Source organism: Streptococcus phocae (assembly GCF_001302265.1).
GTDB classification, from domain to species: Bacteria; Bacillota; Bacilli; order Lactobacillales; family Streptococcaceae; genus Streptococcus; species Streptococcus phocae.
The window spans coordinates 1-57671 of the sequence record NZ_LHQM01000012.1; the positions used below are offsets into that span (position 1 = coordinate 1).

51 protein-coding genes, 1 other RNA gene and 1 pseudogene (1 of these 53 running past the window's edge) are annotated in these 57671 nt (G+C 40.4%); 46 read left to right on the plus strand and 7 right to left on the minus strand.

What is annotated here, in order from left to right:
* Positions 1-46: 46 nt before the first annotated feature.
* Positions 47-739 carry a hypothetical protein gene (locus tag AKK44_RS03825; protein WP_054278599.1) on the minus strand — a complete coding sequence of 231 codons (693 nt, stop codon included), beginning with the start codon at positions 737-739 and terminating at the stop codon, positions 47-49.
* A 177-nt stretch (positions 740-916) separates the two neighbouring features.
* Between AKK44_RS03825 and AKK44_RS03830 the strand changes: the two genes are divergently transcribed.
* The 20 genes from AKK44_RS03830 (at position 917) to AKK44_RS03925 (ending at position 25141) form a co-directional block, all read left to right on the plus strand.
* Positions 917-2548 (plus strand): Na/Pi cotransporter family protein, encoded by a 1632-nt coding sequence (locus tag AKK44_RS03830; protein WP_054278600.1) that lies wholly within the window; start codon positions 917-919, stop codon positions 2546-2548.
* Between the two features lie 114 nt (positions 2549-2662).
* Entirely contained in the window at positions 2663-3811 is a 1149-nt protein-coding gene (gene nagA / locus AKK44_RS03835) for an N-acetylglucosamine-6-phosphate deacetylase (protein ID WP_054278640.1), read from the plus strand.
* 86 nt (positions 3812-3897) lie between these two features.
* Positions 3898-4737 (plus strand): aldo/keto reductase, encoded by an 840-nt coding sequence (locus AKK44_RS03840; protein WP_054278641.1) that lies wholly within the window; start codon positions 3898-3900, stop codon positions 4735-4737.
* 158 nt (positions 4738-4895) lie between these two features.
* Positions 4896-5423 carry an isoprenylcysteine carboxyl methyltransferase family protein gene (locus AKK44_RS03845; RefSeq protein WP_054278601.1) on the plus strand — a complete coding sequence of 176 codons (528 nt, stop codon included), beginning with the start codon at positions 4896-4898 and terminating at the stop codon, positions 5421-5423.
* Positions 5424-5789: 366 nt separating this feature from the next.
* Positions 5790-6704, plus strand: coding sequence for a glycine--tRNA ligase subunit alpha (gene glyQ / locus AKK44_RS03850; RefSeq protein ID WP_037596113.1), 915 nt, complete (start codon positions 5790-5792; stop codon positions 6702-6704).
* Between the two features lie 2 nt (positions 6705-6706).
* Positions 6707-8746, plus strand: coding sequence for a glycine--tRNA ligase subunit beta (glyS, locus tag AKK44_RS03855; RefSeq protein WP_054278602.1), 2040 nt, complete (start codon positions 6707-6709; stop codon positions 8744-8746).
* A 47-nt stretch (positions 8747-8793) separates the two neighbouring features.
* Positions 8794-9051: a DUF896 family protein gene (locus AKK44_RS03860; RefSeq protein WP_054278603.1), complete on the plus strand. Its 258-nt coding sequence runs from the start codon at positions 8794-8796 to the stop codon at positions 9049-9051.
* 81 nt (positions 9052-9132) lie between these two features.
* Positions 9133-9474, plus strand: coding sequence for a PepSY domain-containing protein (locus tag AKK44_RS03865; RefSeq protein ID WP_054278604.1), 342 nt, complete (start codon positions 9133-9135; stop codon positions 9472-9474).
* A 182-nt stretch (positions 9475-9656) separates the two neighbouring features.
* A complete protein-coding gene (glpK, locus tag AKK44_RS03870; protein WP_152911059.1) occupies positions 9657-11165 on the plus strand; it encodes a glycerol kinase GlpK in 1509 nt (502 codons plus the stop codon).
* 119 nt (positions 11166-11284) lie between these two features.
* A complete protein-coding gene (fsa, locus tag AKK44_RS03875) occupies positions 11285-11929 on the plus strand; it encodes a fructose-6-phosphate aldolase (protein WP_037596122.1) in 645 nt (214 codons plus the stop codon).
* A gap of 187 nt (positions 11930-12116) precedes the next feature.
* Entirely contained in the window at positions 12117-14102 is a 1986-nt protein-coding gene (gene tkt / locus AKK44_RS03880) for a transketolase (protein WP_054278605.1), read from the plus strand.
* A 373-nt stretch (positions 14103-14475) separates the two neighbouring features.
* Entirely contained in the window at positions 14476-15213 is a 738-nt protein-coding gene (locus tag AKK44_RS03885) for an ABC transporter ATP-binding protein (protein WP_054278606.1), read from the plus strand.
* Between the two features lies 1 nt (position 15214).
* The gene (locus AKK44_RS03890) at positions 15215-16843 is read left to right on the plus strand and encodes a hypothetical protein (RefSeq protein ID WP_054278607.1); all 1629 of its coding nucleotides are present in this window, start codon (positions 15215-15217) and stop codon (positions 16841-16843) included.
* Positions 16844-16917: 74 nt separating this feature from the next.
* Positions 16918-17730 carry a glutamate 5-kinase gene (proB, locus tag AKK44_RS03895; protein ID WP_152569090.1) on the plus strand — a complete coding sequence of 271 codons (813 nt, stop codon included), beginning with the start codon at positions 16918-16920 and terminating at the stop codon, positions 17728-17730.
* Between the two features lie 3 nt (positions 17731-17733).
* A complete protein-coding gene (locus AKK44_RS03900) occupies positions 17734-18984 on the plus strand; it encodes a glutamate-5-semialdehyde dehydrogenase (protein WP_054278608.1) in 1251 nt (416 codons plus the stop codon).
* Between the two features lie 183 nt (positions 18985-19167).
* On the plus strand, positions 19168-20118 hold the full coding sequence (rsmH, locus tag AKK44_RS03905) for a 16S rRNA (cytosine(1402)-N(4))-methyltransferase RsmH (RefSeq protein ID WP_330218224.1): 951 nt from the start codon (positions 19168-19170) through the stop codon (positions 20116-20118).
* A gap of 4 nt (positions 20119-20122) precedes the next feature.
* Complete coding sequence (gene ftsL, locus AKK44_RS03910; RefSeq protein WP_037596131.1) at positions 20123-20446, plus strand: cell division protein FtsL; 324 nt, start codon at positions 20123-20125, stop codon at positions 20444-20446.
* Positions 20447-20449: 3 nt separating this feature from the next.
* Positions 20450-22708: a penicillin-binding protein PBP2X gene (pbp2x, locus tag AKK44_RS03915; RefSeq protein WP_054278610.1), complete on the plus strand. Its 2259-nt coding sequence runs from the start codon at positions 20450-20452 to the stop codon at positions 22706-22708.
* A gap of 1 nt (position 22709) precedes the next feature.
* On the plus strand, positions 22710-23717 hold the full coding sequence (mraY, locus tag AKK44_RS03920) for a phospho-N-acetylmuramoyl-pentapeptide-transferase (protein ID WP_054278611.1): 1008 nt from the start codon (positions 22710-22712) through the stop codon (positions 23715-23717).
* 80 nt (positions 23718-23797) lie between these two features.
* Positions 23798-25141, plus strand: a complete 1344-nt coding sequence (locus tag AKK44_RS03925) for a DEAD/DEAH box helicase (protein WP_054278612.1) — start codon at positions 23798-23800, stop codon at positions 25139-25141.
* A gap of 62 nt (positions 25142-25203) precedes the next feature.
* Here the strand turns inward: AKK44_RS03925 and AKK44_RS03930 are convergent, their stop codons facing one another.
* Positions 25204-25659 carry a hypothetical protein gene (locus AKK44_RS03930; RefSeq protein ID WP_054278613.1) on the minus strand — a complete coding sequence of 152 codons (456 nt, stop codon included), beginning with the start codon at positions 25657-25659 and terminating at the stop codon, positions 25204-25206.
* Positions 25660-25816: 157 nt separating this feature from the next.
* Here AKK44_RS03930 and AKK44_RS03935 point away from each other — a divergent pair.
* From AKK44_RS03935 to pepC, 8 genes and pseudogenes are all read left to right on the plus strand, one after another.
* Positions 25817-26627, plus strand: a pseudogene (locus AKK44_RS03935) (transporter substrate-binding domain-containing protein).
* 118 nt (positions 26628-26745) lie between these two features.
* Positions 26746-27549 (plus strand): amino acid ABC transporter permease, encoded by an 804-nt coding sequence (locus AKK44_RS03940; protein WP_037596137.1) that lies wholly within the window; start codon positions 26746-26748, stop codon positions 27547-27549.
* Entirely contained in the window at positions 27549-28292 is a 744-nt protein-coding gene (locus AKK44_RS03945; RefSeq protein WP_037596138.1) for an amino acid ABC transporter ATP-binding protein, read from the plus strand. Before AKK44_RS03940 ends, AKK44_RS03945 begins: the two co-directional genes overlap by 1 nt.
* Positions 28293-28403: 111 nt before the next feature.
* Entirely contained in the window at positions 28404-28628 is a 225-nt protein-coding gene (locus AKK44_RS03950; protein WP_037596139.1) for a DUF4059 family protein, read from the plus strand.
* A gap of 65 nt (positions 28629-28693) precedes the next feature.
* The gene (trxB, locus tag AKK44_RS03955) at positions 28694-29611 is read left to right on the plus strand and encodes a thioredoxin-disulfide reductase (protein WP_054278614.1); all 918 of its coding nucleotides are present in this window, start codon (positions 28694-28696) and stop codon (positions 29609-29611) included.
* Positions 29612-29815: 204 nt separating this feature from the next.
* Positions 29816-31276 carry a nicotinate phosphoribosyltransferase gene (locus AKK44_RS03960; RefSeq protein WP_054278615.1) on the plus strand — a complete coding sequence of 487 codons (1461 nt, stop codon included), beginning with the start codon at positions 29816-29818 and terminating at the stop codon, positions 31274-31276.
* Positions 31273-32097, plus strand: coding sequence for an ammonia-dependent NAD(+) synthetase (gene nadE, locus AKK44_RS03965; RefSeq protein WP_054278616.1), 825 nt, complete (start codon positions 31273-31275; stop codon positions 32095-32097). The genes AKK44_RS03960 and nadE overlap by 4 nt, the downstream gene beginning before the upstream one ends.
* 121 nt (positions 32098-32218) lie before the next feature.
* A complete protein-coding gene (gene pepC, locus AKK44_RS03970) occupies positions 32219-33553 on the plus strand; it encodes an aminopeptidase C (protein ID WP_054278617.1) in 1335 nt (444 codons plus the stop codon).
* 147 nt (positions 33554-33700) lie between these two features.
* Here pepC and pbp1a read toward each other — a convergent pair whose 3' ends face one another.
* Both pbp1a and recU read right to left on the minus strand, forming a co-directional pair.
* Positions 33701-35875, minus strand: coding sequence for a penicillin-binding protein PBP1A (pbp1a, locus tag AKK44_RS03975; RefSeq protein ID WP_054278618.1), 2175 nt, complete (start codon positions 35873-35875; stop codon positions 33701-33703).
* Positions 35862-36470, minus strand: coding sequence for a Holliday junction resolvase RecU (recU, locus tag AKK44_RS03980; protein ID WP_054278619.1), 609 nt, complete (start codon positions 36468-36470; stop codon positions 35862-35864). The genes pbp1a and recU overlap by 14 nt, the downstream gene beginning before the upstream one ends.
* A gap of 77 nt (positions 36471-36547) precedes the next feature.
* Here recU and AKK44_RS03985 point away from each other — a divergent pair, with 77 nt between their 5' ends.
* From AKK44_RS03985 to AKK44_RS04005, 5 genes are all read left to right on the plus strand, one after another.
* The gene (locus AKK44_RS03985) at positions 36548-37069 is read left to right on the plus strand and encodes a DUF1273 domain-containing protein (RefSeq protein WP_054278620.1); all 522 of its coding nucleotides are present in this window, start codon (positions 36548-36550) and stop codon (positions 37067-37069) included.
* A 115-nt stretch (positions 37070-37184) separates the two neighbouring features.
* Positions 37185-37508, plus strand: a complete 324-nt coding sequence (gene gpsB / locus AKK44_RS03990; RefSeq protein ID WP_037594610.1) for a cell division regulator GpsB — start codon at positions 37185-37187, stop codon at positions 37506-37508.
* A 13-nt stretch (positions 37509-37521) separates the two neighbouring features.
* An RNA gene (gene rnpB, locus AKK44_RS08650) (RNase P RNA component class B) lies at positions 37522-37887 on the plus strand.
* A 62-nt stretch (positions 37888-37949) separates the two neighbouring features.
* Positions 37950-39110 carry a THUMP domain-containing class I SAM-dependent RNA methyltransferase gene (locus AKK44_RS04000; RefSeq protein WP_054278621.1) on the plus strand — a complete coding sequence of 387 codons (1161 nt, stop codon included), beginning with the start codon at positions 37950-37952 and terminating at the stop codon, positions 39108-39110.
* Positions 39111-39115: 5 nt separating this feature from the next.
* Positions 39116-40561 carry a cell division site-positioning protein MapZ family protein gene (locus tag AKK44_RS04005; protein ID WP_054278622.1) on the plus strand — a complete coding sequence of 482 codons (1446 nt, stop codon included), beginning with the start codon at positions 39116-39118 and terminating at the stop codon, positions 40559-40561.
* Positions 40562-40616: 55 nt separating this feature from the next.
* Here AKK44_RS04005 and AKK44_RS04010 read toward each other — a convergent pair whose 3' ends face one another.
* The 3 genes from AKK44_RS04010 to AKK44_RS04020 all read right to left on the minus strand — a co-directional run bounded on the left by AKK44_RS04010 (position 40617) and on the right by AKK44_RS04020 (position 43562).
* On the minus strand, positions 40617-41099 hold the full coding sequence (locus tag AKK44_RS04010; RefSeq protein WP_054278623.1) for an S-ribosylhomocysteine lyase: 483 nt from the start codon (positions 41097-41099) through the stop codon (positions 40617-40619).
* 194 nt (positions 41100-41293) lie between these two features.
* Positions 41294-42628 (minus strand): GntP family permease, encoded by a 1335-nt coding sequence (locus tag AKK44_RS04015; protein ID WP_037596393.1) that lies wholly within the window; start codon positions 42626-42628, stop codon positions 41294-41296.
* Positions 42629-42782: 154 nt separating this feature from the next.
* The gene (locus AKK44_RS04020; protein ID WP_037596396.1) at positions 42783-43562 is read right to left on the minus strand and encodes a 3-hydroxybutyrate dehydrogenase; all 780 of its coding nucleotides are present in this window, start codon (positions 43560-43562) and stop codon (positions 42783-42785) included.
* Positions 43563-43938: 376 nt separating this feature from the next.
* Between AKK44_RS04020 and AKK44_RS04025 the strand changes: the two genes are divergently transcribed.
* The 13 genes from AKK44_RS04025 to AKK44_RS04085 all read left to right on the plus strand — a co-directional run.
* Positions 43939-44838 carry a LysR family transcriptional regulator gene (locus tag AKK44_RS04025; RefSeq protein ID WP_054278624.1) on the plus strand — a complete coding sequence of 300 codons (900 nt, stop codon included), beginning with the start codon at positions 43939-43941 and terminating at the stop codon, positions 44836-44838.
* A gap of 115 nt (positions 44839-44953) precedes the next feature.
* Positions 44954-46564 carry a ribonuclease Y gene (locus AKK44_RS04030; protein WP_054278625.1) on the plus strand — a complete coding sequence of 537 codons (1611 nt, stop codon included), beginning with the start codon at positions 44954-44956 and terminating at the stop codon, positions 46562-46564.
* Positions 46565-46670: 106 nt separating this feature from the next.
* On the plus strand, positions 46671-47297 hold the full coding sequence (gmk, locus tag AKK44_RS04035) for a guanylate kinase (RefSeq protein WP_037596404.1): 627 nt from the start codon (positions 46671-46673) through the stop codon (positions 47295-47297).
* Between the two features lie 21 nt (positions 47298-47318).
* Entirely contained in the window at positions 47319-47636 is a 318-nt protein-coding gene (gene rpoZ, locus AKK44_RS04040; RefSeq protein ID WP_037596407.1) for a DNA-directed RNA polymerase subunit omega, read from the plus strand.
* Positions 47637-47705: 69 nt separating this feature from the next.
* Complete coding sequence (locus AKK44_RS04045; RefSeq protein ID WP_054278626.1) at positions 47706-50090, plus strand: primosomal protein N'; 2385 nt, start codon at positions 47706-47708, stop codon at positions 50088-50090.
* Positions 50091-50154: 64 nt separating this feature from the next.
* Positions 50155-51090, plus strand: a complete 936-nt coding sequence (gene fmt / locus AKK44_RS04050) for a methionyl-tRNA formyltransferase (protein WP_054278627.1) — start codon at positions 50155-50157, stop codon at positions 51088-51090.
* The gene (rsmB, locus tag AKK44_RS04055) at positions 51080-52402 is read left to right on the plus strand and encodes a 16S rRNA (cytosine(967)-C(5))-methyltransferase RsmB (RefSeq protein ID WP_054278628.1); all 1323 of its coding nucleotides are present in this window, start codon (positions 51080-51082) and stop codon (positions 52400-52402) included. Before fmt ends, rsmB begins: the two co-directional genes overlap by 11 nt.
* A gap of 36 nt (positions 52403-52438) precedes the next feature.
* A complete protein-coding gene (locus tag AKK44_RS04060) occupies positions 52439-53179 on the plus strand; it encodes a Stp1/IreP family PP2C-type Ser/Thr phosphatase (protein WP_037596415.1) in 741 nt (246 codons plus the stop codon).
* Entirely contained in the window at positions 53176-55065 is a 1890-nt protein-coding gene (pknB, locus tag AKK44_RS04065; RefSeq protein ID WP_054278629.1) for a Stk1 family PASTA domain-containing Ser/Thr kinase, read from the plus strand. Before AKK44_RS04060 ends, pknB begins: the two co-directional genes overlap by 4 nt.
* A gap of 127 nt (positions 55066-55192) precedes the next feature.
* Positions 55193-55885, plus strand: coding sequence for a cell wall-active antibiotics response protein LiaF (gene liaF / locus AKK44_RS04070; RefSeq protein ID WP_054278630.1), 693 nt, complete (start codon positions 55193-55195; stop codon positions 55883-55885).
* Positions 55882-56907, plus strand: coding sequence for an envelope stress sensor histidine kinase LiaS (locus AKK44_RS04075; protein WP_054278631.1), 1026 nt, complete (start codon positions 55882-55884; stop codon positions 56905-56907). The genes liaF and AKK44_RS04075 overlap by 4 nt, the downstream gene beginning before the upstream one ends.
* A complete protein-coding gene (locus AKK44_RS04080) occupies positions 56879-57520 on the plus strand; it encodes a response regulator transcription factor (RefSeq protein WP_054278632.1) in 642 nt (213 codons plus the stop codon). The genes AKK44_RS04075 and AKK44_RS04080 overlap by 29 nt, the downstream gene beginning before the upstream one ends.
* 35 nt (positions 57521-57555) lie before the next feature.
* Positions 57556-57671, plus strand: the 5' end (the start) of a protein-coding gene (locus AKK44_RS04085; protein WP_054278633.1) for a bifunctional Cof-type HAD-IIB family hydrolase/peptidylprolyl isomerase. 1285 nt of this gene lie beyond the right edge of the window; 116 of the gene's 1401 nt are visible here — the first part of the coding sequence; it begins with the start codon at positions 57556-57558; its stop codon lies off the right edge, out of view.

Sequence of the window (57671 nt, forward strand, 5' to 3'; positions counted from 1 at the left end):
CTCAGTTTTTTGTTATTAAGAGTAATGCTTTTTCAGCAAAGCCTTTTTAGTCAGCTGGTGGGATAGGGGTGCTTTCTTGAAGCGTCTCAGTTGGTGGAGTCTGTGGAGTGCTATTCTCAGGCTCAGCAACTGGCGGTACTTCGGGAGTTTTTGGCACATCACGAGGTGCAGGTGGTACAGGAGGTGCAGGTACAGGGTTAGGAGTTGGATTTGGTGTTGGTGAGACTGGTGCGGGCCTGTTAGTGCTTGGAGGTGCCTGTTCAGGAATTTGTGCATCAACCTCAGCATTCTCAGGGTTAATCACGATGGCATCAAGTAAAGCCTGTAATTCAGCTTTTTTCTTTTGGTTTTTGACCCCGTCAATGATTTTTTGAGCGGTTTCCTTTAGCCCTTGGCTAGGGGATGTTTGGGTGGCTTTGACGGCATCAGTAGCAACGGTTTCTCGGCTTAGTTCTGACTGGATAGCCGATAGGCGCTTGTTAAACGTTTTTTGAGTCCTTGTGTTGCGGATGGCATTGATGCTTTCTTGAGCTTTTTTGATGGTTTTTGGAGAGGGGTTTTCTTCAGCTTCTTTTAACAATTGCTTAGCTTGCTGGAGTGCTAGTTGTTGTTTATGGTTGGTCGGGGTGTTTTTTTGTGGCTGGTTAAAGCTTCCAAACATTAGATACCCCCCACCAGCTAGGGTAATGACCAGAAGGCAAAGGGCCAAATAGAGGCTCTCTTTTGATTTATTTTGCATGTGTTCTCCTTTAATGGCTTTGAGTAAGATTAGCCTTATTATACCTTGAAAGCTTAAAAATGAAAAGTTGTTTTTGAGATGCGCTCTCTTTGTTTAATAATACTGAAAAAACCCTTGTGATAAGACCAATAATACATTAAAATAGAGTAGAATAAATAATTGAGCGAGGACGATATTGTGTCGGTAAATTGGCAAGACATTGCATTTCACTTTTTTGGAGGTTTAGGGCTCTTTCTCTTCAGTATCAAATACATGGGAGATGGGCTCCAACAGGCGGCAGGAGATAAGCTAAGGTACTACATTGATAAATACACCAGCAATCCTTTCTTTGGTATTTTAGTTGGTATTGCCATGTCTGCCCTTATCCAATCAAGCTCAGGGGTAACGGTTATCACGGTCGGTTTAGTTTCTGCGGGTCTCTTGACCTTGCGCCAAGCGATTGGTATCGTCATGGGGGCCAATATTGGGACAACGGTGACGTCTTTTCTCATTGGTTTTAAACTAGGAGATTATGCTCTTCCGATGATTTTTATTGGTTCAGCCTGCCTATTTTTTACCTCTAATAAAAAATTGAATAATCTGGGACGTATCATTTTTGGTGTAGGGGGAATTTTCTTTTCTCTAAACTTGATGGGAGATGCTATGGATCCGCTAAAGTCGGTTTCAGCCTTTCAAACTTACCTAGCCACTCTGGGAGACAAGCCCTTTCAGGGTGTCTTTATCGGTACGGCTTTGACCATGCTCATCCAGTCGTCTGCAGCGATTATTGGTATTTTGCAAGGTCTTTTCTCGGGAGGTCTGTTGACCTTACAAGGTGCGGTACCTATTTTATTAGGGTCTAATATAGGAACTTGTATCACAGCGGTCTTAGCAGCTATTGGCTCTAACATTGCAGCCAAACGAGTTGCGATGGCTCATGTTTTCTTCAATTTAATTGGAACCATTATCTTCATGGTCTTTTTGATGCCATTTACTTCTTTGATGTTATGGCTACAATCTGTGTTACACCTATCTCCTGAAATGACCATTGCTTTTTCACATGGTACGTTTAATATTACTAACACCGTGCTATTAATTCCTTTTATTGGACTCTTGGCTATGGTTGTGACCAAGTTAATTCCAGGGGAGGACGAAGTTGTCAAATACGAAGCCCTTTACCTAGACCGACTGCTCATCACGCAGGCGCCATCTATTGCCCTTGGCAATGCGCGCAAGGAACTGGTCCATTTGGCATCTTATGCGATTCAAGCCTTAGAAGCCTCTTACAGCTACATTATGACAGCCGAAGAAATCTTTGGGAAAAAAGTAAGACGCTATGAAAAAGCAGTCAATACTATTGACGAGGAGTTAACCACTTACTTGGTTGATATTTCTAACGAAGCCCTCAGCCCTAGAGAAAATGAAGTGCTAGCTGGTATTTTAGATTCGTCACGTGATTTGGAGCGGATCGGGGACCATTCTGAGTCCTTGACGGTACTGACAGATGGCATTAATGCCAAACAAATTGGTTTTTCTGCTGCTGCGCGTGATGAATTGACAGACATGTTTCATTTGACTCATTGTTTGGTTTTAGATGCTGTTAGGGCAATTGTTGACAGTGATAAGGAATTGGCAGACTCTATCGTGATCCGTCACAAGGACATCGAGCAACAAGAGCGTCAATTGCGTAAGACACATATTGAGCGTCTTAACCGAGGGGAGTGTACTGCCCAAGCAGGTATTATCTTTATTGATATTATCTCCCACTATACTCGCATCACTGACCATGCTTTAAACTTGGCAGAAAAAGTTTTATCAGAGCAATTATAAAAAAAAGAAAGCTTGATTGACCATCAAGCTTTCTTTTTTTAAGGCAAAAGTGGTATATACCATTTACAAAATGACTAAGAAGGCGTATAATAGTTGCAAAAGGGAGGAAAAGAAATGACAAGCTATATCAAAGCGGACTGTTTTTATTACCCAACCGAGACTAAATCAGCCGGCTATTTAGAAATTATAGAGGGGAAATTTGGAGAGTGGCGTCAAACTGCTCCTGAAGGGGCTGAAATAATTGATTACACTGGGTATCAGATTGCCCCAGGGTTAGTAGATACTCATATTCATGGTTATGCTGGCGCTGATGTGATGGATAACTCAGTAGAAGGTCTTCACAAAATCAGCGAGGGCCTCCTGTCAACGGGAGTCACATCATTTTTACCAACGACCCTGACCTCAACCTTTGAGCAACTGGAAAAAGTATCAGCAACCATTGCAACGACTGCTAATCAGGTAAAAGGTGCTAAAATACAAGGAATCTACTTTGAAGGACCTTATTTTACTGAGGAATACAAAGGGGCTCAAAATCCTAGTTATATGAAAAATCCACGCTTGGACGAATTTCAAGCCTGGCAAAGCGCGGCTAAGGGCTTGATTAAAAAAATAGCCTTAGCCCCTGAACGCGATGGTGTGACAGAGTTTGTCTCAACCTTGACAAAGCAAGGGGTCACAGTGGCTTTAGGGCATTCAAACGGCACCTATGCAGAGGCTAAGCAAGCAGTTGAGGCAGGCGCCAGTGTTTGGGTTCATGCTTATAATGGCATGCGAGGCCTTAGTCACCGAGAGCCAGGAATGGTGGGAGCTGTCTATCATCTGCCAAACACCTATGCAGAGTTGATTTGTGACGGGCACCACGTGACTCCAGTGGCATGTGACTTGCTGATGCAGCAAAAAGGTCATGACCATGTGGCCATGATTACGGATTGCATGCGTGCAGGTGGCTCGCCAGATGGAGACTACATGCTGGGAGAATTTCCAGTTATTGTCGAAAATGGCACAGCAAGGCTCAAAGCAAGCGGTAATCTGGCAGGCTCTATTTTAACTTTGACACAAGGGATTAAAAATGTTGTGTCTTGGGGGATTGCAAGTCCTGCCCAAGCCATTTCTATGTCTTCTTATATTCCAGCTGTTTCGGTTGGCATTGACGATGTTTGTGGGCAACTGAAAAAAGGGTATGCTGCAGATTTTATCGTCCTTGATCCATCCTTAACTCTCATGGCGACTTATCTAGACGGTGAAAAGGTCTTTGAGGCCTAAGTTTAAAGAGAATTGGGACATGCTCAATTCTTTTTTCTTTTAGGGCTTTATGATAAAATAGGGGTATCACGATGGAGGTTTCAGATATGGTAAAAACAATACGAATGAATAGTGGTTTTGATATTCCGGTCTTGGGATTTGGAACATTTAAGGCCACAGATGGTGAGGAAGCTTACCAGGCAACCTTAGCAGCTATTAAAGCAGGCTACCGTCATATCGATACTGCAAAAATATATCGCAATGAAGAAAGTGTCGGACGTGCTATCAGAGACAGCGGTGTCCCACGTGAGGAATTATTTGTCACAACAAAATTGTGGAACGATGCACATAGCTATGATGGGGCAAAAGAGGCTCTCAGAGCTTCCTTAGACCGTCTTGGACTCGATTATGTTGACCTTTACTTAATCCATTGGCCAAATCCAAAAGCCCTTCGTGACAGATGGGAAGCAGCAAATGCTGAGGCTTGGTCCTATATGGAAGAAGCCCTTGAAGAAGGTCTTGTGCGCTCTATTGGAGTGAGTAACTTTTTAGTGCACCATTTGGAAGCCCTCAAAGAAACTGCCGAAATCACGCCTGCGGTTAACCAGATTCGTCTCGCGCCAGGATGTTACCAGACAGAGGTGGTGGATTATTGCCGTCGTAATGGTATTATTTTGGAAGCTTGGAGCCCACTCGGACAAGGTGAAATCTTTGCCAATGATACTATGGTTGCTTTAGCACAAAAATATGGGAAAACAGTTGCTCAACTAGCCCTAGCATGGTCTATTCATGAAGGGTTTGTGCCACTACCAAAATCAGTGAATCCTGGCAGAATCAAAGAAAACATGGACTTTTTTGATATCGAACTCACAGCCGAAGATGCTGAAATCATCAAAACCTTGCCAGGCATGTCAGCTATTCCAGACCCAGATAATAAAGATTACTAGGACAAACACAAAGCCGTTAGCCTATGATGTCTAGCGGCTTTATCTTATGCGCTAAGCAAGAAAAATAAATTGAGTTATTGACAATGGTTTATAATTTGGTTATAATTTTTATTAGTGTTTTATGAAAAAATAATAACTAACAGTTAAGGAGTTCTGTTTTGATTATCTTATTATTGATGTTGGCTATGTTTGCCATCCGTTTAGTGTTTTTAAAAAAATCAATTGCCAACGAAAAGGCAATCTTGGCTCAAGGTGGCAAAGAGTTTGGCGTTCAAAATACAAAATTTTTGACCTTGCTGCACATCATGATTTATGCCTTTGCAGTCACTGAAGCGTTGCTAAAACAAGTGACCTTTGATGCGATTGGCTTTTTAGGGTTATTGTTAATGGTGTTTTCACTTGTTGTTCTTTATGAGGTGACTCGCATTTTGGGTGAGATTTGGACGGTTAAGCTCATGCTGGCTAAAGACCACAAATATGTTGACCATTGGCTCTTTAGAACAGTCAAACACCCCAATTATTTTTTAAATATTGGGCCAGAGTTAGTAGGAATTGTTCTGCTTTGCCACGCGCAGATCACAGCAATCTTGCTGTTTCCGTGCTATGCATTAGTGATTTACCTACGCATCAAGGAAGAAAACAAACTGTTGGCAGAAGTGATTATCCCAAATGGCATTAAAGAGTAATTGCAAGCAAGTTTTCGTCCAAGCATAGACAAGTTTTGGACTTTGTGATAAACTTGTTAACAAGAAAGAAAATGGCACGTCTATTATCTCAAGCGAATTCGGAAATGGTGAGAGCCGAATGGTAATCCTGCTTATTGGCGCTTTCTCTTTAGAGGTAACAGTGACTAAAACGAGAATGTAAGCAGTCGCTGGCTAATGTCATATCACAATGAAGTTATAAATTAGGGTGGAACCGCGTTCATACGCCCCTATGTCTATAGACATGGGGAGGTAAAGCGGTTCTTTTCTTATGCCAAGGCTATGGATTCATTAGCTAGGCGTGTGCTTGTTGCTATTTCACATCAGATTACAAAAAGGAGTTACGATATGTCTCACAAATTAACCTTTCAAGAAATCATCTTGACCCTTCAACAGTATTGGAACGATCAGGGCTGTTTGTTGATGCAGGCCTATGACAATGAAAAAGGGGCAGGGACCATGAGTCCTTACACTTTTTTGAGAGCTATCGGTCCAGAACCTTGGAACGCAGCTTATGTTGAGCCGTCACGCCGCCCAGCTGATGGGCGTTATGGAGAAAATCCTAACCGACTCTACCAACACCATCAGTTTCAGGTGGTTATGAAACCATCACCAAGTAACATTCAAGAGCTATATTTGGACTCATTAGAGCGATTAGGAATCAACCCACTTGAACATGATATTCGTTTCGTCGAGGATAACTGGGAAAACCCTTCAACAGGATCAGCTGGTCTTGGTTGGGAGGTGTGGCTTGATGGCATGGAAATTACTCAATTCACTTACTTCCAACAGGTTGGTGGTCTTGCAACGTCCCCTGTGACTGCGGAGATTACGTATGGCCTTGAGCGCTTGGCATCTTACATCCAAGAAGTTGACTCTGTGTATGACATTGAGTGGGCAAAAGGTGTGAAGTATGGAGAAATCTTCCTTCAGCCAGAGTACGAACATTCGAAATATTCGTTTGAAATTTCAAACCAAAGCATGTTGCTAGAGCATTTCGAAAAGTGCGAAGCAGAAGCGTCACGTGCTTTGGAAGAAGGTCTGGTTCACCCAGCTTATGACTATGTGTTAAAATGTTCGCACACCTTTAACTTGCTAGATGCTCGTGGAGCCGTTTCTGTCACAGAACGGGCTGGCTATATCGCTCGTATCCGAAACTTGGCGCGTGTGGTTGCCAAGACATTTGTGGCTGAGCGCCGTAAACTTGGTTTCCCACTGTTAGATGAGGCTAGCCGAGCAGAATTACTCAAGGAGGAAGACTAATCATGACAAAAGATTTACTAGTAGAGCTTGGTCTTGAAGAATTGCCAGCATATGTGGTGACATCAAGTCAAAAACAATTGGGCGACAAAATGGCAACCTTCTTAGCGGCTAACAGACTGGTATACGAAGCTATTGAAACCTTTTCAACGCCTCGTCGCCTAGCTGTCCGCGTGATGGGCCTAGCTGATAAACAAACCGATTTGACCGAAGACTTCAAAGGTCCTTCTAAAAAAATCGCCCTAGATGCCGAAGGCAATTTCTCAAAAGCAGCTCAAGGTTTTGTGCGTGGAAAAGGGTTAACAGTAGAAGATATTGAATTTCGTGACATCAAAGGCGAATCCTACGTTTACGTGACAAAGCACGAGGAAGGTCAGCCAGCTAAGGACATTCTAAAAGCTGTCCCAAATGTTTTGAAATCACTCACGTTTCCAGTTAGCATGCATTGGGCAAACAATAGTTTTGAGTACATTCGTCCTGTGCATACCCTAAGTATTTTATTAGATGATGAAGCTTTAGAGCTTGATTTTCTAGACATTCACTCAGGACGTGTGAGCCGTGGGCATCGCTTTTTAGGAAGAGAAACCGAGATTAAAAGCGCAACTTCTTATGAGGCGGATTTGCGTGATCAATATGTGATTGTAGATCCTAAAGAACGTCAGGAACTTATTATCGAACAAATCAAAGCCCTTGAAGCCAAACACCAAGTTCAGGTTGATATTGATGAGGACTTGCTCAACGAAGTTTTGAACCTTGTTGAATACCCGACTGCTTTTATGGGAAGTTTTGATGCAAGCTATCTCAACCTTCCAGAAGAAGTTTTGGTTACCTCTATGAAAACCCACCAACGCTATTTTGTGGTGCGTAATCAAGATGGGCAATTGATGCCAAACTTTATCTCTGTTCGGAATGGGAATGCTGAGCACATTGAAAATGTCATCAAGGGAAATGAAAAAGTTTTGGTAGCCCGCTTGGAAGATGGAGACTTTTTCTGGCGTGAGGACCAAAAATTACTTATCGCAGATTTAGTTGCTAAATTAACTAATGTAACCTTTCATGAAAAAATCGGCTCTGTTGCAGAACATATGAATCGTAGCAGAGTTATTGCAGCGTCGTTGGCGCAAAAAGCCAATCTGTCTGCTAGCGAGACAAGCGCTGTTGATCGTGCAGCTCAGATTTATAAATTTGACCTTTTAACCGGTATGGTTGGCGAATTTGATGAGCTTCAAGGAATCATGGGTGAAAAATATGCCTTATTGGCAGGAGAAGATAAGGCTGTTGCGACTGCTATTCGGGAACATTACCTCCCCAATTCAGCTGACGGTGCACTTCCAGAAACAAAAGTAGGGGCTATTCTTGCTTTAGCAGACAAATTAGACACCTTGCTTTCGTTCTTCTCAGTTGGTTTGATCCCGTCAGGGTCGAATGACCCTTATGCGTTACGTCGTGCCACCCAAGGTATCGTACGTATCTTAGACCACTTTGGTTGGACCATTCCGATAGACACGTTAATCAAAGGACTTTACGACTTGTCATTTGACAGTTTAACCTATGAGGGTCAGGATGACGTGATGGCCTTTATTCGTGCACGTGTGGACAAAATGATGGGGAACAAAATACCAAAAGACATCCGTGAATCGGTTCTTGCTAGCTCTCACTTTGTTGTCCCAGAACTGTTAGCCACCGCAGAAGCACTGTTGAAAGCGAGTCAGACTGACCAGTATAAGGGAGCTGTTGAAAGCTTGTCGCGTGTCTTTAATTTGGTTGAAAAAGCAGATGCTTCTATCGCAGTTGATGTAACACTTTTCGACAATCCTCACGAAAAAGCCCTATCAGAAGCTACAGAAACCTTAATCTTAGCTGGAACAGCTGATGAGCAACTCAGCCAACTCTTTGCATTAAGCCCAGCAATCACTGCCTTTTTTGACAACACGATGGTTATGGTAGACGACCAAGCGTTGAAAAACAATCGCTTAGCCTTGCTGAGCCGTCTTGCTACTAAGGCACAAAGGCTCGTAGCCTTCAATAAATTAAACACAAAATAGGTCGTTTAACAAGGCTCTCATAAAAAATAATTGGATAAGGAGGAGTTATGGATCCTAAAAAAATTGCGCGCATCAACGAGCTCGCTAAAAAGAAAAAAACAGTTGGATTAACTGGTCCTGAAAAAGTCGAGCAAGCCAAATTGCGCGAAGAGTACATCGAAGGTTATCGCCGCTCCATAAGACACCACATTGAAGGCATCAAAATCGTGGACGAGGCAGGAAATGATTTGACCCCAGAAAAACTCAAGCAAATCCAACGCGAAAAGGGATTGCACGGAAGAAGTTTGGACGATCCGCATTCCTAATTAGCTATTATAATCAAACAATTAGAAAAAAATCTTTTTTTGCGATATAATAAACCAAATAAAAGAAAGAAGGTAGAACTTATGACAATCAAAAAACTTTCTGTATTAGCCATAGCCAGCCTCTCTTTAATTGGTTTAGCCGCTTGTGACATGGACAAAGATGATCACGTGACCTCACAACCTAGTAGCGTAAAAACAACTAAGGATGTGAAGTTATCAGAAGATAAAGCCAAAACAATCGCTTTAAAAGATGCTTCAGTTCCAGAAGCTGATGCCCAAAGATTAAAAATCAGCACCGATAATGATGACGGTGTTATGGTTTACGAAGTTGAGTTTGACCATAACAATCAAGAGTATAGCTACACAATTGACGCTAACTCTGGAGACATTATTGAAAAATCATCTGAACCGATGGATGATTAATGTGATGAATAGCCTAAACCAGCCATCTTGTTGATAAGATGGTTGGTTTTTTTGATGCTGTTGACAAAAGAAGGAGAGAGTCTTCTCTTTGTAGGCAAGAGGTGATTAAATAATGGGCGAAAGCGCTTAAATGGTGTATAATATAAGAGTCTCAGAAAGCGTTTACCAAATGGAGGAATAAAATCGTGCACGAAAAATATATTATGGCGATTGACCAAGGGACAACAAGCTCGCGGGCGATTATTTTTAACCGTCAAGCAGATATATTGGTCAGCAGCCAAAAGGAATTTCCACAACTTTTCCCACAAGCTGGTTGGGTAGAACATGATGCCAATCAGATTTGGAATTCCGTCCAATCGGTCATTGCTGAGGCGTTTATCGAATCAGGCATCAAGCCCAATCAAATTGAGGCTATCGGCATTACCAACCAGCGTGAAACAACAGTGGTTTGGGATAAAGAGACGGGATTACCCATTTATAATGCCATCGTTTGGCAGTCACGCCAAACAGCCCCCATTGCTGAACAGCTCAAACAAGATGGCTATAAGGACATGATTCATGACAAAACAGGCTTGGTTATCGATGCTTACTTTTCAGCGACTAAATTGAGGTGGATTTTAGACCACGTTCCAGGAACTCAACAAAGAGCTGAAAAAGGAGAATTACTGTTTGGAACGATTGACACCTGGTTGGTTTGGAAGTTAACAAATGGAGCAGTCCATGTCACAGACTATTCAAATGCTGCCAGAACCATGCTTTACAATATCAAAACCTTGACATGGGATGATGATATCTTAGCCCTGCTCAATATTCCAAAAATCATGTTACCAAGCGTCAAGTCCAATTCAGAAGTTTATGGCAAGACGGCTGCGTTTCACTTTTATGGTGGAGAGATCCCAATCGCAGGGATGGCAGGAGATCAACAGGCAGCTCTTTTTGGACAACTGGCATTTGAGCCAGGTATGGTTAAAAATACTTATGGGACAGGTTCTTTCATCATCATGAACACAGGCCAACAGGCCCAATTATCCCATCATAACCTGTTGACAACGATTGGCTATGGGATTAATGGCAAAATCTATTACGCATTAGAAGGTTCTATTTTTATTGCAGGGAGTGCCGTACAATGGTTGCGTGATGGGCTCAAGATGTTAGAGAAATCTTCTGACTCAGAGAGGTTTGCCAGACAATCTAAAAGCGCTGATGATATTTATGTTGTACCTGCCTTTACAGGTCTTGGCGCACCTTACTGGGACTCAGATGCGCGTGGTTCAGTCTTTGGACTAACCAGAGGCACCAGCCGGGAGGATTTTGTCAAAGCCACCTTGCAGGCAATTGCTTATCAGGTGAGAGACGTGATTGAAACCATGCAAGTGGATTCGGGGATTACAATCCATCAGTTGCGAGTTGATGGAGGCGCCGCAATGAATGACTATTTGATGGCCTTTCAAGCGGATATTTTAGGCATTGCTATTGCGAGAGCTAAAAATTTAGAAACAACCGCACTAGGGGCAGCCTTTTTAGCTGGCTTAGCCGTTGGTTATTGGAAAGACATCGATTCTTTAAAGGCTTTGAACCCAACGGGTCAGTTGTTTGAAGCTCAGATGTCAAAAGACCGCAGAAACAAACTCTACCAGGGGTGGAAAAAAGCGGTCAGAGCAACACAGGTCTTTGCTCAGGATAATAACTAGTGAGTTTAAACGTACAGCTAGCAATTCACTAATCACATAAAGACCAAATCAAACTACTTGTGATATTTAGTGGCTACAGTCACTCAATATAAAACTAATCAATTTTTTGGAGGATTATCATGAAATTTTTCTTAGACACAGCAAATGTTGAAGCTATCAAAGCAATTCACGAATTGGGTGTGGTTGATGGTGTCACAACCAATCCGAGTATCATTTCACGTGAAGGACGTGATTTTGAGACGGTTATCAAAGAAATCTGTGACATTGTTGATGGGCCAGTCAGTGCAGAAGTGACAGGATTGACCGCTGCAGAAATGATTGACGAAGCACGTAGTATCGCTAAATGGCATGCAAATGTTGTTGTTAAAATTCCGATGACCACAGAAGGTTTAAAAGCCACTAACGTTTTATCAAAAGAAGGCATCAAAACAAATGTGACGTTGATCTTTACAGCTAGCCAAGGTTTAATGGCTATGAAGGCAGGCGCTACCTACATCAGCCCATTCGTTGGCCGCTTAGAGGACATCGGATCAGACCCTTACCAACTTATCAGTGAGCTTCGTGAAATGATTGATACCTATGGTTATGAGACTGAAATCATTGCAGCCAGCATACGGACAACAGCTCATGTCGAAGCTGTCGCTCAGTTAGGTTCACATATTGCAACGATTCCAGATGCTTTATTTGAAAAAATGACACAACACCCATTGACAACAAATGGCATCAAAACCTTTATGGAAGATTGGGCATCTTTCAAAAAATAATCCTCTGAGCCTGGCTATTGATAGCTAGGCTTATTTGTTCTTTGGGTGCTAAAGGTAAGAAGTCTGTCTGGCTAGTACAACAATTTGGAGACTTTACAGGAATTTCTTAAAAAAGCGCCTCATTTTATGATACAATAGACAACAGAAAACGTTTAATTTTAGTTGTAAAAACAGAGAGGTTTTACTTATGACATTTGATGCAGTTGACCAATTGGCAGTAAATACTGTCCGTACCCTATCAATGGATGCTATTCAAGCGGCAAATTCTGGACACCCAGGATTACCGATGGGTGCAGCACCAATGGCTTATGTTCTATGGAACCACTTCATGAACATCAACCCTAAAACAAGCCGTAATTGGTCAAACAGAGATCGCTTTATTTTATCAGCAGGTCACGGGAGCGCGATGCTTTATAGCTTACTCCACCTAGCTGGTTATGACTTGTCTCTTGATGATTTAAAGAATTTTCGCCAATGGGGTTCTAAAACACCCGGTCATCCAGAAGTTAACCATACAGACGGCGTAGAAGCAACAACAGGACCTCTCGGTCAAGGAATTGCAAATGCTGTTGGGATGGCTATGGCTGAGGCGCACTTGGCTGCAACATTTAACAAGCCAGGTTATGATATTGTGGACCACTATACCTTTGCGTTAAATGGCGATGGAGACCTTATGGAAGGTGTCAGCCAAGAAGCAGCTAGCCTTGCTGGACACCTAAAACTTGGCAAGTTGGTCTTGCTTTATGATTCAAATGATATTTCGCTTGATGGCCCAACATCAATGGCTTTTACAGAAGATGTTAAGGGACGTTTTGAAGCTTATGGTTGGCAACATATCCTTGTTAAAGATGGCAATGACTTAGACGAAATCGCAGCAGCCATCGCAGCAGCGAAAGCTGAAACAGGCAAACCAACAATTATTGAAGTCAAAACAATTATCGGGTTTGGCGCTGAAAAACAAGGAACATCGTCAGTGCATGGTGCCCCTCTTGGAGCAGATGGCATTAGTTTTGCTAAAAAAGCTTACGCATGGGAATACCCAGAATTTACCGTACCTGCTGAAGTAGCAGAGCGCTTTGCCACAGGCTTAAAAGCTCGTGGAGAAAAAGCTGAGGCAGCTTGGAATGAGCTTTTTGCAGCTTATGAAGCTGAATACCCTGAATTGGCAGCACAATACAAACAAGCTTTTTCTGGAGAGGCAGCTCATGTTGAATTAGAAGCTCATGAACTTGGCTCAGCAGTCGCTAGCCGTGTTTCTAGCCATAAAGCGATTCAACAAATTTCAGAACAAGTACCATCTTTCTGGGGAGGATCAGCAGACCTTTCGGCATCAAACAACACAATGATAAAAGCAGAGACAGACTTCCAACCAGAAAACTACGCTGGCCGTAACATTTGGTTTGGCGTGCGTGAGTTTGCAATGGCAGCAGCTATGAATGGTATTGCCCTTCACGGTGGAACACGTGTCTATGGCGGAACCTTCTTTGTCTTTTCAAACTACCTGCTTCCAGCTGTTCGTATGGCTGCCCTTCAAAACTTGCCAACAGTCTATGTCATGACACACGACTCAATAGCTGTCGGTGAAGATGGCCCGACACATGAGCCAATCGAACAATTGGCTAGTGTTCGTTCAATGCCAAACCTTAATGTTATCCGTCCAGCAGATGGCAACGAAACTAATGCTGCTTGGAAACGTGCCCTTGTTGAGACAGACCGTCCAACCCTGCTTGTTTTGACTCGTCAAAACCTTCCTGTTCTTGAAGGAACAAAAGAATTGGCAGCAGTTGGTGTGAACAAAGGGGCTTACATCCTTTCAGAAGCTAAGGGAGACCTTGATGGTATTATCATTGCTACTGGTTCTGAGGTTAAACTAGCTCTAGACACTCAAGCAGCTCTAGAAACTCAAGGAATCCATGTGCGCGTGGTATCAATGCCATCACAAAACATCTTTGACGAACAATCTTCAGAGTACAAAGAAAGCATCTTGCCAGCAACAGTTACGAAGCGCCTTGCGATTGAAGCAGGCTCAAGCTTTGGCTGGGCTAAATATGTTGGCATGAGCGGTCAAACCTTGACTATTGATACTTGGGGAGCATCTGCACCTGGTAATCGTATCTTTGAAGAGTATGGTTTCACAGTAGCAAACGCAGTAACACTATACAAATCACTTTAATCAATGATTCAATCGGGTTAGGCTTCTTGCCTAACCTTTTTCGTACTTTTTTTGCCTAGATTGGCTAAAAAAGCCTTGATAGGCAATTGACCAAACGCGACTTAGGCATTATAATAGAATTATTGAATGATTGTATTAGCGCTAAATAACAAGTGATGAAAGGAGATGTTGTTAGGGAAAGCGAGAGCGCTTTTATGATACACTTAAAAAAGCTTGCGGTGATCCTGAACAGTATGAAAGTCCATAGCTTGTCTCGATAAAGGATTAGAGAAGGGTTGCTCAGTAGCGATAGGCTTCAGTGGATAGTCTTTTGAATGATGAGTGAATCCTAAAAAGTTAAGAGACCTTGCCAAGAATAGAAAAGAGAATTAGCATGATAGAATTTAAACACGTTTCTAAACAATATGATGACAAAGAAGCTCTTAGTGATTTAAACCTAACCATACAAAATGGGGAAATTTTTGGCCTTATCGGTCATAATGGAGCGGGAAAGACAACAACAATTAGCATTTTAACTTCTATTATCAAAGCGAGTTATGGAGAGGTCTTTGTCGATGGGCAATTGCTTGAGGAAAATAGAGAAGCCATCAAAAAACAAATTGGCTATGTCCCTGATTCACCAAATATCTTCTTAAATTTGACAGCAAATGAATATTGGCACTTTCTGGCTAAAATCTATGGTGTCACAGAATCAGAAATGACCGAGCGTATTGATTACTTAACCGAATTATTTGATCTCAAAAACGAAGTGAATCATAGCATTGACAGCTTTTCCCACGGAATGCGCCAAAAAGTGATTGTGATTGGTGCTTTGGTATCAAATCCTAGCATCTGGGTGTTAGATGAGCCCTTGACTGGACTAGATCCTCAGGCTGCTTTTGATTTAAAAGACCTCATGAAAAAACATGTCGCTAAAGGCAATACGGTCATTTTTTCGACACACGTGCTATCAGTGGCGGAGCAACTATGTGACCGTATCGGCATTTTAAAACGAGGCAAACTCATTTTTGTTGGCACAATTGACGCACTCAAAGAACGTTACCCTGATAAAGACTTGGAAACCATATATCTTGAATTAGCTGGGCGTAAAGCTCAAGGACAGGAGGATTAGGATGAACTGGTCTACAATTTGGGAACTTATCAAGATAAACATTCTTTATTCAAATACACAAACTTTAGCACAATTAAAAAAACGTCAGGAAAAACGCCCCAAGGCAAACTTCAAGGCTTACAAAAGCATGATCCAACAACAAGCCTCGCTAGCTATAATATTTTTGTTTCTTTATGTGTTTATGTTTGCCAGTGTTGATTTTCGTCAGTATCCAGGTATTTTTTCGTTTTATCTTGCTACGTTTTTTATCGTATCAACCTTAACAACTTTTACTACTTTGTACGCAATTTTTTATGAGAGTAACGACCTTGAATTGTATGTGCATCTACCAATCAGGGTAGAAGAGTTGTACATGGCTAAAGTTATTTCTTCATTAGGAATGGGCAGTGTCTTTTTACTGCCGCTATTGTCGCTTTTTATTATGGTTTTCTGGCAAATCCTAGGAAATCCCTTATCTATTTTATTGGCTCTCTTACTTTTTATCATTTTGATGATAGCTTCTATGGTTATGGCTATTTACATAAATGCTATTTTGGGTAAAATCATTGTAAGAAGTCGCAGGCGTAAGTTAATATCAACTTTGATGCTAACAGCTTCAACTTTAGGTGCTATTGCTTTAATTTTTGTCCTTAACATTAGCAATAATCGGCGTATGATGACGCAGGAAAAAGTGGTTGACTATCCGGAGATTATTTATTTTAGAGGTTTTTATGATGTTGTTCAATCGCCTTTTTCTGTGACCTCCCTTTTTAATTTTTGGTTACCGTTAGTCATAGTATTTCTAATGTTGTATGGTATTGTTCGAAAAATCATGCCAGCTTATTATGAAGAAGCTTTTTATATCAGTAATCAGAATAAAGAAAAACACTCTAAAAAACCTATAAATGATGAATATAAAGAACAAACAGTTACTCAGTTGTGGCGAAAACACCATCTATTAACGCTGCAAAATGCCAATCTATTAGTTCAAACCTATATGATGCCTTTAGTATGGGTAATATTTCTCATTACCCCGATGTTATCTCGAGGTGCGGGGACATTTGAGAGCATCTCTCCAAAATTCTTTGGCATCGCCTTGTTGCTTGGTTCCCATATAGGGGGAATGTCGGCACCACCAACCAGCTTTATTGGGGTAGGAATTTCTCTTGAAAGAGACAATTTTACATTTATTAAAAGCTTGCCAATTAAACTAAAAACGTTCTTGATTGAAAAGTTTTGCTTACTTATTGGCCTTCAACTTATGGTGCCTTTGGTGTTGTATCTGATATTAGGAACTTTCGTGCTACACTCACACCCACTCTTGACCTTAGCATTTTGTTTAGGCTTCTCTCTTTCTATGATTGTTCAAGGAGAGTTTATGTATCGGCGTGACTATCGAAATCTTGATTTGAAATGGCAAGACATAACGCAGCTGCTTACCAGAGGTGGTAACCAGTGGCTGACAATGGGAGTTACATTTGGTCATTTATTGTTTGCTATGTTTGCGACTATCGCCATTTTTATACTGATTAATGTCGTAGGACACGCTATTTACATCAACAGTTTATTATCAGTTATTGTGTTGACTGTCCTAGGATTAGCTCACCTTAGGGTGTTAAAAACATTCTGGAAGCATTTAGACAAGAGTTAGCCCGCTTTTCAATAGAAGCCTCCTTTATTAGCAAAACAGTCCTCAGGGGCTGTTTTTTATGCTATAATTTGGGTATGATGAAACGACAATTTAAAGATGTAAAACGTATTGTAATAAAAATCGGGACAAGTTCACTTGTTCTTTCGACTGGCAAGATTAATTTGGAAAAAATTGATCAGTTGGCCTTTGTGATTTCAAGTTTGATGAATAAGGGAAAAGAAGTCATTTTAGTGTCCTCAGGTGCTATGGGATTTGGTTTAGACATTTTAAAAATGGCGAAGCGTCCAACAGATCTTGCAAAGCAACAAGCTGTATCAAGTGTTGGTCAGGTGGCGATGATGAGTCTGTATTCACAGATTTTTGCCCACTATCAGACGAAGGTCTCTCAAATTTTATTAACTCGTGATGTGGTTGTTTTTCCAGAAAGTCTGGCTAATGTGACCAATGCTTTTGAAAGTTTGATTGATTTAGGGATAGTACCGATTGTCAACGAAAATGATGCTGTTAGTGTGGACGAAATGGATCATTCTACCAAATTTGGAGACAATGACCGATTATCAGCAATTGTGGCGCGCATTACCAAGGCAGACTTGCTTATCATGTTGTCAGATATTGATGGCTTATTTGATAAAAATCCAAACCTTTATTCAGACGCCTGCTTAAAACATCACGTGTCTGCTATCACAGAGGACATTGTGACTGCAGCAGGTGGTGCTGGGAGCAAATTTGGAACTGGGGGCATGATGAGTAAAATTAAATCGGCTCAGATGATTTTTGAGGATAGGGGACAAATGATTTTGATGAATGGTTCGAATCCCCGTGACATTTTAAGGGTTTTGGCAGGTGAAGAACTAGGAACTTGGTTTAAACAAATAGCAAAGAGGTGAAACATGACTAATATTCAACAGTTAGGGCAACAAGCAAAGCAGGCTAGCAGAGAGTTAGCCCTTTTATCGACTCAAGCAAAAAATCAATTTTTAAAAAGGCTAAGTCAGGACTTGATTCATCAAAGCGCTTATATCCTCTCTGAAAATGCCAAAGATTTACAACAAGCCAGTCATCACGGCATTTCAGACATTATGATAGATCGTTTACGTCTGACTCCTGAGCGCCTGAAAGCCATCGCAGAAGGTGTCAATCAGGTGGCTGATTTAGCAGATCCAATAGGGCAAGTGATTAGAGGATACACTAATCTAGATGGGTTAAAAATTATTCAAAAAAGAGTGCCTCTAGGTGTTATTGCCATGATTTTTGAAAGCAGACCCAATGTTTCTGTAGACGCCTTTAGTTTAGCCTTTAAAACCAATAACGCTATTATTTTGAGGGGTGGGCGAGACGCATTGCAATCAAACATGGCTTTGGTCAAGGTGATGAGGCAGAGTCTCAAAACATCAGGAATAACTCCGGATGCTGTCCAGTTGGTTGAAGATCCTTCTCATGAGTTAGCTGAGGAGCTCATGCAGGCGACTGAATACGTTGATGTCCTGATTCCTCGAGGTGGGGCACGATTGATTCAAACCGTCAAAGAAAAGGCAAAAGTCCCTGTTATTGAGACTGGGGTGGGAAATGTTCACATCTATGTTGACCAAGCAGCAGATTTAGAAATGGCTGTTAATATTGTTATCAACGCTAAAACCCAAAGGCCTAGCGTCTGCAATGCTGCTGAAAGTTTGGTCATCCATGATCAAGTTGCAGAGCAATTCATTCCATTATTAGAAAATGCTCTCAAACAAGGTCAGTCCGTTGAATTTCGTGTGGATGAAAAGGCTAGTCGTCTTTTTGAAAAGTCGGTTTTAGCCCAAGAGGTAGATTTTGCAACTGAGTTTTTAGACTATACCATGTCTGTCAAGATTGTGTCCTCTCTTGAAGAGGCTATCTCGTGGGTCAATCGATACTCTAGCCATCATTCTGAAGCCATTATCACTAATGATATCTATGCGGCTGAGGCCTTCCAAGATCAGGTGGATGCAGCAGCTGTCTATGTTAATGCTTCAACTAGGTTTACAGATGGGTTTGTCTTTGGTCTGGGAGCGGAAATTGGCATTTCAACGCAAAAAATGCACGCCAGAGGGCCAATGGGTCTAGAAGCTCTCACCAGCAGCAAATACTATATCAACGGCAATGGTCACATCAGACAGTAACCCTTTAAAATGTTTGCCTTAAGAAAATCTGACCCAGTATTTGGAGCTAATGGATAATCAGCTTTTTAGACAGAGCAATCATCACAGAAAAAGTAAGTAAAAAGGGGCCATCTAGGCTAATTGAAACCCTTTTCGCTTACTTTTTCTTTTATAAACCTTTTGAAGTATGGTACAATTAAAGGCATGACAAAAGAATTTCATCACGTAACAGTCCTTCTTCACGAAACTGTTGATATGCTTGATATCAAGCCAGACGGTATTTATGTGGACGCAACTCTTGGTGGCTCTGGGCACTCAGCTTATTTGTTGTCTCAGCTGAGTCCAAAAGGCCACCTCTATTGCTTTGATCAAGATCAAAAAGCCATTGACAATGCGCAAACGGTGCTGAGCGAGTATATCGAAAAAGGTCAAGTGACCTTCATTAAAGATAATTTTAGAAACCTATCTTCAGCTCTCAAAGCTCATGGAGTGACAGAGGTTGATGGGATTTTGTATGATTTAGGCGTTTCTAGTCCACAGTTAGATGAGCGAGAGCGCGGTTTTTCATATCGCCAAGACGCCCCGCTGGACATGCGGATGGATCGACAAGCAGAATTGACAGCTTATGATGTGGTTAACACTTATGATTTTCACGACTTGGTTCGTATCTTTTTCAGATATGGCGAAGATAAGTTTTCAAAACAAATTGCTCGTAGGATTGAGCAAGTTAGGGCAATAAAGCCTATCGAGACCACAACCGAATTAGCAGAGATTATCAAATCGGCTAAACCAGCTAAAGAACTCAAGAAAAAAGGTCACCCTGCCAAACAAATTTTCCAAGCCATTCGGATTGAAGTGAACGATGAGCTTGGTGCGGCAGACCAGTCTATTCAACAGGCTATGGACCTCCTAGCTTTACATGGACGCCTTTCGGTAATCACCTTTCATTCTTTAGAAGATAGGCTGACAAAGCAATTGTTTAAAGAAGCTAGCACCGTTGACATTCCAAAAGAAATTCCTTTTATCCCAGAGGACATGAAACCTAAGTTTGAATTGGTTTCTCGTAAACCTATTTTACCGAGCCAAGAAGAGATTTTGGCTAATAATAGAGCTCATTCAGCTAAACTACGCGTTATCAAAAAAATCCGGAAATAAACTTATGACTAATGACAAAAAAACACAGGCTGTTTCACATGCCTTGCAAAAAAGAATAAGAACTTTCTCTAGAATTGAGAAAGCTTTTTATGCTACCATTATTATTACCATCATTACTATGGCTGTTAGCATCATTTACCTGCAGAGTCGCAAGTTACAGCTACAACAAGATATTACAAGTTTAAACAATCAGATTTCTCAGCAAAAAACAGAATTAACAAATGCTAAGCAAGAGGTTAACGAACTTTCTAGACGCGATCGCATTATTGGCATTGCAGGTAAGGCTGGACTCAGTAATCGTAATGATAATATCAAGAAAGTTGACTAACCTATGAAAAAACTACAACAGTATTTTTTAAACTATGTTGTTCAAGATAGAAAAAATCCCGTTCAAAATCGTGTCAGAGTGGGACAAAACATGATGCTTTTGGCTATTTTTATCTTTTTTATCTTTATTATTAATTTCATGATTATTATTGGGACAGATAAAAAATTTGGGGTACCGTTAGCTAGCGAAGCCAAAAAAGTATATCAAGAAACAGTCCCTATCCAAGCAAAGCGTGGTACTATTTATGACCGTAACGGTGTTGCAATTGCCGTCGATTCAACGACTTATAGCATATATGCCATCCGTGATAAATCATTTGTCTCAGCAACTGGTGAAAAACTTTATGTCCAGCCTGAGCAGTATGACACTGTTGCTCAGATTTTAAAGAAACAATTAGGACTAAAAAAGAGCGATGTGATTAAGCAACTCAAGCAAAAGCATCTATTTCAGGTATCGTTTGGCAAGAAGGGCTCTGGCATTTCTTATAGCACGCGAAGTGCCATCCAAAAAGCTATGGAAGATGCTAAGATTAAGGGCGTAGCCTTTTCTTCTAGTCCTAGTCGGATGTATCCAAATGGCCTCTTTGCCTCTGAATTTATTGGACTGGCTTCTTTAGTTGAAAATAAAAAAGATGGCAGTAAAAGCCTAGTTGGTAAAAGTGGTATCGAGTCTTCTTTGGATGATTTGCTATCTGGCAAGGATGGTACCATTACTTATGAAAAAGACCGTAAAGGAAACACCTTACTTGGTACAGGCAAGGTGGTCAAAAAAGCAAAAAACGGGACAGATGTTTACACAACCCTTTCAGAACCCATTCAGACTTTTTTGGAAACGCAAATGGATGTCTTTCAATCTAAAACCCAAGGCTCAAAATTTGCTAGTGCAACTCTTGTCAATGCAAAGACTGGTGAGATTTTAGCCACAACGCAAAGACCTAGCTATAACGCAGATACCTTAGAAGGTTTAGAAAACAAGGCTTATAACTGGAAAAATGCTTTGCATCAAAATCCTTTTGAGCCAGGATCCACGATGAAGGTGATGACTCTCGCATCGGCTATTGATGCAGGGGTCTTCAAACCTAATGACACCTTCAGCAATGCTAATGGTCTCACCATCGCTGATGCCACCATCCAAGACTGGTCTATCAACTTGGGCTTGTCTACAGGTCAATACATGACCTACGCGCAAGGATTTTCTTACTCAAGTAACGTTGGAATGACAAAACTTGAGCAAAAAATGGGAAATGACAAATGGCTGAACTACTTGTCTAAGTTTCAGTTTGACCGACCGTCTCGTTTTGGCATGGCAAGAGAGCAAACAGGACTATTCCCATCTGATAATATTGTTACTCAAGCCATGAGTGCCTTTGGTCAAGGTATTTCTGCCAATCAAATGCAAATGCTTAGAGCATTTACCGCAGTTTCTAACGATGGTAAGATGCTAGAGCCCAAAATGATTAGTCAGTTGTATGACCCTAATACCAACACTTACCGAACCGCATCTAAAGAAATTGTCGGTAAGCCCATTTCTAAAAAAGCAGCTAGTGAAACACGAAAATACATGGTTAATGTGGGGACAGATCCTGTATTTGGTACCCTTTATTCTGAAACAACTGGACCAATCATTAAAGTAGGGGACCTTCCTGTTGCTGTCAAATCAGGGACAGCTCAGATTGCAGCAGAAGACGGCAGTGGTTACTTAGAAGGTGGCCTCACCAATTACATCTTTTCCGTTGTAGCGATGGTGCCTGCTGAAAAACCAGACTTTTTAATGTATGTGACGTTACAGCAACCAGAGCATTGGAGTGGCATGTTTTGGCAAGATATCTTTAATCCTGTTTTAGAAGAAGCCTATTTGATGAAAGAAACCTTGACTCAACCAGCTACCATCCCTTCAAATCGTCAAACCCCTTACAAATTACCAGACTTTGTCGGTCAAGAAACAGGAGTAGTGTCTAACGAACTTCGCCGAAACTTAGTTCAACCCATTGTTCTTGGTACAGGTGGCAAAGTCAAAAAGATATCTCGAAAAGTGGGCGCTAATTTAGCTGCAAATCAGCAGGTTGTCGTGCTCACAAATCAATTGACGACCTTGCCTGATATGTATGGTTGGACCAAATCAACCGTTGAGCACTTCTCTAAATGGACGGGGATTGAGATTGTCTACAAAGGGGCTGAGTCTGGACGAGTGGTCAAACAAAATGTTCGGGTCGGAAAGACACTGAAAAAAATCAAAAAAATCAAAATAACTTTAGGAGATTAATATGTTTTTAACCCTTACGGCGGGGCTCACGGCCTTTGTATTGACAACCCTGGCCATGCCTTATTTCATTCGTTTTTATCAGATGAAGAAAATAGGTGGCCAACAAATGCACGAGGATGTGAAGCAACATCTAAAAAAAGCGGGAACCCCAACTATGGGAGGAACTGTTTTTCTCCTTGTTGCCTTAGTGTTAACCTTATTTTTTGCCTTAGTATTTGGGCAAAAAAGCATGGCTATCGGAACCCTGTTAGCGATTTTATCTGTCGTTGTTATCTATGGCATTATTGGGTTTTTAGATGATTTTTTAAAAATCTTTAAGCAGGTCAATGAAGGCTTGACCGCCAAACAAAAAATGGTTTTACAAATAATTGGCGGCTTGCTCTTTTACCTCATGCAGATTGCTCCTAGTGGCATTGATAGCATTAATGTTTTTGGTTATCAAATACACCTAGGCCCCTTTTATTTGCTATTTGTCCTATTTTGGGTTGTTGGTTTTTCAAACGCTGTTAATTTGACAGATGGCATTGACGGGCTGGCATCGATTTCGGTGGTCATCAGTTTATCAGCCTATGCGGTTATTACCTTTGTTCAAGGACAAATGGAAGTGCTTTTGCTAATTGGTATTATGATTGGTGCTTTGTTAGGCTTCTTTGTCTTTAACCATAAGCCCGCTAAAGTGTTTATGGGAGATGTGGGCAGTTTAGCTCTGGGAGCTATGTTGGCTGCACTCTCAATAGCTTTGAGACAGGAATGGACCCTTCTTGTGATTGGGATTGTTTATGTTTTTGAAACCAGCTCAGTCATGATGCAAATTAGTTATTTCAAATACACTAAGAAAAAATATGGAGAAGGGCGTCGTATTTTTAGAATGACACCGTTCCACCACCATCTAGAATTAGGTGGTCTATCAGGCAAATCAGCCAAGTGGTCTGAGTGGCAGGTCGATATTTTCCTATGGGGAATTGGGCTTTTAGGCAGTTTATGTGTTTTAATTATGTTATATTGCTAACAGAAAAGGCGGTGTTAGAGCACTGCCTTTTGCTTGTCCAAGACTTTAATGGTATAATATGAAAGAAAACGAGGTAGAAAATGTCATTTAAAGATTATAATTTTAAACCATACATCCAAAAAGCACTGGATGAGATTGGATTTGTAGAGCCGACAGAGGTTCAACAGCGACTGATTCCGATAGTCAAATCAGGTCGTGATTTGGTAGGAGAATCAAAAACAGGGTCAGGAAAAACACATACGTTTTTATTGCCAATTTTTGAAAAACTAAACGAAGCAAAAGATGAAGTTCAAGTAGTTATTACAGCGCCTAGTCGTGAATTAGCCACTCAAATTTTTGAAGCCAGCAAGCAAATTGCCAAGCATTCAGAACAAGAAATCCGTCTCGTCAATTATGTTGGCGGAACAGATAAAATGCGCCAAATTGAAAAATTAAAAGGCAAACAGCCACATATGGTTATTGGAACACCAGGACGTATCTACGACTTGGTTAAATCAGGCTCTTTAGCCATTCATAGGGCAACTAGCTTTGTGGTGGATGAAGCGGACATGACTATGGATATGGGATTCTTGGATACTGTGGATAAAATTGCTTCAGCACTTCCAAAAGCAGTTCAGATTCTGGTCTTTTCTGCGACTATCCCACAAAAGTTACAGCCTTTTTTGAAAAAATACTTGACCAATCCTTTAATTGAGCAAATCAAAACAGAAACAGTCATTGCAGATACGATTGATAACTGGTTGGTTTCGACAAAAGGTCGGGATAAAAATAGTCAAATTTTAGGCATGCTAAAAACGATGCATCCTTACTTGGCGATGATTTTTGTTAACACCAAAGAGCGAGCAGATGACTTGCATGGCTTTTTGGTTTCAAATGGCTTAAAAGTTGCTAAGATTCATGGAGGTGTTCCTCCAAGAGAACGTAAACGTATCATGAGTCAGGTTAAAAAACTTGATTTTGAATACATCGTTGCCACAGACTTAGCAGCTCGAGGCATAGACATTGAGGGAGTTAGTCATGTCATTAATGATGCCATCCCACAAGACCTTTCCTTTTTCGTCCATCGAGTGGGTCGTACAGGCCGTAACGGCATGTCAGGAACAGCCATTACCTTATACCAACCAAGTGATGACTCTGACATCAAAGAGTTGGAAAAAATGGGCATTTCCTTTACACCAAAAGTCCTTAAAGACGGTGAATTCCAAGATACCTATGATCGTGAGCGCCGTTTCAATCGCGAAAAATCGTATCAAAAATTAGATACTGAAATGATCGGTCTGGTTAAAAAGAAAAAGAAAAAAGTCAAACCAGCCTACAAGAAAAAAATTCAGTGGGTAGTCGATGAAAAGCGTCGTAAAGAACGCCGATCTGAGACACGTGCTAAAGGCAGAGCAGAGCGCAAAGCCAAAAAACAAAGTTTTTAAATCAAAAAAAGAGCCTGGAATTCCAGCTCTTTTTCTTTTGATAAGAATAGTATGGTGTGACGTTATGGAGTGTTATGGTACCAGTTCAAGACAGCTTCTTGGAGTTCGCCAATACTGGTTGACTCAGAGCTGAATAAGTTAAGTTCGGCTTTGCCATCTAGACCGATTTTGACGTCACCATCACCCTCTTCTCCTTCAAAGCAGGTCCAATACCCACCATTGGGATCAGCAATAATTCTTGATTTCTTTGTGACGAAAGTGCTTTCATCCGCAAAAATATAAGTCATCAGATACTCTTCTGTCAAAAGGCCTTGTTTTTTGAGTTTTGCTAAATACGTGATCATTTTGTTAATGGTAGCGTTATCATGATAAGTGACGATACGCTCACTCCTAACCTTAATAAGATTAGAAATTTCTTTTTGGCTTAAATCAGAGTAATCCGTTGAGTGGATTGTTTTTATAGACAAGGCAATAAAAGCGATGACTAAAGAAACAGCCAATACTAGTCTTCTTTTCATACGAAACCTCCATAAATTTAATTATATTACAATTTCATTAATTGTTCAACCCCTATATCCTTGATATTGTTTTTTAATTGCCTTGATAAAAAAATGATATTATGCAAAAAATATAGTTTCTGTTAAAATGTGAACTAACTAGAAAGAAGAGAATGCCATGAAAAAAAGAAATGCTTTGCTCCTTAGTTTCAGTTTGTTGTTTTTTGCCCTTCCACAGCCTGTCCAAGCGGCGAAAAAAGAAATTGTTAAAGTGGCGACTGATTCAGCAACTAAGCCTTTTACCTATAAGGTCAAAAACAAGGCTACCGGCTATGATATTGAAGTTTTAAAACAGGTGTTTAAGCGGTCAAAATACACCTTAAAAGTAGAAACCGTTTCATTTCCTTCTATTTTGACGGGAATAGATGCAGGACGTTATCAGATTGCCGCTAACAACTTTGGATATAGTAAAAAGCGGGCAAAAAAATACCTTTTTTCAAGTCCGATTTCAAAATCTCCTTATGTTTTAGCGACAAAAAAAAAACAAGCGCTATCGCAATTTAGATGACCTTTCAGGCAAGACCACAACAGGAATGCCAGGCGCCAACTATGTGCAAGTACTCGAAAAATGGAATCAGAACCATCCTGATCAAAATCCTATCAAAATCCATTACGCCGCAGGAAGTAGCCCTTTAAGTCAAAGACTCCAGCAACTGGAAAGTGGGCAGCTTGACTTTATGTTTTATGATGCCATTTCTTTAAAAACAGCCATTAAAGAGCATGGATTGTCATTAAAAATAACCAAGCTAGAACAAGAAGATAATGAGCAACGAGATGGCTTGTCCTATTATATTTTTGCTGATGATAAAAAAGGCAAAGCCTTACAGGCATTTGTTAATAAAAGGTTACGAAAGCTACAAAAAACAGGGAAACTTAAGAAACTTAGCCGTAAATTTTTTGACGGGGATTTTGTTCCGACCAGTCGCTAACACAAGGTGAGCTAGTAGGAGCTGTTTTTTAGTTTGCCATAATGCGGTTTTACTATTTTACATGAGTGGTTAAGAATGTTATTCTATTAGAAAGTATACAAGTATAAAGGGGAAATACATGACATCTGTGCTTTTGACCAGTGGTTGGATTTGGTACGATAAGTTAATCTCACACATTCCACAAGGCAAACTTTTTAGCTGGCATGCTGTCTTTGACGCCATTCCAAATGTGATACAACGTTTGCCGGTAACCTTGGGGTTAACCTTGGCAGGAGCGGTTATTGGGCTCATACTTGCCTTGATTTTTGCCATTGTAAAAATCAATAAAGTGAAGATTCTTTATCCGATTCAAGCTGTTTTTGTGAGTTTTTTACGTGGGACACCAATTCTTGTTCAGTTGATGCTATCTTATTATGGCATCCCGCTTTTTCTGAAGTTTTTAAACCAACAATACGGATTTGACTGGAATATCAATGCCATACCAGCATCTGTCTTTGCGATTACTGCCTTTGCATTTAATGAAGCTGCCTATGCTAGTGAAACCATCAGAGCAGCTATCCAATCAGTTGATGCTGGTGAGATTGAAGCAGCAAAGAGTCTTGGCATGACTGAAACTCAAATTTATCGCAGGGTCATTATTCCTAACGCAGCAATTGTGGCTACGCCAACCCTTATCAATGGACTGATTGGATTAACAAAGGGAACCTCGCTTGCTTTTAATGCTGGAATTGTCGAAATATTTGCCCAAGCTCAAATCTTGGGAGGAGCAGATTATCGGTATTTTGAACGCTACATTTCAGTAGCTCTAGTTTATTGGTTCATCAGCATTTTAATTGAGCAGGGTGGTCGATTACTTGAGGACAAAATGGCTATTAAATCACCGGTCTTTTTAAAAGATGAGAAATTAGGGGAGTTGCGCTAATGATTACAATTACACATTTGAGCAAATCATTTTCAGGTCAAAACGTTTTAGACGATTTGAGTTTGGAGATCAAAAAAGGTGAAGTGATTGCTTTGGTAGGCGCATCTGGTGCTGGGAAATCAACCTTTCTTCGAAGCATGAATTATTTGGAAAAACCTGATAGGGGTACCATCACGATTGATGGTTTTTCTGTCAATTTTGAAACGATTACCAAAGAAGAGATTCTGACGCTTAGACGCAAGCTAGCAATGGTTTTCCAGCAGTTTAACCTCTTTGAACGCCGTACGGCGCTTGATAACGTCAAAGAAGGGCTAAAAATTGTCAAAAAACTATCAGATACTGAAGCTACCAAACTTGCTAAATCAGAACTGGCTAGGGTTGGTTTGTCAGATCGTGAAAACCATTATCCTAGGCACTTATCAGGTGGTCAAAAGCAAAGGGTTGCCTTGGCACGTGCTTTAGCCATGAAACCAGATGTGTTGCTATTAGATGAGCCTACCTCTGCCCTGGACCCTGAGTTAGTTGGTGAGGTTGAAAAATCAATTGCCGATGCTGCAAAGACGGGTCAAACCATGGTTTTAGTGAGTCATGACATGAGCTTTGTGTCTCAGGTTGCTGACAGGGTTCTTTTCTTGGATAAGGGAAAAATCATCGAAGAAGGAACTCCTGAGCAACTCTTTAGACACCCGCAGCAAGAAAGAACCAAGGAATTTTTTGCTGGTTATTCAAAAACCTACATTTAGTTAGTGACTTTTGATATAATAGAAAGGTCTGGGAGGTCCTAGGCTTTTCTTGTATGTGAATAAGGAACAGTCACGTCATGTCATCAGTACAAATAATAATCAGGTGGAAATATGCTAGTAGAAATCTTTAGCCTTTACTTTAAAGGTTTAATCTTATCAACCGTTTTTGTCTCAAGCAGCTGCTTGATATGGACACTTTGGCGAGCAAAAACACAAAAAGACAAAACAGCCCTTCAGAGGCAGGCATTTTTATATGAAATGCTTATGATTGCCATTTTAACCATACCAATCTTATCTTTTGCCTTTATGAGCATCTTAGTGATGTGGAAGTCATAATAATTGCAATAAGATTTGGCGACTGTTACAATGATGACATGAAAAATCAAAGGAGTGAAAACATCATGTACGATACCTTAATTATTGGTTCAGGTCCTGCAGGCATGACCGCTGCTTTATATGCTGCGCGTAGCAATCTGCGTGTTGGTGTGATTGAGCAAGGGGCACCTGGCGGACAAATGAACAACACTTCAGAAATTGAAAATTACCCAGGCTATGACCACATCAGTGGGCCAGAGCTATCTATAAAAATGTATGAGCCACTGGAAAAATTCAAGGTAGAGCATCTTTATGGTATTGTCCAACATGTGGAAGATTTAGGCGCTTATAAGCGCGTTCACGCTGAGGATAAGACTTATGATGCCAAAACGATAATCGTCGCTACTGGTGCAAAATATCGCTTATTGAACGTTCCTGGGGAAGACACCTTCACCAGCCGAGGTGTTTCATACTGTGCGGTCTGTGATGGGGCTTTTTTCCGCAACCAAGACTTACTAGTGGTTGGTGGTGGGGACTCTGCTGTCGAAGAGGCCATCTATTTGACCCAATTTGCTAAGAAAGTAACTATTGTGCATCGTCGCGATCAATTGCGGGCACAAAAAATTCTTCAAGATCGTGCCTTTGCAAATGATAAGATTGAGTTTATTTGGGATTCAGTTGTCAAAGAAATCCAAGGAAATGACATCAAAGTATCTCAAGTGCTTATTGAAAACGTCAAAACAAACGACGTGACCAGTCATGAATTCGGAGGAGTCTTTATTTATGTTGGGCTCAATCCAGTGAGTGACATGGTTGCTGACTTGGGGATTACAGACCAAGATGGTTGGATTATCACAGATGAGCACATGGCTACTAGTCGTCCAGGGATTTTTGCTATTGGCGACGTTCGTCAAAAGCATCTGAGACAGATCACGACAGCTGTTGGCGATGGTGCTGTTGCCGGACAAGGTGTCTACCACTACATTGAGAACATGCCATCTTAAGGTAAACCTATCTACATGGGGAAACCATTGGGAAATTGGAACTTAAAGTCTGTAGTGAGTTAACACAAAAAATAACACCTTCCAAGACTTGGGCTTTGCCCAAGTTTTTTTGTTTGCCTAATCGTAATAAATTTAAGCGATTTCGCGAATTGCGACCCTAAAATATGGTATAATATTAACAATAAATTAAAGGAGCCATTCTTTATGTATAAAGACGACAGTTTAACTCTCCACACTGATTTGTATCAAATCAATATGATGCAAGTTTACTTTGAACAAGGTATTCACAATCGCAAGGCTGTATTTGAGATTTATTTCCGTAAAGAACCTTTTAATAATGGCTATGCCGTCTTTGCTGGGCTACAACGAATGGTCGACTATCTTAATCATTTGACTTTTTCTGAGACTGATTTAGCCTACCTAGAAGATTTAGGCTACAACGCGGCTTTTCTAGATTACCTTAGGAACTTACGATTGCAATTAACGGTACGCTCAGCTAAGGAAGGAGATTTGGTCTTTGCCAACGAACCTATCGTCCAAGTCGAAGGCCCGTTAGGCCAATGCCAATTGGTTGAAACGGCACTCCTTAATATTGTCAATTTTCAAACATTGATTGCCACTAAAGCGGCTCGCATACGATCTGTTATTGCAGACGATCCTCTGTTAGAATTTGGCACTCGTCGCGCACAAGAAATGGACGCCGCTATCTGGGGAACAAGGGCAGCTGTTATTGGCGGAGCTGATGCAACCAGTAATGTACGCGCTGGAAAACTCTTTGACATCCCAGTTTCTGGGACGCATGCGCATGCTTTGGTACAAGCCTATGGCAATGATTATGATGCCTTTAAAGCCTATGCTACTACACATAAAGATTGTGTCTTCTTGGTCGATACTTATGACACTCTAAAAGTAGGTGTTCCAACGGCCATTCGAGTCGCTAAGGAAATGGGAGATCGCATCAATTTTCTTGGTGTTCGTCTTGATTCTGGAGATCTAGCATATCTGTCTAAAAAAGTTCGTCAACAGTTGGATCAAGCAGGATTTACCCAGGCCAAAATCTATGCTTCTAACGATTTAGACGAAACCACAATTCTGAATTTAAAAATGCAAGAGGCAAAAATTGACGTTTGGGGAGTTGGCACCAAGCTCATCACAGCTTATAATCAGCCTGCTCTAGGAGCTGTTTACAAATTAGTTTCTATTGAGGGAGCAGATGGGCAAATGCATGACACCATCAAGCTGTCAAACAACGCTGAAAAAGTGACAACGCCTGGTAAAAAACAAGTTTGGCGCATCACGAGCCGTGCCGATGGCAAATCTGAAGGAGACTATATTACCTTCACAGATATCGATGTTAATCAATTAACAGAAATCGAGATGTTCCATCCAACTTACACTTATATGAACAAAACAGTTAAGGATTTTGAAGCTGTGCCGTTACTAGTAGACATTTTTGATAAAGGAGAGCTCGTTTACGAGTTACCTAGCTTAAAAGAGATCAAGGCATACGCTAGAAACGAATTTAAAAAATTATGGGATGAATACAAACGGGTGCTCAATCCTCAAGACTACCCAGTTGATTTGGCCCTTGATGTGCTTCAAAACAAGTTAGACTTAATTGAGAAAATCCGTCATGAAACCTATGAAAAGAGTGATCTTAAATGAAGTTACAAGAAGATATCATTAACCAATTAGGTGTCAAAGTCACCATCAATCCTCATGAGGAAATCCGTCAATCGATAGACTTTCTCAAGGAATACTTGCGCAAGCATTCCTTTTTGAAAACCTATGTTTTAGGGATTTCGGGAGGACAAGATTCCACATTGGCAGGAAAAATGGCGCAATTAGCTATTGAAGAATTGCGTGAAGAAACAGGCAATCAAAACTACCAATTTATCGCAGTCCGCCTTCCCTATGGCATACAAGCAGACGAAGCAGATGCGCAAAAAGCCCTAGCCTTTATCCAACCAGATCGAACCCTGACGGTCAATATTAAAACGGCAGTAGATGGACAGGTTCAGGCATTAAAAGAGGCGGGCCTTGAGGTGTCTGATTTTAACAAAGGAAATATCAAGGCGCGTCAGCGGATGATTACCCAGTATGCCATCGCTGGGCAAGAAGCAGGAGCTGTTATTGGTACTGATCATGCTGCTGAAAACATCACTGGATTCTTCACTAAATTTGGAGACGGCGGTGCAGACATCTTGCCTCTATTTAGGCTCAATAAGCGCCAAGGTAAAGCCTTGCTAAAGCATTTGCAAGCAGATTCATCCCTATACGATAAAGTGCCTACAGCTGATCTCGAAGATCAAAAGCCTGGCCTTGCTGATGAGGTAGCGTTAGGGGTCACTTACGATGACATTGATGATTACCTAGAAGGCAAACAAGTCTCTAAAGAAGCACAAGCAACCATAGAATCTTGGTGGTTCAAAGGTCAACACAAACGTCATTTACCGATTACCGTATTTGATCACTTTTGGAAATAATACCAAGCATTAGATGGGTAAAAAAGCGGTCAAGCCGAGAGTTAAGTGTGATTAACTTTTTGCTTGACCTTTTTATCATAACCCATATAATAGAAAGTAATCTTACTATTTGGAGGACATTATGTCAGAAATAACAAAGACATTTACAGATCATCTTTATGATCGCTATGAAGCTAACCCTAAATTTTCAGCAGTTGAAAATGCCGTTACTCATAATGGACTGTTGAAATCTTTAGAAACCAGACAAAGTGCAGTTGATAATGATTTTGTTTTTTCTATTGACTTGACCAAAGATAAAGTTTCCAATCAAAAAGCCTCAGGACGTTGTTGGATGTTTGCAGCTTTAAATACCTTCCGTCATAAATTGACATCAGAGTTAAAATTAGAGCATTTTGAACTGTCTCAAGCACACACCTTTTTCTGGGACAAATATGAAAAGTCAAACTGGTTTATGGAGCAAGTGATTGCGACTGCTGATAAAGAATTAACCAGTCGTAAGGTCAAATTTTTATTAGACACTCCTCAGCAAGATGGTGGTCAATGGGATATGGTTGTATCGCTTTTTGAAAAATATGGTGTTGTTCCAAAGAGTGTTTATCCTGAATCAGTAGCATCAAGTAATAGCCGTGAACTTAATCAATATCTCAATAAGTTGTTACGACAAGATGCACAAATTCTTCGTGACGTCATTAATAGTGGTGCTGATGAGAAAGCGATTCAGGCTAAAAAAGAAGAGCTCCTTCAAGAAATTTTCAACTTTTTAGCCATGACACTAGGCTTGCCACCACGTCACTTTGATTTTGCCTTTCGTGATAAAGACAATGCCTACCATACGGAAAAAAACATTACCCCTCAAGCCTTTTTCGAGAAATATGTTGACTTGAACCTATCAGACTATGTGTCTGTTATTAATGCGCCAACAGCAGATAAACCTTATGGCAAATCATATACTGTTGAAATGCTAGGAAATGTTGTTGGCAGCAGAGATGTTCGCTACCTCAACCTTGACATGAAGAGGTTTAAAGAACTTGCCATTAATCAGCTCAAATCTGGTGAGTCTGTTTGGTTTGGCTGTGATGTTGGTCAAGTATCTGACAGGCAAAAAGGTATTATGGCAATGAACACTTATGATTTTCAATCAAGTATGGATGTTCAACTGTCACAAGATAAAGCTGGTCGTTTGGACTACAGTGAGAGCTTGATGACTCACGCCATGGTACTAACAGGAGTTGATTTAGATGCAGATGGAAATCCTATCAAGTGGAAAGTCGAAAACTCTTGGGGAGAAAAAGTAGGAGATAAAGGTTACTTTGTGGCATCTGACGCTTGGATGGATGAGTATACTTACCAAATCGTTGTGCGCAAGGAATTCTTAACGTCTCAAGAATTGGCAGCTTATGAGGCAGAACCTCAACTTTTAGCGCCGTGGGATCCAATGGGCGCATTGGCAAAATAAAAAATAACTAAAAACTTAGTTCTGTTTGTGACAGAGCTAAGTTTTTTTGATTGTTATGATGAATAGTTTGTTTGCAGCTCAAGAATTTAAAAAGCACCTTCGACGTTTTGTATCTAACGTCGAAGGTGCTTTTTGAGGTGTTATCTTTTACGGATTGGTTTTTGGTGTCTGATTAGATGGTGCGGTGCTATTGTTAGCATCAGTTGTCGTCGTGGTATCTGAGTTACTTTGTTCAGGGACCGTTTCATGGCTAGTAGCTGTGTCACTTGACGCTGATGAGGAGCTGTTGCCATAAATATTATTATAGACAGAGCTAGTGTAATTACTGTTGCTTGTATAAGTGCCACTCAGGTAAAGGAGACCACCGTTTCGGTAAAGTCCGCTTGGCATTGTCCAATCTTCACTATAGCCGTTTGTCAATGATAACATCATGCTGCGATAGACTTTAGCGGCGATTTCTAAGCCACTGCCATAAATCGGAGTCAGTCTGTTTTTATAACCAGTCCAGACAGACATGGCATATTTATCCGTATAGCCAACAAAGTTTTCGTCTGGTGCAAGGGTACCGACATAATCAGGATAAAGACCGTATTCTTGACCAATTTTAACCAATTCTTCATCGGTATAGTTGGAAGTACCTGTCTTACCTGCTTGTGCGACACCAGGAATAGCAGCTGCAGTACCTGTACCATAGCTCAATACTGTTTTGAGCATGTCGGTCATCATGTAGGCGGTTGTTTCTTTCATGGCACGCTTGCCTTTTTCTTCAAAGGTTTTGCTAGTGCCATCGCTAAATTCAATTTTGTTAACGTATTGTGGTTTGTAGTATATACCACCATTAGCAAAGGCAGCATAGGCAGCAGCCATTTTTTCACTACTAGCACCATATTGTGATTTTGAGCTACTGGTGTTGCTAGAAATTGCATTTGAATAATGCATTTCAGGATAGTTAATGCCTAGTTGACCTAGGAAGTTTTGAGCGTATTTCAAACCAGCAGCCTCTAAGGCTCTAACGGCAGGGACGTTACGGGACTGCATAAGTGCTGTTTGGATAGTCATCCATCCATAGTATCTACGATCCCAGTTGTTTAGTTGAGTGTTTGTACCAGGCCAATAGTAGACAGAATCATTAGTAGCTTGGGCAGTTGAGTGGTAGGCACCAGACTCGATTGCTGGGGCATAAGCAGTAATAGGTTTCATGGTTGATCCCCAGTCACGGTCAGTGAGCACTGCTTGGTTAGTACCAAAAGAAACGTTGGCATCTTGATGTCTGCCACCTAATTGAGCAATGACATGACCATTGGTAACATCGATGATTGTTGAAGCCACTTGGAAATCATTATCTGGATAGTAGACATAAGTATCCGTGTTGTAAATATCGTACAGGGTTTGTTGAGCTTCAGGGATAATATTGGTGTAAACTTTTAGCCCTGAGGTGAAAATATCTTTATTGGTTTCTTTTCTGACTTGTTCAATCACTTGTTTCAAGTAATTGTCCATGTATTTTGGATAGCTAGAGGTTTGTTGCAAAGGCAATAAACCTTCTGCCACAGGTGTAGCTACAGCAGCATCGTATTCGGCTTTCGTGATGTTTTTTTCAGCGTACATTTGCTGTAACACCAGGTTCCGACGACTCTGGGCAGATTCAGGTTGTGTATAAGGGTCATATTGGCTTGGTGCTTGAGGGATACCAGCTAATAAAGCGAGTTGGGCAAACGATAAATCTTTTAACTCTTTGCCATAGTAAGACTTGGCAGCAGTTAACATGCCATAGTTACCATTTCCCATGTAAACTTTATTGATATAGAAGGTCAGAATTTCTTGTTTGGTATATTTTCGCTCCATCTGCAAGGCTAGCCAAACTTCTTGGGCTTTACGCTTCAAGGTTTGGTCAGATTCATTGGTTGAAAAATAGGCTAACTTGATCAGCTGTTGATCAAGAGTAGATCCTCCTTGGGTAGTTTTACTGGTCAAGTTATGAAACGCAGCACCCAAGATACGGTACAAGTCGACACCGCGATGGTTGAAAAAGCGTTTGTCTTCTATTGAAGTGATAGCGTTAACAAGGTTAATAGGAATACTATCAGCAGTAACGTTCTCACGTTTCTCAGACCCTAGGTCTGCGATTAATTTATTGTTGCTGTCATAAACTAAGCTAGAATTGGTTGATTTGAGCTCAGCTTCAGAAAGCTTAGGTGCGCTAATAACGTAATAGGTGAATAATAAACCACCGATAATAACTGTTACAATAATGAAACTAAGCAAAGCAGCAAGTGCTATCTTGAGTAATTTGAGGATTTTTGGATTTTTAATTGTAATCACCGCCTAAAAAATTTTCTTCTATAATATCTAAATAAGGAACCTGTGGAAAAGCACCGATAGTTATCTCAAAACCATTTTTTCTGATATAATCGAGTGGCATTGATTTATTGCCATGATCAATGTGATAAAAATCAATTAATGCTTTTGCAGGCAAATAATAGGTTTCCTTAAGGGTTGAAAAGTGCAACAAGACAAAACAAATTCCCTTTTGAGCCAAAACGGCGGACATGTGTTCAATTTGATGCAAATGAAAGTTTTTCATAGGCATCGCTGTTTTTTGTCTGGTTTCTTTGGCTTCAAAATCAATATAATACCCTTTGTAAACACCGCAATAATCTGTGGTTGAGGCCTGTCTAAAATAAGCCTCAATAATTTTAGCACGGCTACGCTTAGGGTAATCTACTTTGACAATTTGTACGGGGGTTGGCTTTTTATGAATAACAGCCATCTGCCGCGATAGATAATAATCATTAGTGGCATTGATGGCAGCTTCAAAAGACATTCCTCGATTGGCAAAACTGATCGCCTTGGGCTTAACTTGCTTTTGAAAAGAGTTTGTTTTTTGTCGAATAAGATTATGAGGATAGTTAACCATTGTTCTCCTAACAACATCTACTTAATGGTAATTTAAGCATTCTTATTATAACATATTTTTGGAAAGGAAAACATATAATGACTGCTATTCTAGTAACAGGTTATCGAAACACTGAAATCGGTATCTTTAGCGATAAAGATCAACGCATTGAGGTTATCAAAAAGGCTATCAAAAGAGATTTCATTCACTTTTTAACACAAGGCGTAGAATGGTTTGTGTTTACGGGGAACCTGGGATTTGAGTTTTGGGCATTAGAAGTTGCTAACGCTTTAAAAGCTGACTATCCCCTGAAAATAGCGACTATTTTTCCTTTTGAAACTCATGGCAGCCAATGGAATGCGGCAAACCAAGAAAAACTTGCAGTCTTTAAGGCTACTGACTTTGTTAAATACAGCTTTCCTCACTATGAAAACCCACAACAGTTTAAACAGTACAATGCTTTTTTGCTGAACAATACAGATGGAGCTTATGCTTTTTATGACGACGACAATGAGACAAACCTGAAATATTTAGTTGCTAATATGAAGTCTCATCAGCAATACCAATTGTCTTTTTTGACCTTTGAACAATTAAACGAGATAGCAACAGAAGAGTCATAAACTTTTAATCTCGTTTGGTATTTTAATACTTGCTTTTTACCTTGTTTTTCTGTATCATTAATAATAATATCAGAGGTTGGTATTTTAAAATGAGTGACCGTTCGGAGAGTATAGAATGACAAGTATAATTTATAGCCCAAAAGACATCTATGAGCAAGAGTTCAAGACTAGTATTCGTGGTTTTGATAAAAAAGAAGTGGACGAATTTCTTGATAACGTTATCAAAGATTATGAAACTTATATCGCACAAATCGAGGCCTTGACAGCTGAAAATGAAGCCTTGAGAAAAGCTAAAAATCAAGCTAGAAATTCAATGCCTGGTGGCTCTCAACCTGCTGTTGCTCAAACGAGAGTAACCCAGTCAGCGACCAATTTTGATATTTTGAAGCGTATTAGTCGATTAGAAAAAGAGGTCTTTGGAAAACAAATCATAGAGTAACAATTGACGTGCAATTTTCGGGTAATCGCGTAGTATTTTGATACTATGAGGAAAGTCCATGCTAGCACTGGCTGTGATGCCAGTAGTGTTTGTGCTAGGCGAAAAAATAAGCCTAGGGATGTGCTTGCACATTACGGCGAAAGAACTGGCTAAGTCTTTGATATGCCACAGTATTTCTGAAAGTGCCACAGTGACGCAGTTTTCATGGAAACGTGAGAAATGGAACGCGGTAAACCCCTCAAGCTAGCAACCCAAACTTTGGTAGGGGCACGGGATAGTTGGAAACGAACAATCTATTCTGACTGTTTAAACAGTAGACAGATGATTACCGAAGGAATTAATACCTAGTTATTTCCTGAACAAAACATGGCTTATAGAAAATTGCATAATAGGTTAAGCTAGCATATGCTAGCTTTTATTTGATTAAAAAGAAAGATAAACATGAAAGAAAATTTTAAATTAGTAGCAACAGTAGCAGCAGGCTTAGAGTCGGTAGTTGGAAAAGAAGTCAAGGCACTTGGTTTTGACTGTCAGGTAGAAAATGGCAAAGTTTATTTCGAAGGGGACGTTGAGGCTATTGCTAAAACCAATCTTTGGCTACGAGCAGCTGACCGCATCAAGATTATTGTTGGTCAGTTTCCAGCAAAAACGTTTGAAGAATTGTTTCAAGGGGTTTTTGCATTGGATTGGGAGAATTACTTGCCATTAGGAGCTAAATTTCCTATTTCTAAAGCAAAGTGTGTGCGATCAACCTTGCATAATGAGCCGAGTGTTCAGTCAATCACCAAAAAAGCTGTGGTTAAAAAATTGCAAAAGCATTTCCACAGACCAGAAGGGGTTCCGCTTCAAGAAATTGGTGCCGAATTTAACATTGAGGTGTCTCTACTTAAAGACCAAGCAACAATCATGATTGATACTAGCGGTTCTAGCTTGTTCAAGCGTGGTTACCGTATTCAAAAAGGCGGAGCTCCAATCAAAGAAAACATGGCAGCTGCTATCTTAGCACTATCAAACTGGTACCCAGACAAGCCTTTGGTTGATCCAACTTGTGGTTCAGGGACCTTTTGCATTGAGGCAGCTTTAATTGGAATGAACATTGCACCAGGATTTAACCGTTCTTTTGCCTTTGAAAGCTGGAATTGGGTAGACAAGGATGTTGTTCAAAAAGTTCGCGATGAAGCAGAACAAGCAGCCAATTATGACATTAAGTTGGACATTTCAGGCTTTGATATTGATGGGCGAATGATTGATATTGCTAAAAGCAATGCTCAAGAAGCGGGGCTTTCGGATGTGATCACATTCAAACAAATGCGTCTACAGGATTTCCAGACAGATAAACTAAATGGAGTCATCATTTCAAACCCTCCATATGGAGAAAGGTTGCTTGATGACAAAGCAACTGACATTTTGTATAATGAAATGGGAACGATATTTGCAGCATTAAAAACATGGAGCAAATTCATTCTTGCAAGCGATGAACAGTTTGAGAAAAAATACGGCCAAAAAGCCGATAAAAAACGTAAGCTTTACAACGGTACTCTTAAAGTTGATTTGTATCAATTTTACGGAGAAAGGGTAAAACGTCATCTGATAGAGAGGTAAAAAACGTGTCAGAAGAAAGCAAAGATTTTGAATTAGAAGAGTCTCAAGCGCTAGGTTTGAAAGAAGCTCAAAAGCTAACAGTTGGTGAGGCCGTTCGCAAAGATTATGAATTAAAAGCTGGTATTACCAAAGATGATAGCATTTTGGACAAATATATCAAACAACACCGAGATGAGGTCTCATCTCAAAAGTTTGATACCAAATACTTAGATTTGGATACCGCGACTTTAGATAATTTTATTAAAAAGCAACGAGAAGAACTGGCTAAGTCTGGTCTAGTAACGAGCGACGAAGTGATTCTTGATGAAGATCAGGATGTGCCTCAGGAGCCTGCCCTAGATACAGAAGATTTAACAGAAACAGTTGTTGCGACGGATCTTCCAATTCAAGAAGAACCTGTTATCATACCAGAAATGGTTCATCAAGCAGAAACACAAGAGCTAGATGAAGATGACAACAGTGGACTTTTGGGAAGCTCTCGAAAAGATTACCATCGAAAAACTCCTAAAAAAGGACTATTGCTGGTTCTTTTAGGGGTATTAGTGATCATTTTAGTGTTGGTTTATTACAAGAGCCACTCAGCAAGCTCAAATAAGCAAATAGAAAAACCATCGCAGTCGTTATCAACTCAAAAGAGCAAGACAGCCAAAAAAGATGCCAAGCTAAAAGCTGAGGTCAAAGATTTTAACGAAAAGTATCAAGCTTTTTATACAGACGCCACAAAGACAAAACTCAAAAATAGTGAATTTGCTAAGTTGCCAGAACTCGAAACTGCCTTAAAAGCATTAAAGGGCTCTGCTTATTATCCTAAGGCTAAAGAACAGTTTGACACTTTGAAAAAGCAAGTAACAGCTATCCAGGCAGTCAATGAACAGTTTGTGACAGGTGTGATTGTAGATGGGGAAAAAGTGGCAGCTGATGTGAAGCCAGGTGCTAATTTTGACCAGTTGGACAGCTCGACTTTGAGTACTGGAAGCGCGAGTCTTGATTCGCTCTTGCAATCAAGCATCACAGAGGGGCGTAAACAATTAACTGACAGGGCAGCTCAACCATCTAAAGAGCAGCAAACTCCCCAAGCGCAGGCACCTCAGGTGTCACCAGCTCCAAGTGAGCCAGTTTCGCCAGTTGTTGGCTATGGCATAACTAACTATGACCCATCAACGTTGCAAAGAGACTTGTCGCGTGTGCCATATCATCAGGGCATGATTGCTGATAAGGGAAATCCAGCATGGGCATTTAACCCAGGTGTTTTGGAAAAAATTGTTGCGACGTCTCAGGCCAGAGGCTATATTTCAGGTAATCTTTATATTTTAGAGCCTGTTAATATCATCAACGGCAATGGTTACTATAACATGTTTAAGCCTGATGGAACTTATCTATTTTCTATTAACTGTAAGACAGGTTATTTCGTTGGAAATGCCAGAGGGCATTCAGACGCTTTGGATTACTAATGATGACTATTAAAACACCAAAAAAGACCCGTTCAAAGAACGGGTCTTTTTATGATTAAATAACCTGACGGGTAAACGGGTCATCAGAAATGCCTTGGCTGAGGATGACTTGTGCCCATTCCTTGGCTGCAAATAAGCTGTGGTCTTTGTAATTGCCACAAGATTCAATTGTTGTTCCAGGAACGTCTTCCCAAGTGATGCCTGTAGCAATTTCTTCTAGGCTCGATTTAATGACTTTGGCGATATCGGTTGAGCTGTGTTTGCCCCACATCATTAAATGAAAGCCAGTGCGACAACCAAAAGGCGAACAGTCAATCATGCCGTCGATACGTTGGCGAATCAATTTAGCTAGCAAATGTTCGATGGTATGAAGACCCGCTGTTTCAATAGAATTTTGATTGGGTTGCACTAAGCGAACATCAAAATTAGTAATCACATCTCCCTTAGGACCAAATTCTTCAGAAATGAGACGGACGTAAGGGGCTTTCACAATAGTATGGTCAAGTTCAAAACTTTCAACAATAACTTCTTTTGTCATAAGAGACTCCTTTTTATTTCTATTAGTATCATAGCATATTTTAAAGGGGGAGGAAACGCTTGGAGACTTGCGAAGTTCTTTTAATGCCCCCTCCTTCTAGTTCGAACCTTCAAAAAAGCCCTTGAGACTAGGTTCAGAGAAACAGATAGCGTTTCTGAACCAGATAGAATCAATGGCTTGGTTTCGTCTTGTGATTAAGACATAAGCATATTAGTTAAGATAATGATGAAGAGTGCTACTGAGGTACTGCCTGCAACAGAGATAAAGGTCTCTTTAAACCCAGTTTTATGAGTTAGGCCAGTGAGTGATAAGAAAGTTAGTAACACACCACTCTGAGGGACCACAGTAAAAATGTTAGAGGCAATAGCCGACACTCGGTGAATCATTTCAGGATCGAGCCCTTTATCTAGGTAAAATTGAGCAAAGTTAGGTAGTACAATCCCCAAAGAGCCAGATGAAGAGCCGGTGACAGCAGTGATTGATGAGGTTAACACTGTCAAGCTAATTAAAGGATCTCCTGGAAGGTTCAAAATGAGCTTAGAAAAGACGTTAAACCCTACAGAAGTCACGACAACAGAGCCAAAGGCAACGGCAGCACCTGTTGCAAAAATAGGATTAATAGAAGCCACAGCCCCCAAATTAATGGTTTTTAAGGTTTCTGGGATAAAGTTTTTAAAGAGAACAATGGCTAGTAAGATAGCAACAATCAGTGCAATATAGATAATGTTTTTCTTTAAAAACTCTCCTCCAAAGATACTACCTCCTAAGGCAATCGCAATCAGCAGTGCTAACGGTGCGATACTTGGCAGAAAACTTGGCAATTCTCTTTCTTCGATACTGTTGTCAGTATCTAGAGCGTAAGTGGCATAGGTTTCGCCTCGAGCGATACTTTTATTGAGGCAGTATTTCATGTATAGCAATCCGAAAATCACACAGCCCACAGACCCTAACAAACTAGGGATAGCAGCAGCAGTTAGAGATGTGTTTAAGTATTGGATTGGGATAACGTTTTGAATCGCAGGGGTACCAGGTAATATGGTCATGGTAAATGTAGCAATTCCTAGCCACAAGGGTGACTGAATCAAGTGCCATGACAAATCGATTTTTTTGAAAAGGCTGCGCGCTAACGGTAATACCGCAAACATAACCACAAATAAACTAATACCACCATAAGTCAAGATAGAGCTGATGATGAAAATAGCAACCATGATTTTGTATGGGCTATCGTGCCCCACTTTGTTTAAGATATAATTAGCAATGGCAGTTGTTGCTCCACTAGCTTCCATTAACTTGGCTAAGATAGAGCCGAGCAGGAAAACAGCAAAGTAATTTAAGATGTAGCCTGATAGTGCGCCCATGTATTGGTTGGCACCATTTCCCAGTAAAGTGGTCACAGGGTCCATTTGATTAAATAAGATTACAATTGCTGTTGCTAAAGGAGCCGCAACGAGAATGTTAATCTCTTTTAGTGCAAAATAAATAATGGCTATGATGGCTAGCAAGACACCAATAGAACCTAAAATTTCCATAAAACTTTTCTCCTTTTTGCCGTTAACATAAGGAAATGGGGCTAGGCTAGCACTGCTATCAGTAGCTGATGAAACATCAGTCACTGAGATTGGGCTTTTTGAGAACAAGTCCAAGGTTGCAGGCTAAGCTAGTCCCATTTTGTCATATTAATAATTATTGAGCGGTGTAGCCACCATCTAGGATGCAGGCTTGACCAGTCACTCCTTTAGCCTTATCGCTAGCAAGGAATGAAACGTAGTCAGCGATTTCTTGGACATCAATGAGTCGTTTTTGTGGCACAAGTGGATATAGGACTTGCTCTAAAACATTTTCAAGTGGAATATTACGTGTCTTAGCAAGATCTTCAAATTGTCCACGCACGAGTGGTGTGTCAACATAACCTGGGCAGACAGCGTTGACAGTGATGCCAGAGTCAGCGCCCTCAAGAGCCGTTACTTTAGTCAATCCTAAGAGCCCATGTTTAGCTGAGTTATAAGCTGATTTTCCAGCAAAACCAATAACACCATTGATAGAAGCCATGTTAATCACGCGACCGTGTTTTTGAGCTTTCATAGTTGGGAAGGCACGCTTAATTGCGATAAATGGTGCTGTTAACATGATTTTAATCATGAATTCAAATTTTTCAACAGGGAAATCTTCAATCATTGAAACGTGTTGCAAGCCGGCATTATTCACAAGGATATCAATACGGCCGTATTTTTCTACAACAGCATCAATAGCAGCATTGATGGCGTCTTCGCTGGTTACATCACAAACCAAACCAAAGGCATCATAGCCATCTTTAGTGTAAGCAGCTACAACCTCGTCTAACTTGTCTTTGTTAATATCTGAAAAGACAACTGTTTTATCTTCTTTTAGGAATGTTTCACCAATTTGTTTGCCAATACCGCTTGCTGCTCCTGTAATAAATACAACTTCTTTAGAATGACTCATTATAATTTCCTCACATCTTTTGATTTTATCTTTTTCGATTGTGTTCAGTAGTTAGAACCCTTAGTTAAAAGGTCTTTGGGATACTTCTTTGAGAGTATCTTTTTTAGTATTAGCACCCGTCTATTTTAGGCATGAAGCCTAAAATGCGAATGCTTAAAATGATGGTAGGTTCCATCAGGAAACTCATCCTCGATATAGAAAGCGCTTTCTATATTTCTAAGATACCATATTTTTAATCATAAAAAAATATAGATATTTTATAAGTCTATAAATTTTTTTGATAGCAATCAAAATAGATTTTCAAGTCAACTTGTGTCATAATGATGGTTGAGCGATACTCCAATACAAAATGGGTAATGATTAAGGTGGTGTTTTTTTGGACATTAAACAAATACGATATTTTTTAGCTATCGTAGAGAGTCATTTTAATTTAAGTCAAGCAGCAGAGCTTCTCTATGTTTCTCAGCCGACGCTTAGTATGATGATTAAAGATTTTGAAAAAAGAGAAGAAGTTAAGCTTTTCAAACGTAAAAGAGGGCGCATTGTTGGGCTGACTTATCTGGGTGAAAACTACTACAGGGATGCTCAAAATGTGATTCAACTCTACGATGAGATGTTTCTGAGCTTGCATGAGCAGTCCAAAGGACTAAAAGGTTCTATCAATATTGGGATTCCGCCCTTGATTTTGTCGGCGGTTTTTTCTGAGGTCATGCCAAAGCTCATACTAGAAAATCCCGGAATCCACTTTAACATTAAAGAAATTGGGGCTTATAATTTAAAAAACGAGCTTTTGCTTGGAAATGTTGACATTGCAGTATTGCTATCACCGATTGGAATTCCAGAAAATCTGGTTGAAACCTATGAAATCCAACGGTCAGAATTATCAGTCTACCTGTCTCCTTTGCACCGATTAGCCAGCAAAAAGATTATTAAGTGGCAAGATCTAAACAATGAAAAACTAGCCTTATTTGATACGTCATTTATGGTGCATCATTTGGTGTTAGATACCTGCGAGCGCCAGCACGTCAGACCAGACATCGTGCTAACCTCGGCGTCATGGGATTTTATGTTGAATTCTACAAAAATTAATCACAACATTATGACCATTTGTCCAAAACCCATCACAGATATTTACCAGTTGAAGGACATTGTCTGCATCCCGATGGAACATCCGATTGTGTGGCGCGTGGTGCTGACACGCTTGCAAAAAGAAAGCTACTCAGAGATTGAGTCTTACATCATGGACTCTTTGGTGCAATCTTTTTTGAAAGAATAAAAGCAAACACGATAACTGTCTAAGGGGTGGCTGATTATTGTCTAAAACCTTATTTTGTGGTACACTAAGAGATGGCTTTCTATTTAAGAAAACTAAAATATATTGAGGTAAAGACATGTTATATAATATTGTATTATTAATTGTTTGCGCCCTCATTGGTTTATTTTTAGGCTATGTGCTGATTTCGCTAGGACTCAAGTCCTCGAAAGAAGCAGCAGAGCTGACTCTTTTAAACGCAGAACAAGATGCTGTTGACATTCGTGGCAAGGCTCAAATTGAAGCTGAGCACATTAAAAAAACAGCACAACGAGAAAGTAAAGCAAACCGTAAAGAATTACTTTTAGAAGCAAAAGAAGAGGCAAGAAAATATCGTGAAGAGATTGAACAAGAATTCAAATCTGAAAGACAAGAGCTAAAGCAACTAGAAACACGTTTAGCAGAACGTGCGCTAACTCTTGATCGTAAAGATGAAAACTTATCAAGTAAAGAAAAAGTACTAGATAGTAAAGAACAAAGTCTGACCGATAAATCTAAACACATTGATGAGCGACAAACACAAGTTGAAAAACTTGAAGTAGAAAAACAAGCAGAACTTGAAAGAGTTGCTGCAATGACTATTGCGGAAGCACGCGAAGTGATTTTGATGGAAACAGAACAAAAATTGTCCCACGAAATCGCAACACGTATCCGTAACGCAGAGCGTGATATCAAGGATAGAGCCAATAAAACGGCTAAAGACTTGCTCGCACAAGCCATGCAACGACTAGCTGGCGAGTATGTAACAGAGCAGACCATTACCAGTGTTCATCTTCCTGATGACAACATGAAGGGTCGCATTATCGGTCGTGAAGGCCGCAACATTCGTACCTTGGAAAGTCTGACTGGGATTGATGTGATTATTGATGATACTCCAGAAGTTGTCGTGTTGTCAGGATTTGATCCGATTCGTCGTGAGATTGCTCGGATGACTTTAGAGTCTCTCATTGCTGATGGTCGTATCCATCCAGCTCGCATAGAGGAGCTGGTTGAGAAAAACCGCCTTGAAATGGATAACCGCATTCGTGAATACGGTGAGGCAGCAGCTTATGAGATTGGTGCACCAAACCTCCATCCAGATTTGATAAAAATCATGGGACGTTTGCAATTTAGAACATCCTTTGGGCAAAATGTCCTTCGCCACTCAGTTGAGGTTGGTAAACTAGCTGGTATTTTAGCTGGTGAGCTAGGAGAAAACGTTGCTTTGGCACGCCGAGCAGGTTTCTTACATGATATCGGTAAGGCTATCGACCGTGAAGTCGAAGGCAGTCACGTTGAAATTGGAATGGAATTTGCGCGCAAGTACAAAGAACACCCAGTTGTCATCAATACGATTGCAAGCCATCACGGAGACGTCGAGCCAGACTCAGTTATCGCTGTTCTTGTCGCTGCTGCTGATGCACTTAGCTCAGCCCGTCCAGGTGCCAGAAACGAATCGATGGAAAACTATATCAAGCGATTGCGTGATTTAGAAGAAATCGCGACAAGCTTTGATGGTGTGCAAAACAGCTTTGCCCTTCAAGCAGGTCGAGAGATTCGCATCATGGTTCAACCTGAGAAAATATCTGATGACGAAGTAGTGATTCTATCGCATAAAGTTAGAGAAAAAATCGAAAACAACCTGGATTATCCAGGAAATATAAAAGTCACTGTTATTCGTGAAATGCGAGCAGTTGACTATGCCAAATAAAAGAGGAATTTTTCCTCTTTTTCTTTCCCTTGGCCATTCACAATTATCTTGAAAAACGATGGTCTTTTTGATAAACTAGTAAAAAGCAACTAATAAGGAGAATGTAATGTCTGAACGCGGTTTGTTAATCGTTTTTTCTGGCCCTTCTGGTGTCGGAAAAGGAACGGTACGACAAGAAATTTTTTCAACGCCAGATCATAAGTTCGAGTATTCTGTCTCTATGACAACTCGTCCTCAAAGACCAGGTGAAGTTGATGGGGTTGATTATTTCTTCCGCACACGTGAAGAATTTGAAGAACTGATTAAAAACGGTCAAATGTTAGAATATGCAGAGTATGTGGGCAATTATTATGGCACGCCTCTGAGCTATGTCAATGAAACGTTAGATAAGGGCATTGATGTCTTTTTAGAAATTGAGGTCCAAGGGGCCTTGCAAGTCAAATCAAAAGTTCCGGATGGCGTCTTTATTTTCTTAACGCCACCAGACTTAGCAGAGTTACAAGATCGTTTAGTTGGACGCGGCACAGACAGTCAAGAAGTCATTGCTCAGCGTATTGAGCGAGCAAAAGAAGAAATAGCTCTGATGCGAGAGTATGATTACGCTGTTGTCAACGACCAAGTACCCCTTGCTGCAGAGCGTGTTAAACGAATTATTGAAACAGAACATTTCCGTGTCGAGCGTGTCATTGGTCGCTATGACAACATGATTCAGACGACCAAACCTCTCCGATGATAAATAGAAAAGAGCAATGCCATGATGTTAAAACCTTCAATTGATACCTTACTTGATAAAGTTCCTTCAAAATATTCCCTTTGTGTGTTACAAGCAAAACGTGCTCATGAATTGGAATCAGGGGCTAAGCCAACACAAGGCTTCAAATCTGTAAAATCAACGTTACAAGCACTAGAAGAAATTGAATCAGGAAATGTCGTGATTCATCCTGACCCTTCAGCAAAGCGTGCAGCGGTTCGTGCAAAAATTGAAGCCAAACGATTAGCCAAAGAAGAAGAAGAGCGCAAAATCAAAGAACAAATCGCTAAAGAAAAAGAAGAAGAAGGAGAAAAAATCTAAGGTTGATAAAATCTTAGGTTTTTTCATATTGTACCACCCAGATGAGACCGTCAGAGAAAGGAGGTCCAAATGGAAAAAACAGCCCAAGTTATCGTTGATATCCCTTTGATGCAAACAGATAAACCCTTTTCTTATCGCATTCCCAAAGACCTTGTCGCCTTTGTTCAAGAAGGGTCTCGTGTTCACGTTCCTTTTGGGAAAGGTAATCGTTTAGTCCAAGGGTTTGTTATTGGGTTTGATCATCAAGAAGCAGAACCTTTAAAATCAATCGCGGCTTTATTAGATGTTGAGCCAGTATTAAATGCAGAACAGCTAGCTTTGGCTGATCAATTACGCCAGACGGTATTTTCTTATAAAATAAGCCTCTTAAAAGCTATGATTCCAAGCCTGCTGAATTCTCAGTATGATAAAATACTCACGCCCCAACCAAGTTTAGATGCAGATCAGCGAGCCCGCCTTTTTGCAAATAAGCCTTCCCTTCTTTATTCTCAGTTAACACCCGAACAAGAAAAACAGATATTAAAGGTCATTCACTTAAAGCAGGTTTCCGTAACTTACGTGGCAAAGGACAAGAAAACCATTAAAGTTGAAAAGCATTATCATCCACAACCTGTATCGTTGATGGCACACACCATTTCAAATCGTGCCAAGAAAAAACAAGCCTTAAAAGATTACCTGCTGAACAACACTGCTGAAGGAAAGCTGGCAGATTTGTATAAAGACTATTCACGAGACGTTGTGGCTTATTTTATCGAAAATGGCCTCATAACTATTGAGGAACGTCACATTAATCGTAGCGACATGTACTTTGAAGACGTTGCTCCTTCTTCTTTTTTGAAACTAAATTCAGAGCAAGAAGCAGCTGTTACTAGCATTGTCAGTCAAATCGGTCAAGTGTCAGATCCTTTTTTGATTGAGGGGATTACAGGATCAGGAAAAACGGAAGTTTACCTTCATGTGATTGAACAAGTATTAGAGCAAGGCAAAACAGCTATTGTTTTAGTTCCTGAAATTTCTCTGACGCCACAAATGACCTATCGATTTATTTCGCGATTTGGCAAACAGGTAGCCATTATGCATTCAGGTTTATCAGATGGCGAGAAATTTGACGAATGGCAAAAGATAAAGACAGGTCAGGCTCGGGTTGTTGTCGGTGCTCGTTCTGCGATTTTTGCACCGCTTGACAATATCGGTGCCATTATTATTGATGAGGAACATGAAGCCTCCTACAAACAAGAATCTAGCCCCCGCTATCATGCTAGAGAGGTTGCACGCATTCGAGCAAAGACCCATAAAGCTGTTTTAGTTATGGGGTCTGCCACTCCGAGCATTGAAAGCAGAGCTCGTGCTAGTCGAGGACGTTATCATTTTATCCAATTAACCAGCCGCGCCAACCCTTTAGCCAAAGTGCCCCAAGTCCATATTGTTGATTTTAGAGATTATATCGGCCAACAAGAAGTCAGCAACTTTACCCCATATTTGCTAGAGAAAATCAATGACCGTCTTGCTAAAAAAGAACAGGTTGTTCTCATGTTGAATAGGCGAGGGTACTCTAGTTTTATCATGTGCCGAGATTGTGGCTATGTGGATAATTGCCCTAATTGTGATATTTCGCTGACCCTACACATGGACACTAAAAGCATGAATTGTCATTACTGTGGCTTTCAAAAAGCGATTCCGCATAGTTGTCCTAATTGTCACAGCAAAAGCATCCGCTACTATGGAACAGGGACGCAAAAAGCTTATGATGAGTTAAAAGAAGTTCTTCCAGAGGCGAGAATTCTTAGGATGGATGTCGACACCACTCGTAAAAAAGGAAGTCACGAAGCCATTTTAAATCAGTTTGGCAACCAAGAAGCAGACATTTTGCTAGGAACTCAAATGATTGCTAAAGGCTTAGATTTTCCCAATGTTACTTTGGTAGGTGTCTTGAATGCCGACACTTCCTTACATTTACCTGATTTTAGGGCTTCTGAAAAGACTTTTCAATTGCTGACACAAGTAGCGGGACGGGCAGGACGTGCTCATAAACCTGGTGAGGTACTGATTCAGACCTACAATCCTGAGCACTATGCGATTCAATTAGCTAAACAGCAAGATTTCGAGGCTTTTTACGCTTATGAAATGAGCATTCGCCGCAAGATGGCCTATCCTCCTTATTATTTTACCGTAGGGATAACCTTGTCGCATCGCTCAGTAGACGAAGTCACCCAAAAAGCATATGAGGTCAGGTCACTGTTGACCGAAAACCTTTCTGACCAGATTAAAATCCTAGGACCCACTCCAAAACCAATCGCAAGAACGCATAATTTATACCATTATCAGATTATTCTTAAGTACCGATTTGAGGACCACCTAGAAGAAACCTTAAACCAGGTGTTGGACTGGAGCCAAGAGCCAGATAATCGTGAGTTAAAAGTGATTATCGACCAAGAACCACAAAGTTTTATGTAGGCTTAATGTCATGAGGCTACAGTAACCTATGATATAATGAACAAAAAGATAAAAGAGGACATCAATGACAAAAATAATATTCATGGGAACTCCAGAGTTCTCAGCGACTGTTTTGAGAGGGTTGTTACAAGACCCTTCTTACGATATTGTGGCAGTGGTTACACAGCCTGATCGTGCAGTCGGTCGTAAAAAAGAAATTAAAATGACTCCCGTCAAAGAACTGGCATTGGAACACGGCTTACATGTTTTCCAACCTGAGAAATTATCAGGCTCTCAGGAAATGACCGACATCATGGCACTAGGAGCAGATGGCATTATCACAGCGGCTTTTGGGCAGTTTTTACCCACATCGCTGTTGAACGCTGTCGCATTTTCACTTAATGTCCATGCGTCGTTATTGCCTAAATATCGCGGGGGAGCCCCAATTCATTACGCCATTATTAATGGCGAAGCCGAAGCGGGCGTGACCATTATGGAAATGGTTAAAGAAATGGATGCTGGAGACATGGTTTCTAAAGCGAGCACAGCTATTCTTGACAGTGATAATGTCGGAACACTGTTTGAGAAACTGGCAATTATAGGGAGGGATTTGCTTCTTGAGACCTTGCCAGCTTACTTGTCAGGAGAGCTCAAAGCCACTCCTCAAGACGCCAGTCAAGCGACGTTTTCACCTAACATCACTCCAGAAGAAGAACGGTTAGATTGGTCAAAACCATCACGCGATGTTTTTAATCACATCAGAGGGATGAACCCGTGGCCTGTTGCGCACACCTTATTAGACGGTCAGCGTTTCAAGATTTATGAAGCTGACCAAGCAGATGGCAGTGGCGCTCCTGGTCAAATTATTGAAAAAACGAAAAAGGCATTAGTTGTTGCAGCAGGAACTGGTGCGATAGCCTTGCGGGTGGTACAGCCAGCCGGGAAACCTAAAATGTCCATTACTGATTTTTTAAATGGCATCGGTAGAAAACTTGAAGTGGGTGATTACTTTGGCAGATAACTGGAAAAGACTAGCACGTGGCAAGGCCCTCCTTGTCGTAGAAGACATATTTGACAATGGCGCTTACTCCAATTTGGCCCTTCATCAGGAATTAAGTAACAACTCCTTAAATGATAGAGACAGAGCCCTAGTAACAGAAATTGTATATGGCACGGTATCGCGAAAAATTAGTTTAGAGTGGTATCTCGCTCACTATATTGAAGACCGTGATAAGTTAGACAAGTGGGTTTATTACCTATTGCTGATGAGTCTGTACCAGATCATCTACCTCGACAAGGTGCCAACACATGGCATCGTTAATGACGCTGTTAACATCGCCAAAAGCCGAGGTAAAAAAAGAGGGTCAGAAAAATTTGTTAATGCCATTTTACGTCAAGTAACTGGCAAACCTTTACCCGATATGACCAGTATTAAGCGTCAAAACAAGTATTACTCTGTTAATTATTCTCTGCCAATTTGGCTGGTAAAAAAACTGATTGAGCAATTTGGAAATGACAGAGCTGTTGCCATTATGGAGAGTCTTTTTGTTAGAAATAAAGCTAGTATGCGCGTGATTAATCCTGAACAATTAGAGGCCATCAAAGAAGCAACTGGGGCTGATCAGTCATTGCTTGCGCCGAGTGGTCTGACTAAGAGTTCTGGGCATTTTGCAGCGAGCGATTATTTTATCAATGGCGACATTACGATACAAGATGAAACAAGCCAGTTGGTGGCACCGACTCTCGCGATTCAAGGCGACGAAACCATCTTAGACGCTTGTAGCGCTCCAGGCGGAAAAACGGTTCACATGGCATCTTATTTGACTAGTGGCAAGGTTATCGCTCTAGATTTATATGAGCATAAGTTGGCATTGGTGAATGATGCTGCCAAGCGTTTAGGCTTATCAGAACGTATTGAAACCAAGCTTATGGATGCTAGACAGGTTCATGAACAGTTTCCTAAGGATTCATTTGACAAGATATTAGTGGACGCTCCTTGTTCGGGGATTGGTCTGATCCGACGCAAACCAGATATAAAATATAACAAGGACAGCCAAGACTTCGCAAAATTGCAGGAAATCCAATTAGAGATACTATCTAGTGTTTGTCAAACCTTGAGAAAAGGTGGTATAATAACCTATAGCACTTGTACCATTTTTGACGAAGAAAATGGACAAGTCATTGAAAAATTTTTACAAAGTCATCCTAATTTTGAACAAGTAAAACTAGACCATACACAAGCAGATATTGTCAAGGATGGTTGTCTTATTATCACACCAGAACAATACCAGACTGATGGCTTCTTTATTGGGCAAGTCAGACGAGTCTTGTAGTATTTAGGAGGAAACTGACCTAGTCAGAGAAAACATATGAAAATTTCATTAAAAACCGACATTGGGCAAAAGCGCTCAAATAATCAAGATTTTATCAACAAGTATGACAACAAATCAGGAATCACTTTAATTATTCTAGCAGACGGTATGGGTGGGCATCGAGCAGGAAATATTGCCAGCGAGATGACTGTTACTGACCTAGGAAAACAATGGGTTAATACGGACTTCACAGAATTAGATCCAATAAAAGACTGGTTGTTTGAGGCTATTGAAACTGAAAACCAACGTATCTATGAATTAGGCCAATCAGAAGACTATAAAGGAATGGGAACAACCGTTGAGGCTGTTGCTTTGATTGGCAACACTGCTCTTTATGCACATATCGGAGATTCACGCATTGGACTCGTCCGTGATGGGGATTATGCGTTACTAACGAGCGATCATTCTTTGGTCAATGAATTGGTCAAGGCTGGTCAAATCACCGAAGAAGAAGCAGCTGTTCATCCACAAAAAAACATCATTACCCAATCTATTGGTCAGGCCTCTCCTTTGGCTCCTGATTTAGGAATTACAGAGTTAGAAACTGGCGATTATTTAGTAGTGAATAGCGATGGTCTTACCAATATGATTTCAAATCCTGAAATTGTTGAGATTTTGAATCGAGACATCAGTTTGGATGAGAAAAATCAAGCGTTGATTGATTTGGCTAACCTAAGAGGAGGTTTAGATAACATCACTGTTGCTTTGGTTCATAACGAAAGCGAGGAAGCAGAATGATTCAGATTGGCAAGTTATTTGCTGGTCGTTATCGCATTCTGAAATCTATAGGCCGAGGTGGTATGGCGGATGTTTATTTAGCCAATGATTTGATTCTGGACAATGAAGACGTTGCCATTAAGGTATTACGAACGAATTATCAAACAGATCAGGTGGCAGTTGCTCGTTTCCAACGAGAAGCGCGCGCCATGGCTGAACTTAATCATCCTAATATTGTTGCCATTCGCGACATAGGTGAAGAAGACGGACAGCAATTTTTAGTAATGGAGTATGTTGACGGTTCTGATTTGAAGAAATATATTCAAGATCACGCTCCACTCTCCAATAATGAAGTGGTTAGAATCATGGAAGAAGTACTGTCAGCCATGACTTTAGCCCATCAAAAAGGGATTGTTCATAGAGATTTAAAACCTCAAAACATCCTCTTGACCAAATCAGGCATTGTCAAGGTGACAGATTTTGGGATTGCGGTGGCTTTTGCAGAAACTAGCCTTACCCAAACCAACTCTATGTTAGGGAGTGTTCATTACCTATCACCTGAGCAGGCGCGTGGTTCTAAAGCAACAATTCAAAGTGACATCTATGCGATGGGAATCATGCTGTTTGAAATGTTAACAGGACATATCCCTTACGATGGAGATAGCGCTGTAACGATTGCCTTGCAGCATTTCCAAAAACCACTGCCTTCTATCATTGAAGAAAACCACAACGTCCCACAAGCTTTGGAAAACATTGTGATTCGGGCGACCGCTAAAAAATTAAGCGACCGTTACGCTTCGACGTTTGAAATGAGCCGAGATTTGATGACTGCTTTGAGTTATAACCGCAGTCGAGAGCGCAAGGTTATCTTTGAAGATTCAGATAGCACAAAAACATTACCGAAGGTGACTCCTACTCCCAATATTACTCCCAAAAAACCAAGTGATATGGGAGCGACCACAGAAAGTCGACTTGAGCAAAGCAAACAAATGGATAGCCTTCAAAAACCACATAAAAAGAAGAAAAAGAATCGCTTTTTGGGCATTCTCCTAAAAATGCTTTTTGCTTTCTTTATAGTTGGTGTTGCGTTATTTGCTTATTTAATTTTGACAAAACCGACTTCTGTAAAGGTTCCTGATCTTTCAGGATCAAGTCTCAAAGTAGCGAAAAAAGACCTAGAAAGTTTAGGGCTAAAAGTTGGCACGGTTCATCAGGTTGAGAGTGACACCGTTGCTGAGGGAGACGTGGTTAAAACTGATCCTCAGGCAGGAACCGTAAAACGCCAAGGCTCTAAAGTGAATCTTTATCTATCTATTGGTAAAAAAGGTTTTGAAATGGAGAATTACAAAACTCAAAACTATGAGGCGGTTATCAGTAACCTGGTTGAGACCTATGGTGTGCCTCGTTCCAAAATCAAAATAGAGAAAATTGTTACTAATGAATATGAAGAAAATACAGTCATTAGCCAGTCTCCTAGCGAAGGAGAGAAGTTTAATCCAGACGGTAAATCTAACATTACTTTGAGCATAGCTGTTAGCGATACAATTATTATGCCGATTGTAATAGAATCTACCTATGCTGAAGCGGTAAACACCTTAACAGCTCTTGGTATTGATCCTCACCGCATCAAAGTGTACGCCCCAAGTACAGCATCAACAACAGGCTATGTCCAAGTGCGTTCACCAAATACTAAGACTAAAGTAAGTGGACAGAGTCCTTATTATGGCACTCAAATCAGCTTGTCAGAAAAAGGAGAGATTAGTCTATACCTCTATCCTGAAGAAACAAGCCCTTCGAGCAGCTCATCTAGCTCTCAGTCATCCAGCTCAAGCTCCTCAGGTCAAGATAATGGTTCAACCAGTCAACCAGAATTATCACCACCAGAGAAGACCGAGCCTACCCCTTAGTATTAAAAACATACCTAGTTTTTCTGTTTTTCAAGCAGCTGACTAGGTATTTTTTTGACGTCTGATTGCACAAAGCTGAATTTCTATTTATTTTTTGATAAAATAACAAGAGAATGGAAGGGGTCTAATGAAAAAATTTCAATTCTTTCTACTTGTAGAATGCCTGCTGTTAGCCATGGGAATTATGACCATTTTGGCTGATGATTTATCAAGTTTTATCTTGATTTTAGTCTTAATTCTGTTAGCGTTACGCTTTTACAATCAAGATAGTCGGAACAATTTCTTGTTAACGGTTAGTCTACTCTTGCTTTTTCTGATTTTCATGCTAAATCCTTACATCATTCTAGCTGTGCTTTTGGGAATAGCCTATATTGTCATTAATCATTTTTCGCAAGTGAAGAAAAAAAATCGTTTTGCTTTAATTCGTTTTAAAGAAGAAGAAATCAATGTCAAACAGGTTAAAAATCAATGGCTTGGTGCTGCCAGCTATGAAAGTGATTATTACTCATTTGAGGACATCAACATTATCCGCATGTCAGGTAACGACACTATTGATTTAACCAATGTGATAGTAACTGGTATGGATAACGTGATTGTGATTCGTAAAATATTTGGAAACACAAAAATACTTGTTCCAATTGATGTTGCGGTGACACTAGACGTGAGTTCTATTTATGCCAGTGTTGATTTTTTTGACTTGCAAGAATACGACTTGAGAAATGAGTCCATTAAATTAGGAAAAGCGACAGGCAAAAGCCTCAAGAAAGTCAAAATCATTATCAGCACAATAGCAGGAAACGTCGAGGTGGTAAGGCGATGACAAAACGGCACTATGTTATGGTATGGTTATACTCTAGTATTACCATATTATCTATTGTATTTGTTGTTATGGATAACTTAGGGATTACCATTGACTACTTGTTGAGTAACCTTTGGTTACTCGAGCGCTTGGTATTTTCCGTATTACTGCTGATTATTTCAGTAACCCTCTTATTGTTATTATTATGGATTCTATTGGACGATAATAGCAAACGAACTGTTAATCAAAATTTGAGACGGATTCTCAACAATCAAACCATTTCACTCGAAGCGACCTCTGAAATTAATGTTAATTTGACCAGGTTATCTGAAAAAATGGCACATTTGACAAGCAATTTGCAAAAAAAAGAAAGTGCCTATATCTTAGACAGCCAAAAAATTGTGCAACAAGAGCGCAAACGCATAGCTAGAGATTTGCATGACACGGTCAGTCAAGAATTGTTTGCGTCATCCATGATTTTATCGGGTGTTTCCATGAGTATGGAACATCTAGACAAAGAACAACTGCAGACGCAATTGGTGACAGTTGAAGCCATGCTCCAGAACGCTCAAAACGATTTAAGGATTTTATTACTACACTTACGACCAACCGAATTAGCAAATCGGACGTTGTCGGAAGGGTTACAGATGATTTTAAAAGAACTGACCGATAAAAGTGACATAGAGGTCGTCTACAAAGAAAATATCCACACTTTACCCAAAGCGATGGAAGACAATTTGTTTCGGATTGCCCAAGAATTTATTAGCAACACGTTAAAGCATGCAAAAGCTAGTCGTTTGGAAGTTTATCTCAATCAAACATCAACCGAGCTACAATTGAAAATGATTGATAACGGAATTGGCTTTGACATGGATCAAGTGAGAGATCTGAGCTATGGTCTTAAAAATATTGAAGATCGTGTAGCAGACTTAGCAGGAACAATTGCTTTGATTAGTCAAGAAGGAAAAGGCGTTTCGATGGATATTCGATTGCCAATAGTAAGGGAGAAAGATAATGAATCACATCAAAGTAATACTCGTTGATGATCACGAAATGGTAAGGATGGGTCTCAAAAGCTTTTTGAATTTACAACCTGACATTGACGTTATTGGCGAAGCTTCAAACGGTCGTGAGGGCATTGAGATGGCCTTTGACTTAAAACCAGATGTATTGGTGATGGACCTTGTTATGCCAGAAATGGATGGCGTAGAAGCAACCCTTGAGATTTTAGATAAATGGAAAGAAGCCAAAGTTTTGGTGTTGACGTCATATCTCGATAATGAAAAAATATACCCTGTCATCGAAGCTGGGGCCAAAGGCTATATGCTCAAAACATCTAGCGCAGCCGAAATTTTAAATGCTATCAGAAAAGTCGCGAAAGGAGAATTGGCTATTGAGACAGAAGTGGATAAAAAAATAAAAGCCCACAATCAATATCCTGACCTCCACGAAGAATTAACTGCCAGAGAACGAGACATCTTGCAACTATTAGCTAAAGGTTACGATAACCAGACCATTGCTGATGAGCTGTTTATATCGCTGAAAACCGTAAAAACACATGTTTCAAATGTTTTATCAAAATTGCAGGTAGATGATCGCACCCAGGCTGTGGTTTATGCTTTCCAACATCATTTAGTGCCCCAGGATGACAAATAATGTTATAATATTGGTATCTATTAATGGAGGACAGTATGGACGCAAAACTAAAATATAAAGCAAAGAAAATTAAAATGGTTTTCTTTGATATAGATGATACTTTGCGGGTGAAAGATACAGGATATATGCCCGAATCAATCCAACGCGTTTT

What these genes read in the sequence shown, in the direction of transcription:
- AKK44_RS03825 (WP_054278599.1), bottom strand. Translation starts at nt 739, where the DNA reads ATGCAAAATAAATCAAAAGAGAGCCTCTATTTGGCCCTTTGCCTTCTG.
- nagA (WP_054278640.1), top strand. Translation starts at nt 2,663, where the DNA reads ATGACAAGCTATATCAAAGCGGACTGTTTTTATTACCCAACCGAGACT.
- AKK44_RS03840 (WP_054278641.1), top strand. Translation starts at nt 3,898, where the DNA reads ATGGTAAAAACAATACGAATGAATAGTGGTTTTGATATTCCGGTCTTG.
- glyQ (WP_037596113.1), top strand. Translation starts at nt 5,790, where the DNA reads ATGTCTCACAAATTAACCTTTCAAGAAATCATCTTGACCCTTCAACAG.
- glyS (WP_054278602.1), top strand. Translation starts at nt 6,707, where the DNA reads ATGACAAAAGATTTACTAGTAGAGCTTGGTCTTGAAGAATTGCCAGCA.
- AKK44_RS03860 (WP_054278603.1), top strand. Translation starts at nt 8,794, where the DNA reads ATGGATCCTAAAAAAATTGCGCGCATCAACGAGCTCGCTAAAAAGAAA.
- AKK44_RS03865 (WP_054278604.1), top strand. Translation starts at nt 9,133, where the DNA reads ATGACAATCAAAAAACTTTCTGTATTAGCCATAGCCAGCCTCTCTTTA.
- fsa (WP_037596122.1), top strand. Translation starts at nt 11,285, where the DNA reads ATGAAATTTTTCTTAGACACAGCAAATGTTGAAGCTATCAAAGCAATT.
- tkt (WP_054278605.1), top strand. Translation starts at nt 12,117, where the DNA reads ATGACATTTGATGCAGTTGACCAATTGGCAGTAAATACTGTCCGTACC.
- AKK44_RS03885 (WP_054278606.1), top strand. Translation starts at nt 14,476, where the DNA reads ATGATAGAATTTAAACACGTTTCTAAACAATATGATGACAAAGAAGCT.
- AKK44_RS03890 (WP_054278607.1), top strand. Translation starts at nt 15,215, where the DNA reads ATGAACTGGTCTACAATTTGGGAACTTATCAAGATAAACATTCTTTAT.
- proB (WP_152569090.1), top strand. Translation starts at nt 16,918, where the DNA reads ATGATGAAACGACAATTTAAAGATGTAAAACGTATTGTAATAAAAATC.
- AKK44_RS03900 (WP_054278608.1), top strand. Translation starts at nt 17,734, where the DNA reads ATGACTAATATTCAACAGTTAGGGCAACAAGCAAAGCAGGCTAGCAGA.
- rsmH (WP_330218224.1), top strand. Translation starts at nt 19,168, where the DNA reads ATGACAAAAGAATTTCATCACGTAACAGTCCTTCTTCACGAAACTGTT.
- ftsL (WP_037596131.1), top strand. Translation starts at nt 20,123, where the DNA reads ATGACTAATGACAAAAAAACACAGGCTGTTTCACATGCCTTGCAAAAA.
- pbp2x (WP_054278610.1), top strand. Translation starts at nt 20,450, where the DNA reads ATGAAAAAACTACAACAGTATTTTTTAAACTATGTTGTTCAAGATAGA.
- mraY (WP_054278611.1), top strand. Translation starts at nt 22,710, where the DNA reads ATGTTTTTAACCCTTACGGCGGGGCTCACGGCCTTTGTATTGACAACC.
- AKK44_RS03925 (WP_054278612.1), top strand. Translation starts at nt 23,798, where the DNA reads ATGTCATTTAAAGATTATAATTTTAAACCATACATCCAAAAAGCACTG.
- AKK44_RS03930 (WP_054278613.1), bottom strand. Translation starts at nt 25,659, where the DNA reads ATGAAAAGAAGACTAGTATTGGCTGTTTCTTTAGTCATCGCTTTTATT.
- AKK44_RS03940 (WP_037596137.1), top strand. Translation starts at nt 26,746, where the DNA reads ATGACATCTGTGCTTTTGACCAGTGGTTGGATTTGGTACGATAAGTTA.
- AKK44_RS03945 (WP_037596138.1), top strand. Translation starts at nt 27,549, where the DNA reads ATGATTACAATTACACATTTGAGCAAATCATTTTCAGGTCAAAACGTT.
- AKK44_RS03950 (WP_037596139.1), top strand. Translation starts at nt 28,404, where the DNA reads ATGCTAGTAGAAATCTTTAGCCTTTACTTTAAAGGTTTAATCTTATCA.
- trxB (WP_054278614.1), top strand. Translation starts at nt 28,694, where the DNA reads ATGTACGATACCTTAATTATTGGTTCAGGTCCTGCAGGCATGACCGCT.
- AKK44_RS03960 (WP_054278615.1), top strand. Translation starts at nt 29,816, where the DNA reads ATGTATAAAGACGACAGTTTAACTCTCCACACTGATTTGTATCAAATC.
- nadE (WP_054278616.1), top strand. Translation starts at nt 31,273, where the DNA reads ATGAAGTTACAAGAAGATATCATTAACCAATTAGGTGTCAAAGTCACC.
- pepC (WP_054278617.1), top strand. Translation starts at nt 32,219, where the DNA reads ATGTCAGAAATAACAAAGACATTTACAGATCATCTTTATGATCGCTAT.
- recU (WP_054278619.1), bottom strand. Translation starts at nt 36,470, where the DNA reads ATGGTTAACTATCCTCATAATCTTATTCGACAAAAAACAAACTCTTTT.
- AKK44_RS03985 (WP_054278620.1), top strand. Translation starts at nt 36,548, where the DNA reads ATGACTGCTATTCTAGTAACAGGTTATCGAAACACTGAAATCGGTATC.
- gpsB (WP_037594610.1), top strand. Translation starts at nt 37,185, where the DNA reads ATGACAAGTATAATTTATAGCCCAAAAGACATCTATGAGCAAGAGTTC.
- AKK44_RS04000 (WP_054278621.1), top strand. Translation starts at nt 37,950, where the DNA reads ATGAAAGAAAATTTTAAATTAGTAGCAACAGTAGCAGCAGGCTTAGAG.
- AKK44_RS04010 (WP_054278623.1), bottom strand. Translation starts at nt 41,099, where the DNA reads ATGACAAAAGAAGTTATTGTTGAAAGTTTTGAACTTGACCATACTATT.
- AKK44_RS04015 (WP_037596393.1), bottom strand. Translation starts at nt 42,628, where the DNA reads ATGGAAATTTTAGGTTCTATTGGTGTCTTGCTAGCCATCATAGCCATT.
- AKK44_RS04020 (WP_037596396.1), bottom strand. Translation starts at nt 43,562, where the DNA reads ATGAGTCATTCTAAAGAAGTTGTATTTATTACAGGAGCAGCAAGCGGT.
- AKK44_RS04030 (WP_054278625.1), top strand. Translation starts at nt 44,954, where the DNA reads ATGTTATATAATATTGTATTATTAATTGTTTGCGCCCTCATTGGTTTA.
- gmk (WP_037596404.1), top strand. Translation starts at nt 46,671, where the DNA reads ATGTCTGAACGCGGTTTGTTAATCGTTTTTTCTGGCCCTTCTGGTGTC.
- rpoZ (WP_037596407.1), top strand. Translation starts at nt 47,319, where the DNA reads ATGATGTTAAAACCTTCAATTGATACCTTACTTGATAAAGTTCCTTCA.
- AKK44_RS04045 (WP_054278626.1), top strand. Translation starts at nt 47,706, where the DNA reads ATGGAAAAAACAGCCCAAGTTATCGTTGATATCCCTTTGATGCAAACA.
- fmt (WP_054278627.1), top strand. Translation starts at nt 50,155, where the DNA reads ATGACAAAAATAATATTCATGGGAACTCCAGAGTTCTCAGCGACTGTT.
- AKK44_RS04060 (WP_037596415.1), top strand. Translation starts at nt 52,439, where the DNA reads ATGAAAATTTCATTAAAAACCGACATTGGGCAAAAGCGCTCAAATAAT.
- pknB (WP_054278629.1), top strand. Translation starts at nt 53,176, where the DNA reads ATGATTCAGATTGGCAAGTTATTTGCTGGTCGTTATCGCATTCTGAAA.
- liaF (WP_054278630.1), top strand. Translation starts at nt 55,193, where the DNA reads ATGAAAAAATTTCAATTCTTTCTACTTGTAGAATGCCTGCTGTTAGCC.
- AKK44_RS04075 (WP_054278631.1), top strand. Translation starts at nt 55,882, where the DNA reads ATGACAAAACGGCACTATGTTATGGTATGGTTATACTCTAGTATTACC.
- AKK44_RS04080 (WP_054278632.1), top strand. Translation starts at nt 56,879, where the DNA reads ATGAATCACATCAAAGTAATACTCGTTGATGATCACGAAATGGTAAGG.